51 protein-coding genes (1 of these 51 only partly in view) are annotated in these 57671 nt (G+C 60.1%); 28 read left to right on the top strand and 23 right to left on the bottom strand.

What is annotated here, in order from left to right; genetic code table 11:
- From rsxC to gloA, 6 genes are all read left to right on the top strand, one after another.
- Positions 1-734: the 3' end of an electron transport complex subunit RsxC gene (rsxC, locus tag MRK42_RS13125; protein WP_338610371.1), read on the top strand. The gene continues 1969 nt to the left of window position 1, outside the view; the window shows 734 of its 2703 coding nt (coding positions 1970-2703); its start codon lies off the left edge, out of view; its stop codon occupies positions 732-734.
- Positions 735-763: 29 nt separating this feature from the next.
- Entirely contained in the window at positions 764-1816 is a 1053-nt protein-coding gene (gene rsxD, locus MRK42_RS13130; RefSeq protein ID WP_338610373.1) for an electron transport complex subunit RsxD, read from the top strand.
- A 40-nt stretch (positions 1817-1856) separates the two neighbouring features.
- Complete coding sequence (rsxG, locus tag MRK42_RS13135; RefSeq protein ID WP_042028608.1) at positions 1857-2489, top strand: electron transport complex subunit RsxG; 633 nt, start codon at positions 1857-1859, stop codon at positions 2487-2489.
- Positions 2490-2515: 26 nt separating this feature from the next.
- On the top strand, positions 2516-3268 hold the full coding sequence (locus tag MRK42_RS13140; RefSeq protein WP_224211625.1) for an electron transport complex subunit E: 753 nt from the start codon (positions 2516-2518) through the stop codon (positions 3266-3268).
- A 14-nt stretch (positions 3269-3282) separates the two neighbouring features.
- Positions 3283-3924 carry an endonuclease III gene (nth, locus tag MRK42_RS13145; RefSeq protein ID WP_338610375.1) on the top strand — a complete coding sequence of 214 codons (642 nt, stop codon included), beginning with the start codon at positions 3283-3285 and terminating at the stop codon, positions 3922-3924.
- 150 nt (positions 3925-4074) lie between these two features.
- Positions 4075-4488 carry a lactoylglutathione lyase gene (gloA, locus tag MRK42_RS13150; protein ID WP_026458785.1) on the top strand — a complete coding sequence of 138 codons (414 nt, stop codon included), beginning with the start codon at positions 4075-4077 and terminating at the stop codon, positions 4486-4488.
- Positions 4489-4551: 63 nt separating this feature from the next.
- Here the strand turns inward: gloA and MRK42_RS13155 are convergent, their stop codons facing one another.
- A complete protein-coding gene (locus MRK42_RS13155) occupies positions 4552-5427 on the bottom strand; it encodes an OmpA family protein (protein WP_185377951.1) in 876 nt (291 codons plus the stop codon).
- Between the two features lie 69 nt (positions 5428-5496).
- Positions 5497-7470, bottom strand: a complete 1974-nt coding sequence (locus MRK42_RS13160) for a methyl-accepting chemotaxis protein (protein WP_338610382.1) — start codon at positions 7468-7470, stop codon at positions 5497-5499.
- 280 nt (positions 7471-7750) lie between these two features.
- Here MRK42_RS13160 and MRK42_RS13165 point away from each other — a divergent pair, with 280 nt between their 5' ends.
- The 4 genes from MRK42_RS13165 (at position 7751) to MRK42_RS13180 (ending at position 10908) form a co-directional block, all read left to right on the top strand.
- Positions 7751-8704: a hypothetical protein gene (locus MRK42_RS13165; RefSeq protein WP_338610384.1), complete on the top strand. Its 954-nt coding sequence runs from the start codon at positions 7751-7753 to the stop codon at positions 8702-8704.
- A 187-nt stretch (positions 8705-8891) separates the two neighbouring features.
- Positions 8892-9353, top strand: a complete 462-nt coding sequence (locus tag MRK42_RS13170) for a hypothetical protein (RefSeq protein WP_124238808.1) — start codon at positions 8892-8894, stop codon at positions 9351-9353.
- Between the two features lie 39 nt (positions 9354-9392).
- Positions 9393-10253 (top strand): NERD domain-containing protein, encoded by an 861-nt coding sequence (locus MRK42_RS13175; RefSeq protein ID WP_338610387.1) that lies wholly within the window; start codon positions 9393-9395, stop codon positions 10251-10253.
- Positions 10254-10290: 37 nt separating this feature from the next.
- Positions 10291-10908, top strand: coding sequence for a Type 1 glutamine amidotransferase-like domain-containing protein (locus MRK42_RS13180; protein ID WP_216992617.1), 618 nt, complete (start codon positions 10291-10293; stop codon positions 10906-10908).
- Between the two features lie 70 nt (positions 10909-10978).
- Here MRK42_RS13180 and MRK42_RS13185 read toward each other — a convergent pair whose 3' ends face one another.
- Entirely contained in the window at positions 10979-12139 is a 1161-nt protein-coding gene (locus tag MRK42_RS13185; protein WP_338610389.1) for a DUF1615 domain-containing protein, read from the bottom strand.
- Between the two features lie 241 nt (positions 12140-12380).
- Here MRK42_RS13185 and MRK42_RS13190 point away from each other — a divergent pair, with 241 nt between their 5' ends.
- A complete protein-coding gene (locus MRK42_RS13190) occupies positions 12381-13409 on the top strand; it encodes a sterol desaturase family protein (RefSeq protein ID WP_338610391.1) in 1029 nt (342 codons plus the stop codon).
- Positions 13410-13474: 65 nt separating this feature from the next.
- On the opposite strand, the gene leuA is transcribed toward MRK42_RS13190, so the two are convergent.
- From leuA to dapB, 4 genes are all read right to left on the bottom strand, one after another.
- Positions 13475-15133 carry a 2-isopropylmalate synthase gene (gene leuA / locus MRK42_RS13195; RefSeq protein ID WP_338610393.1) on the bottom strand — a complete coding sequence of 553 codons (1659 nt, stop codon included), beginning with the start codon at positions 15131-15133 and terminating at the stop codon, positions 13475-13477.
- A gap of 498 nt (positions 15134-15631) precedes the next feature.
- Positions 15632-18856: a carbamoyl-phosphate synthase large subunit gene (carB, locus tag MRK42_RS13200; protein ID WP_338610395.1), complete on the bottom strand. Its 3225-nt coding sequence runs from the start codon at positions 18854-18856 to the stop codon at positions 15632-15634.
- Positions 18857-18872: 16 nt separating this feature from the next.
- The gene (carA, locus tag MRK42_RS13205; RefSeq protein WP_017780751.1) at positions 18873-20009 is read right to left on the bottom strand and encodes a glutamine-hydrolyzing carbamoyl-phosphate synthase small subunit; all 1137 of its coding nucleotides are present in this window, start codon (positions 20007-20009) and stop codon (positions 18873-18875) included.
- Positions 20010-20650: 641 nt separating this feature from the next.
- The gene (gene dapB / locus MRK42_RS13210; protein WP_338610398.1) at positions 20651-21463 is read right to left on the bottom strand and encodes a 4-hydroxy-tetrahydrodipicolinate reductase; all 813 of its coding nucleotides are present in this window, start codon (positions 21461-21463) and stop codon (positions 20651-20653) included.
- 331 nt (positions 21464-21794) lie between these two features.
- On the opposite strand from dapB, the gene MRK42_RS13215 reads away from it, so the two are divergent.
- From MRK42_RS13215 to serA, 4 genes are all read left to right on the top strand, one after another.
- Complete coding sequence (locus tag MRK42_RS13215; RefSeq protein WP_042028590.1) at positions 21795-23120, top strand: Na+/H+ antiporter NhaC family protein; 1326 nt, start codon at positions 21795-21797, stop codon at positions 23118-23120.
- 122 nt (positions 23121-23242) lie between these two features.
- A complete protein-coding gene (locus MRK42_RS13220) occupies positions 23243-23839 on the top strand; it encodes a 5-formyltetrahydrofolate cyclo-ligase (protein ID WP_026456867.1) in 597 nt (198 codons plus the stop codon).
- A 171-nt stretch (positions 23840-24010) separates the two neighbouring features.
- Positions 24011-24664: a ribose-5-phosphate isomerase RpiA gene (gene rpiA, locus MRK42_RS13225; RefSeq protein ID WP_026456868.1), complete on the top strand. Its 654-nt coding sequence runs from the start codon at positions 24011-24013 to the stop codon at positions 24662-24664.
- Between the two features lie 209 nt (positions 24665-24873).
- Complete coding sequence (serA, locus tag MRK42_RS13230) at positions 24874-26106, top strand: phosphoglycerate dehydrogenase (protein ID WP_338610402.1); 1233 nt, start codon at positions 24874-24876, stop codon at positions 26104-26106.
- Positions 26107-26187: 81 nt separating this feature from the next.
- Here the strand turns inward: serA and MRK42_RS13235 are convergent, their stop codons facing one another.
- Positions 26188-26568, bottom strand: coding sequence for a diacylglycerol kinase (locus tag MRK42_RS13235; protein WP_338610404.1), 381 nt, complete (start codon positions 26566-26568; stop codon positions 26188-26190).
- A gap of 143 nt (positions 26569-26711) precedes the next feature.
- Here MRK42_RS13235 and MRK42_RS13240 point away from each other — a divergent pair, with 143 nt between their 5' ends.
- Positions 26712-27773 (top strand): 3-deoxy-7-phosphoheptulonate synthase, encoded by a 1062-nt coding sequence (locus tag MRK42_RS13240; RefSeq protein ID WP_026456871.1) that lies wholly within the window; start codon positions 26712-26714, stop codon positions 27771-27773.
- A gap of 80 nt (positions 27774-27853) precedes the next feature.
- Here the strand turns inward: MRK42_RS13240 and MRK42_RS13245 are convergent, their stop codons facing one another.
- From MRK42_RS13245 to MRK42_RS13255, 3 genes are all read right to left on the bottom strand, one after another.
- Entirely contained in the window at positions 27854-28639 is a 786-nt protein-coding gene (locus tag MRK42_RS13245) for an ATP-binding cassette domain-containing protein (RefSeq protein WP_225631846.1), read from the bottom strand.
- Positions 28626-29633 (bottom strand): vitamin B12 ABC transporter permease BtuC, encoded by a 1008-nt coding sequence (gene btuC / locus MRK42_RS13250; RefSeq protein ID WP_338610406.1) that lies wholly within the window; start codon positions 29631-29633, stop codon positions 28626-28628. Before btuC ends, MRK42_RS13245 begins: the two co-directional genes overlap by 14 nt.
- Positions 29634-29735: 102 nt before the next feature.
- On the bottom strand, positions 29736-30467 hold the full coding sequence (locus MRK42_RS13255; protein ID WP_354688282.1) for a transporter substrate-binding domain-containing protein: 732 nt from the start codon (positions 30465-30467) through the stop codon (positions 29736-29738).
- 114 nt (positions 30468-30581) lie between these two features.
- On the opposite strand from MRK42_RS13255, the gene MRK42_RS13260 reads away from it, so the two are divergent.
- Positions 30582-30938, top strand: coding sequence for a DMT family protein (locus MRK42_RS13260; protein WP_005337656.1), 357 nt, complete (start codon positions 30582-30584; stop codon positions 30936-30938).
- 59 nt (positions 30939-30997) lie between these two features.
- Entirely contained in the window at positions 30998-32137 is a 1140-nt protein-coding gene (tapW, locus tag MRK42_RS13265) for a type IVa pilus ATPase TapW (protein WP_342010804.1), read from the top strand.
- Between the two features lie 70 nt (positions 32138-32207).
- Here the strand turns inward: tapW and MRK42_RS13270 are convergent, their stop codons facing one another.
- Complete coding sequence (locus MRK42_RS13270) at positions 32208-32657, bottom strand: isoprenylcysteine carboxylmethyltransferase family protein (RefSeq protein WP_042069911.1); 450 nt, start codon at positions 32655-32657, stop codon at positions 32208-32210.
- Between the two features lie 163 nt (positions 32658-32820).
- Between MRK42_RS13270 and alr the strand changes: the two genes are divergently transcribed.
- Positions 32821-34047, top strand: a complete 1227-nt coding sequence (alr, locus tag MRK42_RS13275; protein WP_042028580.1) for an alanine racemase — start codon at positions 32821-32823, stop codon at positions 34045-34047.
- A gap of 62 nt (positions 34048-34109) precedes the next feature.
- On the opposite strand, the gene MRK42_RS13280 is transcribed toward alr, so the two are convergent.
- The 7 genes from MRK42_RS13280 to MRK42_RS13310 form a co-directional block, all read right to left on the bottom strand.
- On the bottom strand, positions 34110-35054 hold the full coding sequence (locus MRK42_RS13280; RefSeq protein ID WP_042028579.1) for a TerC family protein: 945 nt from the start codon (positions 35052-35054) through the stop codon (positions 34110-34112).
- A gap of 297 nt (positions 35055-35351) precedes the next feature.
- Positions 35352-36347 carry a murein tripeptide/oligopeptide ABC transporter ATP binding protein OppF gene (gene oppF, locus MRK42_RS13285; RefSeq protein WP_042028578.1) on the bottom strand — a complete coding sequence of 332 codons (996 nt, stop codon included), beginning with the start codon at positions 36345-36347 and terminating at the stop codon, positions 35352-35354.
- Positions 36348-37328 carry an ABC transporter ATP-binding protein gene (locus MRK42_RS13290; RefSeq protein ID WP_124240143.1) on the bottom strand — a complete coding sequence of 327 codons (981 nt, stop codon included), beginning with the start codon at positions 37326-37328 and terminating at the stop codon, positions 36348-36350.
- A 118-nt stretch (positions 37329-37446) separates the two neighbouring features.
- Positions 37447-38358, bottom strand: a complete 912-nt coding sequence (gene oppC, locus MRK42_RS13295) for an oligopeptide ABC transporter permease OppC (RefSeq protein ID WP_354688283.1) — start codon at positions 38356-38358, stop codon at positions 37447-37449.
- A 14-nt stretch (positions 38359-38372) separates the two neighbouring features.
- A complete protein-coding gene (gene oppB, locus MRK42_RS13300; protein WP_042028574.1) occupies positions 38373-39293 on the bottom strand; it encodes an oligopeptide ABC transporter permease OppB in 921 nt (306 codons plus the stop codon).
- Between the two features lie 101 nt (positions 39294-39394).
- Positions 39395-41014 carry an ABC transporter substrate-binding protein gene (locus MRK42_RS13305; protein ID WP_354688284.1) on the bottom strand — a complete coding sequence of 540 codons (1620 nt, stop codon included), beginning with the start codon at positions 41012-41014 and terminating at the stop codon, positions 39395-39397.
- Between the two features lie 280 nt (positions 41015-41294).
- Positions 41295-41930 carry a YchE family NAAT transporter gene (locus MRK42_RS13310; protein ID WP_042028570.1) on the bottom strand — a complete coding sequence of 212 codons (636 nt, stop codon included), beginning with the start codon at positions 41928-41930 and terminating at the stop codon, positions 41295-41297.
- A 964-nt stretch (positions 41931-42894) separates the two neighbouring features.
- Between MRK42_RS13310 and adhE the strand changes: the two genes are divergently transcribed.
- Entirely contained in the window at positions 42895-45561 is a 2667-nt protein-coding gene (gene adhE, locus MRK42_RS13315) for a bifunctional acetaldehyde-CoA/alcohol dehydrogenase (protein ID WP_042028569.1), read from the top strand.
- Between the two features lie 379 nt (positions 45562-45940).
- Here the strand turns inward: adhE and MRK42_RS13320 are convergent, their stop codons facing one another.
- From MRK42_RS13320 to MRK42_RS13330, 3 genes are all read right to left on the bottom strand, one after another.
- Positions 45941-46681: a YebC/PmpR family DNA-binding transcriptional regulator gene (locus MRK42_RS13320; RefSeq protein WP_026456893.1), complete on the bottom strand. Its 741-nt coding sequence runs from the start codon at positions 46679-46681 to the stop codon at positions 45941-45943.
- A gap of 90 nt (positions 46682-46771) precedes the next feature.
- Positions 46772-48538: an aspartate--tRNA ligase gene (aspS, locus tag MRK42_RS13325; RefSeq protein ID WP_042028568.1), complete on the bottom strand. Its 1767-nt coding sequence runs from the start codon at positions 48536-48538 to the stop codon at positions 46772-46774.
- Between the two features lie 32 nt (positions 48539-48570).
- Entirely contained in the window at positions 48571-48822 is a 252-nt protein-coding gene (locus MRK42_RS13330) for a zinc ribbon domain-containing protein (protein ID WP_005337686.1), read from the bottom strand.
- A gap of 163 nt (positions 48823-48985) precedes the next feature.
- Between MRK42_RS13330 and MRK42_RS13335 the strand changes: the two genes are divergently transcribed.
- The 6 genes from MRK42_RS13335 to MRK42_RS13360 all read left to right on the top strand — a co-directional run bounded on the left by MRK42_RS13335 (position 48986) and on the right by MRK42_RS13360 (position 55231).
- A complete protein-coding gene (locus MRK42_RS13335) occupies positions 48986-49834 on the top strand; it encodes a DUF72 domain-containing protein (RefSeq protein ID WP_201941079.1) in 849 nt (282 codons plus the stop codon).
- A 321-nt stretch (positions 49835-50155) separates the two neighbouring features.
- Complete coding sequence (gene cmoA, locus MRK42_RS13340; RefSeq protein WP_042028565.1) at positions 50156-50905, top strand: carboxy-S-adenosyl-L-methionine synthase CmoA; 750 nt, start codon at positions 50156-50158, stop codon at positions 50903-50905.
- Positions 50902-51879, top strand: a complete 978-nt coding sequence (gene cmoB / locus MRK42_RS13345; protein WP_042069921.1) for a tRNA 5-methoxyuridine(34)/uridine 5-oxyacetic acid(34) synthase CmoB — start codon at positions 50902-50904, stop codon at positions 51877-51879. The genes cmoA and cmoB overlap by 4 nt, the downstream gene beginning before the upstream one ends.
- An 82-nt stretch (positions 51880-51961) precedes the next feature.
- Positions 51962-52720, top strand: a complete 759-nt coding sequence (locus MRK42_RS13350; protein ID WP_026457187.1) for an ATP-dependent zinc protease — start codon at positions 51962-51964, stop codon at positions 52718-52720.
- A 3-nt stretch (positions 52721-52723) separates the two neighbouring features.
- Positions 52724-54262: an inactive transglutaminase family protein gene (locus tag MRK42_RS13355; RefSeq protein WP_026457188.1), complete on the top strand. Its 1539-nt coding sequence runs from the start codon at positions 52724-52726 to the stop codon at positions 54260-54262.
- Positions 54263-54265: 3 nt separating this feature from the next.
- Complete coding sequence (locus tag MRK42_RS13360) at positions 54266-55231, top strand: alpha-L-glutamate ligase-like protein (protein WP_124240150.1); 966 nt, start codon at positions 54266-54268, stop codon at positions 55229-55231.
- 144 nt (positions 55232-55375) lie between these two features.
- Here the strand turns inward: MRK42_RS13360 and MRK42_RS13365 are convergent, their stop codons facing one another.
- Entirely contained in the window at positions 55376-55978 is a 603-nt protein-coding gene (locus MRK42_RS13365; protein WP_026457190.1) for a peroxiredoxin C, read from the bottom strand.
- A gap of 145 nt (positions 55979-56123) precedes the next feature.
- On the opposite strand from MRK42_RS13365, the gene MRK42_RS13370 reads away from it, so the two are divergent.
- Both MRK42_RS13370 and MRK42_RS13375 read left to right on the top strand, forming a co-directional pair.
- Positions 56124-57032 (top strand): hydrogen peroxide-inducible genes activator, encoded by a 909-nt coding sequence (locus MRK42_RS13370; RefSeq protein ID WP_042028560.1) that lies wholly within the window; start codon positions 56124-56126, stop codon positions 57030-57032.
- 164 nt (positions 57033-57196) lie between these two features.
- The gene (locus tag MRK42_RS13375) at positions 57197-57649 is read left to right on the top strand and encodes an NlpC/P60 family protein (RefSeq protein ID WP_042028559.1); all 453 of its coding nucleotides are present in this window, start codon (positions 57197-57199) and stop codon (positions 57647-57649) included.
- Positions 57650-57671: the final 22 nt, after the last annotated feature.

Below are 57671 nucleotides of genomic sequence, written 5' to 3' on the forward strand. Positions count from 1 at the left end.
AGAAGGCAGCCATTGCCGCCGCCATCGCTCGGGCCAAAGCCAAGAAGCTGGCCCAAGGCGGTGAGGGCAATCAGGTAGAGGCAGCACCAGCCCCTGAAGCAAGCGAGACCCCGGCCGAGCCAGCAAGTACCGAGGTTGATCCCAAGAAGGCAGCCATTGCCGCCGCCATCGCTCGCGCCAAGGCCAAAAAGCTGGCTCAAAGCGGTGAAGACAATCAGGTAGAGGCAGCACCGGCCCCAGAAGCAAGCGAAGCCCCGGCCGAACCGGCCCCAGAAGCAAGCGAAGCCCCGGCCGAACCGGCAAGCCCCGAGGTTGATCCCAAGAAAGCCGCCATTGCCGCTGCCATCGCTCGCGCCAAGGCCAAGAAGTTGGCCCAAAGCGGTGAGGGCAATCAGGTAGAGGCAGCACCAGCCCCTGAAGCAAGCGAGACCCCAGCCGAACCGGCCAGCACCGAGGTCGATCCCAAGAAGGCGGCCATTGCCGCCGCTATCGCTCGTGCCAAGGCCAAGAAGCTGGCCCAAGGCGGTGAGGGCAATCAGATAGAGGCAGCACCGGCCCCTGAAGCAAGCGAGACCCCAGCCGAGCCGACCAGCACCGAGGTCGATCCCAAGAAGGCGGCCATTGCCGCCGCCGTGGCCCGGGCCAAGGCCAAGAAGCTGGCGGCACAAGCGGCGGCCAATACCGGTGCCAGTGCCACTGAAACGTCGCCGAGCGAAGGCTCATCGCCACACTGATCGTTACAACAGAGGTAACCGACTTCTCCATGTTCAATATCGCGACTGCGCCGTTTGCCCATAACCGCAAACAGACCCGAACCCTGATGCTGCTGGTGATCCTCGCCTGCGTGCCGGGTTTTCTGGCCCAGACCTGGTTCTTCGGCTGGGGCACCCTTATCCAGATCCTGCTGGCGCTGGTGACCGCGCTGGGCTGCGAGGCGCTGGTGCTCAAGCTGCGTGGCCGGGCCATCAAGCCCGCCCTGCTGGATGGCAGCGCGGCGCTGACCGCCGTGCTGATCGGCCTCTCCCTGCCGCCACTGCTGCCCTGGTGGATGCTGGTGGTGGGCACGGCGTTTGCCGTCATCATCGCCAAACACCTCTATGGTGGCCTTGGCCAGAACCTGTTCAACCCGGCCATGGTGGCCTATGTGCTGCTGCTGGTCTCCTTCCCGGAGCAGATGACCAGCTGGTTGCCGCCAGAGAGCGTGCGGGCCTATGACTTGGGGCTTGGCGACGCCCTGTCGGTGATTTTCACCGGTTTTAGCCTCGACGGCTACAGCATGGCCCAGCTCAAGCAGGGGGTGGACGGCCTCACCATGGCCACCCCGCTCGATACCCTGAAGACGGGCCTGACCCAGGGGCTGACCACCAGCGAAATCCTGAGCGGCCCGCTGTTTGAAGGCTGGGGCGGTATCGGCTGGAGCTGGGTGAACCTGGGCTACCTGCTGGGGGGCCTGTTCCTGCTGCAGCAGAAGGTGATCAACTGGCGCATTCCGGTGGCGGTGCTCAGCGCCCTGCTGGTCTCTGCCACCCTCGGCTATCTGCTGAGCCCGGATGCCACCGGCACCCCCATCTTCCATCTGTTCAGCGGCGCCACCATGCTGGGGGCCTTCTTTATCGCCACCGACCCGGTGACGGCCAGCACCACGCCCCGTGGCCGCCTGGCTTACGGGGTGCTGATCGGTGTGCTGGTCTACATTATTCGCCGCTTTGGCGGCTACCCGGATGCCTTTGCCTTCGCCGTGCTGCTGGCCAACCTCTGCGTCCCGCTGATCGACAGCCTGACTCGCCCGAAAGTGTATGGAGCCCGTCGCAAATGATCTCTCTTCGTCCTCTTGTCACCGCCGCCGGAGCCCTGTCATGTTAAAGAGCATGGGAAAAAACGGCCTGATCCTGGCCCTGTTCGCGCTGGGCTGCACCGCACTGGTGGTGCTGACCCACGAATTGACCAAAGAGAAAGTGGCTCAGCAGCAGCAGCGGGAAAAGTTGCAAACCCTCTCGGCCCTGCTGCCTGAGGGAAGTTATGACAACGATCTGGTGGCCAGTTGCAAGCTGGTGACCAGCCGCAAATACCTGGGCAGCGATCAGCCCCAGGCCCTCTATACCGCCACCAAGGGGGGCGTCGCCACCGGCTATGCACTGGAGACCATAGCGCCGGACGGTTACAGTGGAGCCATCCGCCTGATTGTCGGCATCGATGCCAAAGGCACGATCAGCGCGGTGCGGGTGCTCGAGCACAAGGAGACCCCAGGCCTTGGCGACAAGATTGAGCTGAAAAAATCGGGCTGGATCAACAGCTTCGCTGGCAAGTTCCTGAGTGCGGACAACGAGGCCAGCTGGGCGGTGACCAAGGATGGCGGCGAGTTCGATGCCTTCACCGGCGCCACCATCACGCCGCGCGCCGTGGTCAAGGCGGTGAAGAACCTGCTGACGCTGCAGCAAAAACATCCCGAATGGCTAAGCAACGCCCCGGCCTGTCCGGCGGCCCAATAACCGGAGTCGATCCCGTCATGACACAGATGGAACAGATTGAAACGGGCACGGTCCCGACAGCCGAGCCGGACAACCGCAAGCGCGAATTCAAGGAGCTGATGGTACAGGGACTGTGGAAGAACAACCCCTCCCTAGTGCAGGTGCTGGGCTTGTGCCCGACCCTCGCCGTCTCCTCCACCTTTACCAACGCCCTGGGGCTGGGTCTGGCTACCATGGCGGTATTGATCGGCTCAAACCTCGCCGTCTCCCTGGTGCGCAACTGGGTGCCGAAAGATATCCGCATCCCGGTCTACGTGATGATCATCGCCTCCCTGGTGACCAGCGTGCAGCTGCTGATGAACGCCTACACCTACGGGCTCTATCAGGCGCTCGGCATCTTCATCGCCCTCATCGTCACCAACTGCGTCATCATAGGCCGGGCCGAGGCCTATGCCTCCAAGAACCCGCCGCTGCTGGCCATCATCGACGGCTTCATGATGGGGCTGGGCTTCACCCTGGTGCTGCTGCTGCTGGGGGCGATGCGCGAGATCATCGGCATGGGCACCCTGTTTGATGGTGCCGAGCTGCTGCTCGGCGACTGGGCCAAATCCCTGCGCATCGAGCTGTTCCACGCCGATGCCAGCCTGCTGCTGGCCATTTTGCCGCCGGGCGGCTTCATCGGTCTGGGGCTGCTCATCGCCGCCAAGAATGCCATCAACGACTGGCGCCACGAAAAGCAGTCGGCCACCATAGCCCACTGCAGCGTGCCCCCCGCCAGAGCGCGGGCAACCCAGCTCTGAGACAAGAGGGAGCCATGAACAACCAGAAACGCCGCCAGATCCTGGAGCGGCTGCGGGAGCACAATCCCCACCCCACGACCGAGCTCAACTTCAACTCGCCGTTCGAGCTCCTGATCGCCGTGCTGCTCTCGGCCCAGGCGACCGATGTGAGCGTCAACAAGGCGACCGACAAGCTCTATGCCGTGGCCAATACCCCGGCGGCCATGCTGGCCCTCGGGGTGGAGGGGGTGAAGGAGTACATCAAGACCATAGGCCTCTTTAACACCAAGGCCGAAAACGTCATCAAGACCTGCACCATACTGCTCGATCGCCACGGCGGCGAGGTGCCGGAAAATCGCGAGGCGCTGGAGGCCCTGCCAGGGGTGGGTCGCAAGACTGCCAATGTGGTGCTCAATACCGCCTTTGGCTGGCCCACCATCGCCGTCGACACCCATATCTTTCGCGTGTCGAACCGCACCGGTTTTGCGGTGGGCAAGAACGTGGATCAGGTGGAAGAGAAGCTGCTCAAGGTGGTCCCTGCCGAGTTCAAGCTGGACGTGCACCACTGGCTGATCCTGCACGGACGCTACACCTGTCTGGCTCGCAAACCGCGCTGCGGCTCCTGTATCATCGAAGACTTGTGCGAGTACAAAGAAAAGGTCTACCCGGAGAGCTGAGCCCGGTGACCTGAACAAGGTGGTCTGAACCGCAGGGCTCCTGCGCCCTTCAGCCATACCGGCCTCGCTCGCGAACATCTGCGGCAGCGGCTTCTCGCGTATCGAAGCCCTGTGTGAATACAAAGAGAAAACTACCCGGAGAACTGAGCAATGAGAATTCTGCATACCATGTTGCGTGTGGGCGATCTGCAACGCTCCATCGACTTCTACACTCGCGTACTCGGCATGAAGCTGCTGCGCCAGAGCGAGAACAGCGAGTACAAGTACACACTGGCCTTCGTCGGTTACGGTGACGAGAAGGATGAAGCCGTCATCGAGCTCACCTACAACTGGGGGGTGAGCGAGTATGAATTGGGCACCGCCTATGGCCACATCGCCCTGGAAGCGGATGACATCTATGCCACCTGTGACGCCCTGCGCGCCGCCGGCGCCAAGATCACCCGCGAGCCGGGCCCGGTCAAGGGCGGCACCACCGTCATCGCCTTCGTCGAAGATCCGGACGGCTACAAGATTGAGCTGATCGCCAAGAAAGACGCCGGCATGGGACTGGGCGACAGCCACTGATCCCCTGTCAGCTGACGATAAAAAAGAGCGCCAAGGCGCTCTTTTTTATGTCTGTGGCAGTGCTCAAATCTCGCCATTGCGGCCCATGCTGATCACCACTCGCCGGTTCTTGGCGCGGCCCTGCTCGGTTTCGTTGGAGGCGACGTGCTGCTTCTCGCCGTGACCCTCTACCGAGATCTTGCCGGGATCCAGCCCCAGATCGACGAACACCTTCTTGATGGCGTCGGCCCGCTTCTCCGAGAGCTTCTGGTTCGGCCAGCGGCCGCCGTAGCTGTCGCTGTAGGCGTCGATCACCACCACGTCGATGCTCTTGTCCGCCTTGATGAACTCGCTGATCATCGCCAGCCGCCGCTTGGAGGAGATGGAGAGCTGATCGCTGTTCTTGTCGTAAGTGAGCACGCTAAAGGCAATGTCGTTGAAGCTGTAGGGCAGCAAGCCGCTCAGACAGTCGAGAAACGCCTGGTACTTGACCCGGAAATTGACCGAAGAGAGGGAGACCCGTACCGCCCGGTTCTGGCGATACCAGTCCCGATATTGAAAGGTCGGCATGCGCCCCCCTTCCAGCTCGTCCAGCATGGTCCAGGCAGTCTGCCCGTCGACCAGGCCATCAAACTGCTTGAAGAAACGCAGCTGGCTCACTTCCCGCCCGGCGATGCCGGGACGCCACATGGGCGGCATGATGCCGAGGCTTACCGTCTGGGTCTGGGCCTGGGGACGCTTGCCCTTGAGCTCGAAATCGAGGTTGATCTTGCGGCCGGCACGGCTGACGAAAGCCCCCGTGCCCCAGTTGGGAATGGGATGTTCGAGACGGCACTCGATCTGGCTGTCAGAGGTCAAACGCCAGACGGATTGATCCAGGCCGGCACCGAATTCGGTGACCCCCGCCTGCAACTGCATACTCACTGATATGCTGACCAACCCTAACACCCAAGCGTTCAATTGCCTGCCCTCCACGCGATCTCTTTTCAGATATCGGCAAGGGCAGGCCAAGCTTTAGGTATTAATGGCTCAGTGGGAAGCGGGGGGCTCCATCAGCCGGAAACAGGCGATACGCCCCGCCAGCTCGCGGGCCAGCTGATCCAGCTCTGTGCTGTTTTTTTGCAGGGTAACGGAGTGCTGGCGATGCGCCTCGTACACCTCGCGAATGGTCAGCATGTTGTTCTGGATATCGTCGGTAACGTAGCGCTGCTCCTCGGTGGCGGTAGCCACCTGGGCGGTCATCTCGCTTACCTTGCGCACCTCGTCCACTATATCGGTCAGCTCGCTGCCAGCCCGTTTCGCCTCGGTGACGCTGAGCGCCGCCTGTTCGCTGCCCGACTGCATGGCCACTACCGCCTGGCTGGCGCCAGAACGCAGGCGGGAGAGCATCTGTTCGATATCATCGGCCGCCTGCTGGGTACGGTTGGCCAGGGTGCGCACCTCGTCGGCCACCACAGCAAAGCCTCGCCCGGACTCCCCGGCCCGCGCTGCCTCGATGGCCGCATTGAGAGCCAGCAGGTTGGTGCGATCGGAGATCTGCTTGATAAGGCTCAGGGCCTCCACTGCCGACTCGGTATCCTGATGCAGATTGTTGACCAGCTGGCGGGTCTGGGTGAGGGTATCGGCCACCTGGGCGATGGCGGCGATGGTCTGATCCACCTCCTTGTCCCCCTGGCGGGCACGGCCGATGGCCTGCTGGGTTGCCTGGGAGGTCTGGGTCGCATTGCGGGCAATCTCGGCCACGGTGGACGCCATTTCAGTAGCAGCGGTTGCCACCAGATCTACCTGCCCCACCCCGCGCTCGACCCCCTCGTTGACTTCGGCGATCACCTCGTTGGAGGCAAAAGCACTGCGCGTCAGCACATCGCAGGAGCGGCGCACTTCGCACAACAAGCCTTCGAGGTGTTGCAGGAACTGGTTCAGATCCCGGGAAAGCGCCCCCAGCTCGTCGCCGGACTGCCAGTTCACCCGCACTGTCAGATCATTCTCATTGACCAGACGGGAGAAGGTGCGGTGCAGGGCGACAAAGCCCAGATGCAGATCCCGCAGTACCTTCCAGCTGATGAGACAGGTCAACAGCAAACAGACCAGCACCGCCAGGGTACCCCACCAGAAGTTTTGCTGGCTGCTGATCTGCATCTGCGCTACCCGCTCAAAGAGCTGTTGGTAGAGCTGATCTTCACCCTGTTTGAGCAGATCGATCTTCTTGGTACTGACCGCAAACCACTGTTCGGGATCAACGCCAAAACCCCCTTGCGCCATCTTGTCGAGGGCGACCTGCTCCAGCTTGCTGACCTCCCCCATCACGGGAGACTGCAGCAGGGTATCGAGCAGCCCTATCTGTTCATCCGTGGCAACCGCCCGAAAACGCTCGAGATAGCTCTGCTGGGAAGCGAGCAGCGACATGAACTGCTGCAGGGTGGCGGGCATGAAGCTGTCTTTAGCAAACACGTTGCTCAGGGTCGCCCGCTCCATCCCCATGCGCTCCTTGTTTTGCAGGAAGGCGGCATAGGCGTTGGTCTGCAGGGCGATGCCTGCATCCCGGCTGCGCAGGCTGATCTCGTCAACTACCCCCAGCAGGGAGGCGATCAACTGGCTATAGAAGGCCACCTGACGAGGCGCTTCTATGGTCAGCTGACTGACCTGATCGCGGATCCCGGCCAGCTGGGCCAGCCCCTGATCCGCCTGTTCATGGGCGATCCCCTGATCCTCGGCCCGAAATCTGGCGATGGCCTCATCCACCGCCGCCCGCTGTTGTGGCAGGGCATCGGCAAACTTGCTGCCAGCCGAGCCGATAAACCCTGCCGACATGCCCCGCTCTTTTTGCAGCTCATGAACCAGCTGGGCACTGCTCTTGACGAGCACCAGCATCTGCTGGGCCTGCTCCATCTCCTGCGACACCCGATAACGGTCGTACACGTAGTGGCCAGCGAAAAACACCAGCGCCAATAATGGCAGGCAAATTGCCAGCAACATCTTGCCAGCCAGTCCCAGTCTGTTCATCACGCGCTCCTGTTTTCTCTATCAATTGATTGATTATATTCACTTCTCTCTCTTTTTCCGGCGCCCACCCAACTATTTTCCACTCCCTTGACCTGGGTCAGGATAAGGGCACTTGCCGCCACGGACGCGATGACAAGGTGCTTCTTGAATGTTGATTCGAGAGAGTAAAACAGCTTCATTCGATAACTATCAAAATATTGGCAAGCTCGCCACTGGTGACATTGGCCACAAGCCCGTTACAGTAGGCAAAAGACAGGATGTCTCGGATCGGAACCTCATCATGCATATTTCCCCTCTCTGGCTGCTGCCGCTTTTACTGGCGCTTCCCGCCCTATCCGCCAATGCAGGCCAGCTGGATCCCGCTCGGGCGCAGGAACGCGCCAATGCGGTGATCGCCCTGATGACCTACACGGTCGTGCCGGATATCACCGCCAGCGATCTCAATATCGGCAGCGGCACCAACCAGTCGGTAGCCCTCGCCATGACCCAGTTTGGCGGTGGCTCAACCATGAGCGACCAGATCCCCGTCTATCTGGAGGGGGCAATAGGATTCAGTCGTTACGATCCCCAGTTCGTCATGAGCAATGGCACCGAGAGCCGCACCATTCCGACCCGCTGGAACAGCCTGACCGCCTCGGGGGGCGTCGGCTGGGATTTTTCCCTGCACCGGGATGAACAAGGGGGACACTGGGTACTTCGCCCCATCGCCAACATCTCCCTTGGCGTGGTGGCCAGCGATCTGCGGATCGGCAGCTGGCTTTTGGAGCGTACCCGGGGCTATTCACTGGACTTTCTCGATGGCGGCCAGCTCAACGTCTATGGCCTGGGGGGCTCCATGATGCTCGATTACGAGCTCTTCTCCCCCGCCCAGGATATCGATGCCGAGCTGCGCTACTCCTACCAGCACCTGCAAAGCTTTGGCGGCACCTCCCACAGCGTGCGCGGGTCTGCCGAAGCGGAAAACCTCGGGCTCTATCTGCGCCGCCGCGCCCCCCTGCTGGACTGGACTCTGCTAGATCGCCCCCTGCGCTATGTACTGGAAGGGGCCCGCACCGAATATCTCGGGGAGCAGCGCGGCCAGCTCGGCTTCAACTCCCTCAACTCGTTGGGGCTGGGGCTGGAGCTCGACAGCAGCAAGTACGATATCTTCGTCACCCGCACCCGGTTGGTGGCCAGATACATGTTCAGCCGCCATACCAGCGGTTATTCCGTCGGGCTGGCCATGAGTTTCTAACTCTTTCGTCTCTTCACAAGCCCTGTTACAGGGCTTATGGTCTCCCCCCACCCTCGGACTACAGCCCTCTATTCCTCGCCATTCTCCAATCTCGTCACCGAGTTAGTGCAATCAATCACATATTCATTCTGATGAAATCGTTAAGATGGTTCAATTGGGCATCCCCCCCATCTGAACAGGAGAGACCATGCGTTCCATTATCTTGCTGCTGGCCACCAGCCTGCTGACCCCGGCCGCTATGGCTATTCCCAATGTCTGGAGCGGCGGCTTCGGTCAGGGAGTCGCGGAGCACGTCATCAAAAATGAGCAGGGAGATACCTTCACCCTCAGCTGCGACGTGGGTTATTCGGAAAATGGTGACCTCACCGGCGTCAGCTTTGCACTGGCAAACGGACAGGATCTCTCCCCCGCCGATAACCGCAAGGTTGAACTGCTGATCGATGGCAACGGCTACTGGCTGCCGGAAAAACTGGGCTGGCGCAATGGTGATAATGCCTGGGCCTCTTTCCTTGAGGTCATTACCAAGGCCAGCGCATTCGACGTCTATGTCGATGACAAGAAGATGGCCAGCTTCGCTCCCACTCCACAGAGCACCAAGACTGTGCTGGGCAACTTGAGTGACTGCGTTTACCGACCTGCCGGGATGTGATCCCCGCAGCTACCTCTCAATCCTGACAAGCGAGTTGAAATGGACTTCACTCCCATCATTGCCCCTCTGTTGGCCCAGCTTTGGTATCTGCTGCCCCTGCTGCTGATTACCGCCCTGATCAAGACCCCCTGGTTCAAGGGGATGATGGGGGAAGGCTTGCTCAACCTCGGTATCCGGCTCTTTCTCGACAAGCGGGAATATCACCTGCTCAAGGACGTGACCCTGCCCACCCCGCAGGGCACGACCCAGATTGATCATGTGATCGTCTCCCGCTTCGGAATATTCGTGATAGAGACCAAAAACATGAAGGGATGGATATTCGGCAATCCTGCCCATAAAACCTGGACCCAGCAGCTCTATCGTCGCAGGCACAGCTTTCAAAATCCCCTGCGCCAGAACCATCTGCATGTGATGACCCTCAGATCCCTGCTGGGGCTGGCGGACCACCAGCTTCACTCCGTCATCTATTTTATTGGCGACTGCACTTTCAAAACCCCCATGCCGGACAACGTGATGAACCGCGGGATCATTCGCTATATCAAGGATAAAACCACGCCGGTATTGACCCAGGCCGACGTTACTCAGGTGGTCGATACCATCCAGCAGGGGAGACTGGCCGCCAACTGGCAGACTCACAGACAACATGTGGCACAACTCAAGGCACGCCACGGGGCTTTCGCCCAGCCTGTGCCCGCCAGTGAGCCGACTCGCCCACCCCCTTCCACGCCACCCACTACCGCTCAGGCAAACAGGGTTGAGGTGCCGACTTGCCCCAGATGCGGCAACACCATGGTGCTGCGCACCGCCAATCGGGGGGAAAATAAAGGAAATCAGTTTTGGGGATGCTATGGGTATCCGCAGTGTAGACACATCATTCCCCTTTGCTCACCCGCCAAATAATGGCTGGGTCATATCGCTTCATGACAAGGGCTGAAAAATGAAACGTTTATTTTTGACTTCCTCTTTCGCAGACGTGGCTGATTTATTCCCTCTGTTCACGAAGGGATCATGCAAAGGCAAAACGGTGACTTTCATTCCGACAGCAAGCATCCATGAAACAATCAATTTCTATGTAGAAGACGCGAAAAAATCTCTTCAGGCGATGGGAATGAGCATAGATGTACTGGATATCTCAACGGCCATGCCGCAAGAGATATCAGCCAGAATCGAGAGCAATGACTACATCTATGTCTCTGGTGGCAATACCTTTTTCTTGCTGCAAGAGCTGAAAAGAACGGGAGCGGACAACATCATTGTCCAACAAGTCAAGGCGGGAAAACTCTATATAGGCGAATCGGCGGGTTCTATCGTGCTCTCACCTGACATCGGCTATGTGAGAACGATGGATGATATGGATGCGGCTCCTGACTTGAGGTCACTTTCCTCATTGGGATTGGTTCCAATTTACCCCCTGCCACATCATACAAATGCGCCATTCAAAGAGACGGTAGACAATATCATTTCAACCCTGTCCGACAAAATTGCGCTTTGCCCTATCAGCAATACCCAAGTCATTGCCATCAACGAAGACAAGGTTGAAATATGGGGGCAATAAATCAGCCTCCATCACACCAAGCCTCATGACTCGTGTAAATAGCGGCCGAACAAGCATCCTGATGGTGCGACTAGCGGATCGTCGCCATCTTTCTGACGCAGGCTTGCTCCCTGTCATCCACCCGCTTGGCAAACCAGGCGGTGGTGAGGTTGCGGGTGATCTTGGGGCTCTTTAGCTGGATGCCGGGCAGGATGGCGCGGGGCAGCCGTTTGCCTGCCTGCTTGTCGGCCAGAGTGAAGACCCTGTGGTAGAGATCGCTCTTGGCAAAGTCGCTGCTATCCCCCAGACGCAAGCTCTGGCTGATGGCCTTTTTGCTCATATTGACCCGGCTGGCGAGGCTGTAGACCGCCAGTTCGGTGTTGCCGGGCTTGTCGGAGTTGTAGCGAATAAGATCCCCGTCAAGGGCCAGGCTCTTGCCACTCAGGCGGCTGACCGCGGCCTGGAAGGCGGCGTTGCGGCTCGCGTACCAGCCCGCATTGAAATCGGCAAAGCGGTAGAGGGTGTCGGGGTAGTCGGCCGGGTAGCCGAAGATGTGCTTGGTGCCGAACCAGATGCCGCCGCGACGGGTAAAGACTTCGTGGCGGATGCTGTCCTTGACGGGATAGGGATAGCCACGGGCATTGGCCTCGGCAAAGGCGATGCTTACCTGCATGGGGCCACCGGTGCGCACCGGGTTAAGGTTGCCAAAGAGCCGCTTGCCCATGGGCAGCATGCCGATCATGTCCTCGAAGATTTCACTCATCTCCCGCTCGGTGCGCACCCGATCAATGCGCTCGGCATAGGTCTTGCCGGTGGGAGAGTTGATCGAGAGGGCCGTGCGCACCACAAACTCCGGGATCAGCAGCTTGCCGGCACGGGCGTTGATCTCCTTCCAGGCGATCTTGCTTAAATTGGGTACTACGGGATCGGCCTGGTAAGTGGCTTCCTGCTCCGCCACCGCCAGCACTGAGCAGACGTTGTGATCACTGACTGTGAGTCCCTGGCTGGTGAGGGCCGTCACCACGTCGTTGGCCCACCCCTGCTTGTCCGGCACCTGTCTTGGCAGAAAGCGCACGATGCGGGTCTTCATATCGGCCGGCTTGCGCGGCTGCATCGCCTTGGGCAACTTGGCGATGGCCGCCGCATCCTGCGCAGGGGCTCCCAGGTCGCTGGCGCAGCCCGCAAGGAGCAGGGTGACAAACAGCGGCAACGCGCGCACGGCAGGAGAGATTGAGGATAGTGAAAACGTCATCGAGGCATCCGGTACTGGGGCTGGGCGCAGACCCGGCCAGTGGCGGGCGCGCAAATGGTCGCTCATTGTAGAGGATTGATCCACAAGGCTAAAGCCCGATGGCCGCGGCGTTCTATTGCGCCTGACAGCCCCTGCCGTCATCCCCTCGCAAACCAGGGTGACAAAGGCCCATTGATAAGCTTTTATCGAGAGTGATTTACATTTAGAATGCCGCCGCCCGGACGCTCACGGTATGGACCCCATGGACAGACTGACCCTTCTCTTTGACCCCGTGCAGCAGTGGCTGATCACGCCGCTCTGGCATTGCCTCACCGGGTTGCTCGATTTCAACGGGCGCCTGGGGGCCCCCTTCCTGCTGGTCTCGGGCACGGTCGCCTACATCCTCTATCGCTATCGACGTCGCCAGGGAAATCCCGACGCCCGCAGCTTTGCCGGTTTTCTCGGGGGCCGGGCCGTCTGGCTGCACCCATCGGCCCTGCTCGACTACCAATACTATCTGGTGCGGGCGCTGCTCCATGTGGCGCTGATCCTGCCGATCCTGGCCCTGCTCCACCCTTGGCTGCTGCAAGCGGAAGATGTCCAGTCGGCCCTGACCCGGCTGTGGGGTGAGCGCCCCCGGCTGGCCCAGGCGAGCTGGCTGATGATGCTCTATGGTCTGGGCGTCTTCCTCATCAGCGATCTGGTGCATTACTGGCTGCACCGCGCCTTCCACAGCCGCTGGCTCTGGGAGTTTCACAAGGTGCACCACAGCGCGACCGTGATGGTGCCACCGACGGCAAGCCGCATCCATCTGGTGGAAAAACTGTGCGAGATGCTGGTCAAGGGGAGCTGTCTCGCCCTCTACGCCGGTGCCTTCTACTGGCTGTGTGGCGGCACCGTGCGCCCCTACACCCTGTTTGGCGTGAGCTATCTGGTGCTGGTGTTCAACTCCCTGGCCGCCAACCTGCGCCACACCCATGTCTGGCTCTCGTTTGGTCCCGTGCTCGAACACATCTTCAACAGCCCGGCCCAGCACCAGATCCACCACAGCCGGGATCCCCGCCACTTCAACCACAACTTCGGCACCAACCTCTCGCTCTGGGACTGGTGGTTTGGCACCCTCTATGTGACCAGCAGCCAGCCCGAGCCCCTCTCCTTCGGGGTCGGCCCCAGGGACAACGAGCGCTACAGCCGCCTGAGCGCGCTAATCCTGCGCCCCTTCCTAGTGACCGCACGCAAGCTGTGGCGCGCCCTGCCCCGCCCGCGCGGGCGCAATGCCCTGGCCGATTGAGCCGGACAGCCATAAAAAACGCCACCTTGCGGTGGCGTTTTTTATGGGCGAAGAGGCGTGCTGGCTCAGGCACTCCGGCGCAGGGCCTGGTGCTGGGCGGCGCCGTTGATCACCGCCTGCAAAGAGGCATTGACCACGTCGCGACCCACGGCCACCCCGCACATGCGGATACCCTCGACGCTCAGCAGCACATAGGCGGCGGCGCGGGACTCGGTGCCGGCGGTGAGGGCATGCTCGGAGTAGTCGAGCACGTCGATGTGCATGCCGGTGTGGCGCTGCCAGCCGTTGACCAGGGCCGTGATGGCCCCCTCCCCCTCACCGCACAGCTGCAGGGTGCCCGCCGGGGTCTGCAACTCCAGGCGCAGGCTCTCCTGGCTGTCGCAACCAAGCTGGAAGCGGCCCACCCGATAACCGTGGGCGGGCGCCAGATAGTGGCGCTCGAACAGGGCACGGATCTGCTCCGGGCTGATTTCACTGCTGCTGGCCTCCGCCTCGGCCTGGACCCGGCGGCTGAAGTCTATTTGCAGCCAGCGTGGCAGCTGCAGACCGAGGTCGCGCTCCAGCAGGTAGGTGACGCCTCCCTTGCCGGACTGGCTGTTGATGCGGATCACCGCCTCGTAGCTACGGCCGAGATCGGCCGGGTCGATGGGCAGGTAAGCCACGTCCCAGTAGTGATCCGGCTTCTCCGCCGCCAGAGACTTGCGGATGGCATCCTGGTGGCTGCCGGAAAACGCGGTGTAGACCAGCTCGCCGGCATAGGGGTGGCGCGGGTGCAGGGCAATCTGGGTGCAGGCCCCCACGGTGGCGACGATGGCATCCATGTCGGAGAGGTTGAGTTCGGGATCGATCCCCTGGCTGTAGAGGTTCATGGCCATGGTGACGATGTCCATGTTGCCGGTGCGCTCCCCGTTGCCGAGCAGGGTGCCCTCGATGCGATCCGCCCCCGCCAGCACCGCCAGCTCGGCGGCGGCCACCCCGCAGCCCCGATCGTTGTGGGTGTGGATGGAGATGCTCACCTCGGGGCGCGCCTTCAGGTGGCGGCAGAACCACTCCACCTGATCGGCAAACACGTTGGGGGTGCTCACCTCCACCGTAGCGGGCAGGTTCAGGATCATGGGGCGAGCCGCCGGGCGCCACTCGTCGATGACGGCGTCACATACCTCGACGGCAAACTCCACCTCGGTGCTGCTGAAGCTCTCCGGCGAGTACTGGAAGCTCCACTCCGTCCCCGGGTTGCGGGCCGCGTACTCCCGCACCCAGCGCGCCCCCTGCACGGCGATAGCCTTGACCCCGTCGCGATCCGTGTTGAACACATAGTTGCGCTGGGTCGGGTTGACCGAGTTGTAGACGTGGACGATGGCCCGCTTCGCCCCCTTGAGGGCCTCGAAAGTGCGGGCGATGAGATCTTCCCGGGCCTGCACCAACACCTGGATGGTGACGTCATCGGGGATGAGGTTTCGCTCGATGAGTTCGCGCACGAAGTCGAAGTCGGGCTGGGAGGCCGCCGGGAAGCCCACCTCGATGTGCTTGAAGCCGATGTAGGTCATCAGCGCCCACATCTGCAGCTTCTGGGCCACCGTCATGGGCTCGACCAACGCCTGGTTGCCGTCGCGCAGGTCCACTGCGCACCAGAGCGGCGCCCGCTCCAGCACCCGGTTTGGCCACTGGCGATCCGCCAGATTGATCACGGGGGCACGGCGGTATTTGCGATGATCGAAGCTCATATTCTGATTCCCTTGGCTGATATGCGAGGCGCCGGGCGACTGACAACGGGCGGGGCAAGGAGGGGAAGCGGGTTGGCGCGGTAACGCCGGCCCTGACGAGTCGCGCGGCGGTAACCCCGCGACCGGTTTTCCGGTGGCCCCGGTCGGTCACCGGGGCCGGCCGCTGCAGCCGGATAAGCCGCGGGCCTCGATCCTCTCGCACTATACCCAGGGGGCCCGGGGGCATGTCGGTGCAGACGACCTTGTTTGTATGAGTACCCAGTATAGGGAGGCCGGGAGGGCGAGAGATTGCGAAGATTGCTTTACTTGCCGCTAGATTGGCAATATTTGTCAACTAAGACCCTTTATTAAGGGTTAGTCTCACCTCCCCTCGCCCTGTTATTCGTTATTCTGCATGGCACCTTCATCTGGCTGGCGCGCGGGAAATAAAAAACCCCGCCATCGCTGGCGGGGTCTTGCGTGCATTTCACTGGGCAGTCTCCTGCCCGTGTCCGCACCTTAGCGGTTGTTCACCTTCTCGTGCAGTTCCTGCACCGAGTTCACGTTGGCGGTGGCATCGACGCTGATGGCCATGCAGGTGGCGAAGGCCGCGTGCAGCGTGGTGGTGTAGGCTACCTTGTGCTGCAGGGCGCCGCGACGCAGCTGCTTGGAGTCCTCGATGGCCTGACGACCCTCGGCGGTGTTGACGATGTAGGTGTACTCGCCATTCTTGATGCGATCCAGAATGTGCGGGCGCCCCTCGTGCACCTTGTTAACGAGACGCGGGTTGATGCTCGCCTCACCCAGGGTGACCGCGGTGCCATGAGTGGCGTCGAGGTCATAACCGAGCTCCAGCAGCTTGGCAGCCAGGTTGACCACCCGCTCCTTGTCGCCGTGGCGCACGGAGAGCAGGGCGCGACCTTCGCGCGGCACCTGGTGACCGGCACCCAGCTGGGCCTTGGCGTAAGCTTCGGCGAAGCTGCTGCCCACCCCCATCACTTCACCGGTAGAGCGCATCTCCGGCCCCAGCAGCGGGTCGACACCCGGGAACTTGGCGAACGGCAGCACCACTTCCTTCACGGAGTAGTAAGGCGGGATGATCTCGCTGGTGAAGCCTTGGCTCTTGAGGCTCTGACCGGCCATGACGCGGGCGGCGATCTTGGCGAGTGGCGCGCCGGTGGCCTTGGAGACGAACGGCACGGTACGGGCGGCACGGGGGTTCACCTCGATGAGGTAGATTTCGTTGTCTTTCACCGCGAACTGCACGTTCATCAGGCCCACTACGCCGAGCTCCAGGGCCAATTTCCGCACCTGCTCGCGCATCTCGTCCTGGATGGCCTTGGACAGGGTGTAGGGCGGTAGGGAGCAGGCGGAGTCACCGGAGTGGATGCCGGCCTGTTCGATGTGCTCCATGATGCCGCCGATGACCACGTCGGTGCCGTCGCAGATGGCGTCCACGTCCACCTCGGTGGCGTCGTCCAAGAAGCGGTCCAGCAGCACAGGCGACTCGTTGGAGACGCTCACTGCCTCGGCGAAGTAGCGGCGCAGATCCTGTTCGTCATAGACGATTTCCATGGCGCGGCCACCCAGCACGTAGGAGGGACGAACCACCAGCGGGTAGGTGATGCGCTCTGCCAGCAGAACGGCCTGCTCCAGAGCGGTGACGGTGCCGTTTTCAGGCTGCTTGAGACCCAGACGCTCCACAGCGGACTGGAAGCGCTCGCGATCTTCGGCGCGGTCGATGGCATCCGGGCTGGTACCAATTACCGGCACGCCGTTCGCTTCCAGGGCGCGAGCCAGTTTCAGCGGGGTCTGGCCGCCGTACTGGACGATGACACCCTTGGGCTGCTCGACCCGCACGATTTCCAGCACGTCTTCCAGAGTCACCGGCTCGAAGTAGAGGCGGTCGGAAGTGTCGTAGTCGGTGGAGACGGTTTCCGGGTTGCAGTTGACCATGATGGTCTCGTAACCGTCTTCGCGCAGGGCCAGGGCCGCGTGCACGCAGCAGTAGTCGAACTCGATGCCCTGACCGATACGGTTCGGGCCGCCACCGATGACCATGATCTTGTCGCGGTTGGTGGGGTTGGCCTCGCACTCCTCGTCATAGCTGGAGTACATGTAGGCGGTGTTGGTGGCGAACTCGGCCGCGCAGGTATCGACCCGCTTGTAGACCGGGAAGATGTTGTGGCGGGCACGCAGCTTGCGCACTTCACCTTCGGCCACGCCGAGGATCTTGGCCAGACGCGCATCGGCGAAGCCCTTGCGCTTGAGCGCACGCAGGAAGTCGGCATCGAGACCGGCCATGCCGCGCTCTTTCACCTGCTCTTCGAGTTTGACCAGCTCTTCGATCTGCACCAGGAACCAGGGGTCAATCTTGGTCAGGCGGAACACGCCGTCCATGGAGAGACCGGCACGGAAGGCATCGGCGATGTAGAAGATGCGATCGCTGCCGGCATCCTGCAGCTCGTGGCGGATGCGAGTCAGGGAGTCAGGGGCATTGAGGTCGACCATGGGGTCGAAGCCGGTCTTGCCGGTCTCGAGGCCGCGCAGGGCCTTGTGCAGGGACTCCTGGAAGTTGCGGCCGATGGCCATCACTTCGCCGACGGACTTCATCTGGGTGGTCAGACGGTCGTTGGCGCCGGCAAACTTCTCGAAGTTGAAGCGCGGTACCTTGGTGACCACGTAGTCGATGGCCGGCTCGAAGGAGGCCGGGGTGCGACCGCCGGTGATGTCGTTCATCAGCTCGTCCAGGGTGTAACCGATGGCGAGCTTGGCGGCGATCTTGGCGATGGGGAAGCCGGTCGCCTTGGAGGCGAGCGCGGAGGAGCGCGACACCCGCGGGTTCATCTCGATGATGACCATGCGGCCATCTTTCGGGTTGATGCCGAACTGGACGTTGGAGCCGCCGGTCTCGACACCGATCTCGCGCAGCACCGCCATGGAGGCGTTGCGCATGATCTGGTACTCCTTGTCGGTCAGCGTCTGGGCTGGCGCGACCGTGATGGAGTCACCGGTGTGGATGCCCATGGGGTCGAAGTTCTCGATGGCGCAGACGATGATGCAGTTGTCGTTGCGATCCCGCACCACTTCCATCTCGTACTCTTTCCAGCCGATCAGCGACTCGTCGATGAGCAGCTCCTTGGTCGGCGACAGATCCAGACCGCGCTCGCAGATCTCGACGAACTCTTCGGTGTTGTAGGCGATACCGCCACCCGAGCCACCCATGGTGAAGGAGGGGCGGATGATGCAGGGGAAGCCCACTTCCGCCTGCACTTTCCACGCCTCTTCCATGTTGTGGGCGATGCCGGCGCGCGGGCACTCCAGGCCGATGCTGCGCATCGCCTTGTCAAAGCGGGAGCGGTCTTCGGCCTTGTCGATGGCGTCGGCGGTGGCACCGATCATCTCGACGCCGAATTCGGCCAGCACGCCATGCTTCTCCAGATCCAGCGCGCAGTTCAGTGCGGTCTGGCCGCCCATGGTGGGCAGGATGGCGTCCGGGCGCTCTTTCTTGATGATCTCGCGCACCACTTCCCAGGTGATGGGCTCGATGTAGGTGGCGTCGGCCATCTCCGGGTCGGTCATGATGGTGGCCGGGTTGGAGTTCACCAGGATAACGCGGTAGCCCTCCTCGCGCAGGGCCTTGCACGCCTGGGCGCCGGAGTAGTCGAATTCGCAGGCCTGGCCGATGACGATGGGGCCGGCGCCGAGGATCAGGATGCTCTGAAGGTCGTTACGTTTTGGCATGGCTCTCTTTATCCTCTTAGGCGCGATACTGCTTAATCAATTCAATAAAGTGGTCGAACAGACCGGCACAGTCGTGCGGGCCCGGGCTCGCTTCGGGGTGACCCTGGAAGCTGAAGGCCGGACGGTCGGTGCGATGGATACCCTGCAGGGACCCATCGAACAGGGAGACATGGGTGGCGCGCAGGCACTCCGGCAAGCTGTTCTCGTCCACTGCGAAGCCGTGGTTCTGGGCGGTGATCATCACTGTGTTGTCGTCCAGGCTCTTCACCGGGTGGTTGGCACCGTGGTGGCCAAACTTCATCTTGACGGTCTTGGCGCCAGAGGCGAGACCCAGCAGCTGGTGACCCAGGCAGATGCCAAACACCGGGGTGTTGGTATCAAGGAAGGTCTTGATGGCCTCGATGGCATAGTCGCACGGCTCGGGGTCACCTGGGCCGTTGGAGAGGAAGATGCCATCCGGGTTCAGCGCCAGTACCTCGGCAGCCGGGGTCTTGGCCGGCACCACGGTCAGGCGGCAGCCGCGGTCCACCAGCATGCGCAGGATGTTGCGCTTGACACCAAAGTCGTAGGCCACCACGTGGTATTTGAGCTGGTCGGCATCCGGGGTGACGTGCCCCTTGCCAAGCTGCCAGCTGCCTTCGGTCCAGTTGTACGCCTCGCCAACCGTGACCTCTTTGGCCAGGTCCATCCCCTTCAGACCGGGGAAGGCGCGCGCCTGTTCGAGGGCAAACCCTTCATCTATCTGCTTACCCGCCAGGATGCAGCCGGCCTGGGCGCCTTTCTCGCGCAGGATGCGGGTCAGTTTGCGGGTGTCGATGTCGGCGATGCCAACGATGTTGTGGGACTTGAGGTAATCGGAGAGGGATTGCTGATTGCGGAAATTGGAGGCAAGTATCGGAAGGTCCCGGATGATCAATCCCTGAGCGTGGATTTGACTGGACTCTTCATCTTCGCTGTTGGTGCCGGTGTTGCCTATATGGGGGTAAGTGAGGGTGACTATCTGACGGGAATAAGAGGGATCGGTGAGGATTTCCTGATAGCCCGTCATCGACGTATTGAAAACCACTTCACCAACGGAACATCCCTCGGCGCCTATCGACACGCCTTTGAACACAGTTCCATCTTCCAGCACTAGCAATGCAGTGTGATTCAAGACAACCTCCAGTTATTTAGCTTTAAATTCAGCAATTTACCTGGGTGTTGCGGGCTCGGTTCCGGCCTTAGACAGGACTCGAACCCGGCAGATTTCTGGCAAATTGGGCGCATTCTACTTAAAAAAAGTGGCATTTCAACGTCTTTTCTCTGACGAAATGCATCTAAATTCAATAAACAAGCAACATTACCCATTATCTATGCACTTTTTGCCTTTGCAACCCCCACCATCAAAAGAAAATGAAAAACCACCACCAAAAGCAACACCCAATGCGCCGATAGACACAGAAACCAAGTTTAACCACAATAAAAACAGCAAGTTAAAAAAAAACAAAAAAATAAACCTGGCCTGATATCGCGTATTTAATCGAAGAAGATTTTTCATAACACACAGAAAACGTTTTTCTCGCTTTGCATTTTTAGTCCGTTTTGGTGAATGTAAAAAAATGGCTAAAAGGGGGATTTTTGACCGCAATGTCGTCACGAGCCGATGACAATCCGGGGAGGGAAAATTGGGGGGCAGCGAGAATAGTGAGAATTTATAGCGATTCAAGCAATAAAGCGACCATAAAGCCTATTTATGTAGATAAAGTGGGAGTGGACGAGCAATCCCCCCGGCAGAGCGGGGGGATAAAGAGTGTGTTACTTGAGGCCCAGTACATCCTGCATGTCATATAGACCGGCCTGCTGGTCACTGAGCCACTTGCCCGCCCGCACGGCACCGTTGGCAAAGGTAAGACGGCTGGAGGCCTTGTGGCTGATCTCCACTCGCTCGCCGATGTCGGCAAACATGACGGTGTGCTCTCCCACCAGATCGCCGGCGCGAATGGTGGCAAAGCCGATGGTGTTGCGATCCCGCTCGCCGGTGATCCCCTCGCGGCCATAGACGGCGCACTCCTTGAGATCGCGGCCCAGAGTTTTCGCCACGACCTCTCCCATGGAGAGGGCGGTGCCGGACGGTGCATCCACCTTGTGTCTGTGGTGCCCCTCGATGATCTCGATGTCGGTGTAATCCCCCATCACCCTGGCGGCCTGCTCCAGCAGCTTGAACACCAGGTTGACGCCCACCGAATAGTTGGAGGCAAACACGATGCCGATCTCCTTGCCCGCTTCGTTGAGGGCCGCCTTGCCCGCCTCGTCGAAGCCGGTAGTGCCGATCACCATCCGCTTGTTGTGGGCCAGGGCGAAGGCCAGGTTGGCCAGGGTCACTTCGGGACGGGTGAAGTCGATGATGAGATCAAAATCGTCACGCACCTTGTCCAGGCTGTCGCTGATCGTCACCCCCAGATGACCCAGTCCGTTGAGCTCACCGGCATCCAGCCCTATCACGGCGGAACCCGGTCGCTCCAGCGCCGCACCGACCACTACCCCCTCGGCATTGGTAATGGCTTCCAGCAGCACCTTGCCCATACGACCATTACAGCCCATCACGGCCACACGGATCGGATTGTCCATCTCCACCCTCTCTTCTCTTTATTAAGGAAAGAGACCGTTTTACCAGCCCGCGTTGCCTTTGAAAAGCCCGGTGTGGGCCCGGGCTCACACCCGACAAAACAACGAGATATTTAAATAAAACCGAATATTTGACGGATTCGTACCGATGTACAAAATCCCCTGATAAAAACCCCTATCCATCTGGACGTCCATCTTGACCCATTAACCTTGACTCACTACTGTAGACCCCCCAACCGGGGCAGGATGCCCCCCTGTTTTTCCCCTATTCGCTTCAGATTTCGGCACAAAACAGCACACGACAGGAGGTCATTGTTCAATTTCAGAGGAACACATGATCCAGACTCAACCCAGTGCCAAGGCCCTGCTGCCCCTGCTGGTCTTTCTCGCCCTCTTTATCGGTACCGGTACCTGGCTGACCCTGCAAGGGGTCGAGTTTGCCTTCTACCAACTGCCCGCCCCCGTCGCCGCCCTGCCCGCCGTGATGCTGGCCCTGATGCTGGGCAAAGAGGGATTCAACAAAAATCTCGAGACCTTCTTCAAGGGGGTCGGCCACAGCAACATCATGGCGATGTGCCTCATCTATCTGCTGGCGGGCGCCTTTGCCAGCGTGGCCAAGGCCACCGGCGGGGTGGATGCCACGGTCGCGCTCGGTCTGTCGTTGATCCCGGGCTGGTTCCTGCTGCCAGGGCTCTTTCTCATCTCTGCCTTTATTGCCACCGCCATGGGCACCTCCATGGGGACTATCGGTGCCGTCGCCCCGGTGGCGCTCGGCGTCGCCCAGGCCGCCGGCATCGACCCCGTACTGATGGCGGGCACCATCCTCTCCGGCGCCATGTTTGGCGACAACCTCTCCATCATCTCCGACACCACTATCGCCGCGACCCGTAGCCAGGGCTGCGAGATGAAGGACAAGTTCCGCGAGAACGTCAAAATCGCCGCCCCTGCCGCCATCGGCGTGATCCTGCTCTATCTGACCCTGGGGTCGGTGGGCGAGGCCCCTGCCAGCAACACGGCCATCGAGCTGTTCAAGGTAATGCCCTACCTGCTGATCCTGGGTCTGGCCCTGGCCGGGGTGAATGTGTTCGTGGTGCTGGGGATTGGCATTCTGGCCGCCGGCCTCGTCGGCCTGTTCAACGGCTATGAGCTTGGCCAGTTCAGCAAGGACATCTATCAGGGCTTTACCGGTATGCAGGAGATCTTCCTGCTCTCCATGCTGATCGGCGGCCTCGGCGCCCTGATGGAGCGCCAGGGGGGGCTGGCCTGGATCAGCACCCGCATCGCGGCCCTGATCGCCCGCTTCACCCGGGAGCACAGTGGCGAGCAGAACGAGAAGGCGGCCGAGCTGGGCATTGCCGGGGTGGTGGGCCTTACCAACCTCTGCACCGCCAACAACACGGTCGCCATTATTGTCGCCAGCAAGGTAGCCCGGGATCTGGCGGAGCACCACGGTGTCACCCCGCGCCGCGCCGCCTCCATGCTGGATATCTTCTCCTGCGTGGTGCAGGGGCTTATCCCCTGGGGAGCCCAGGCGCTGCTGCTCGGCTCCATCTTCGCGCTCTCGCCCCTGTCGGTGGTGAGCATGAGCTTCTACCCCATGGCACTGGCCCTGGCCGCCCTGGCGGCAGTGTTCATCAAGCACCAGATGCGCCAGCGTTGATCCCGCCGGCACCGGTCATGGCCTTGTCCGGTGCCGTTTGCCACTCTGGCCTCCCCTGATCCGCCGGAGTAATGTGTTAAGGTAAGGCGCTTTCCCCTGCGCAGCCATTCTCGAGGTGCCCCATGCAAGAGTCCCAGCCCGAACGTCAATCCCTGCGCCAACTGGTGAGGACGCGCAGAAAGAGCCTGACCCACGCCGAGCAGCAGCAGGCGGCCCAAGAGCTGCTGGCCCGCTTCAAGGAGCACCCCGAGATCCTGGCGGCCAAACGCATCGCGCTCTATCTGGCCAACGACGGAGAGATCAATCCCCTCCCCGCCATCCACTGGCTGTGGGCCCAGCAAAAAGAGGTCTACCTGCCGGTGCTGCACCCTTTCACCCCGGGCCACCTGCTCTTCTTGCGCTACACCGCCACCAGCCCCATGGTGCGCAACCGCTACGGCATTGAGGAGCCTGAACTCGATGTGCTGCAGGTGGTGCCCCACAGCACGCTCGACCTTATTTGCACGCCCCTGGTGGCCTTCGATGCTGAAGGCAACCGCCTCGGCATGGGGGGCGGCTATTACGATCGCACCCTCGCTTGCTGGCACGAACACAGAATGGGACCCAAGCCCCTCGGCATCGCCCACGACTGCCAACAGGTGGAGGCGGTGCCGCAAGAGGAGTGGGACGTGCCCCTGCCCCAGATCATCACCCCGGGACGCTGCTGGCGTTTCGAGTAGAGTCGTCAGGCCCCATCGTCCCTGGCTCCAGCTCACAAATAAGGGCAAATGGGGAATAAACAGGCAAACGATTTACATCTTGCGGTTTTTTGCCCCGGAACGTGAGCGAGGTGGTCGCTCCGGGGGGGCGGCTTGGATATAATGCGCCCGCTTTTTTCTTAAGGAACGATCATGACTCAAGATGAAATGAAGAAGGCGGCCGGTTGGGCTGCGCTCAAGTATGTGGTTCCCGGTACCATAGTCGGGGTAGGCACTGGCTCTACCGTCAACCACTTTATCGACGCGCTGGCGACCATGAAGGACGAGATCAAGGGAGCCGTCTCCAGCTCCGTGGCCTCCACCGAACGTCTCAAGGGCTTTGGCATCCCGGTGTTTGATCTCAACGAGATCGACGCCCTCTCCGTCTACGTGGATGGCGCCGACGAGATCAACGCCACCCGTGACATGATCAAGGGCGGTGGCGCGGCCCTGACCCGCGAGAAGATCGTCGCCGCCGTGGCCGATCAGTTCATCTGCATCATCGACAACACCAAGACAGTCGACGTGCTGGGCACCTTCCCGCTGCCGGTCGAAGTGATCCCCATGGCCCGCGAATACGTGGCCCGCGAAATCAGAAAGCTTGGCGGCAATCCGGTCTGGCGTGAAGGGGTGGTCACCGACAACGGCAACCACATTCTGGACGTGAAAGGCATGGCCATCACAGATGCCAAGGGGCTGGAAGTACAGCTCAACGCGATCGTCGGCGTGGTTACCAACGGCCTGTTCGCCCACCGCGGTGCAGACGTGGTGCTGATTGGTACTCCCGATGGGGTCATCACCCAATAATCGCTCTGCGAATGAATGACGGCGCCTGATGGCGCCGTTTTTGTTTATTCCTCAACGAGTTGCAAGGTATTGCATGCAACTATCGTTGAAAACTTCAAAAAATTTGACTTTCGTCACAAATATTCCCTCTCCCGCACGTTTTTGCTACTTTACGGTTTTCTTCACACACCATACCTGCACTCGCGTTGCACACTTACAGAGGGATCGACATGACCGCCAAGTTTTCACTGGACAAGGATAAAATCAAGGTACTGCTGCTGGAGGGGGTTCACCCCAACACGGTAGAGACCTTCCGTGCCGCAGGTTACACCAGTGTGGAGTATCTCAAGACCTCGCTGTCCGAGGAGGAGCTGATCGAACGGGTACGCGATGTCCACTTCATCGGCCTGCGTTCGCGCACCCAGATCACCGAGAAGGTGCTGGATGCCGCCAACAAGCTGGTCGCCATCGGCTGCTTCTGCATCGGCACCAACCAGGTCGAGCTGGATGCAGCCCAGATCCGCGGCATTCCGGTGTTCAACGCCCCCTTCTCCAACACCCGTTCGGTCGCCGAACTGGTACTTGGCGAGATCCTGCTGCTGCTGCGCGGCATCCCCGAGAAGAACGCCAAGTGCCATCGCGGCGTGTGGGAGAAACTCGCCAACCGCTCGGTGGAGGCCCGCGGCAAGAAGCTCGGCATCATCGGCTACGGCCACATCGGTACCCAGCTTGGCATCATCGCCGAGAGCATCGGCATGAAGGTCTACTACTACGACATCGAGAACAAGCTCTCGCTGGGCAACGCCATCCAGGTGCCCAACATGGTCGAGCTGCTCAACATGTCCGACGTCATCAGCCTGCACGTACCGGAGACCCCCTCCACTAAGGATCTTATCGGTGCCGAGCAGCTGCGCATGATGAAACCGGGCGCCATCTTCATCAACGCCTCCCGCGGCACAGTCGTGGACATCGATGCTCTGGCTGACGTCATCAAGAGCGGCCACATCTCCGGCGCCGCCATCGACGTCTTCCCGGTGGAGCCCAAGTCCAACGACGAGGAGTTCATGACCCCACTGCGCGGTCTGGACAACGTGATCCTGACCCCGCACATCGGCGGCTCGACCCAGGAGGCGCAGGAGAACATCGGCCTGGAAGTGGCCAACAAGCTCATCAAGTACTCCGACAACGGCTCCACCCTCTCCGCCGTCAACTTCCCTGAAGTCTCCCTGCCGGGCCACAAGGGCTCCAGCCGCCTGCTGCACATTCACCGCAACCAGCCCGGCGTGATGAACAAGATCAACCAGATCTTCGCCGAAGAGGGGATCAACATTGCCGGTCAATACCTGCAAACCAGCAGCCACATCGGTTACGTGGTGATCGATGTCGAGACCGAGCACAGCGAAAAGGCGCTGGCCAAGCTCAAGGAGATCGACGGCACCATTCGTGCGCGGATCCTGCACTGATAGCGTGAGTCCCACCCAGCAAAAAGCCCGTCATGATGACGGGCTTTTTTATTTTATGGCGCTCGCTTAATGAAGGCTGGCTTACCACCAACCCAACAGATTACGGCCAACCAGCGCTCCCCACACCAGGGCGTTGAGGGCCAGCGCGATAAAGACGGCAGCGGAGCCCAGATCCTTGGCACGGCCGGAGAGTTCATGGTGCTCGGGGCCGATGCGATCCACCACCGCCTCGATAGCCGAGTTGAGCACCTCGACGATCACCACCAGCCAGCTGATGATGACCAGCAACAGGATCTCGTTGAGGGTCTCCCCCACCCAGAACGTCAGCGGCATCAGCAACAGAATCAGCATCAGCTCCTGACGAAATGCGGCCTCATTGATCCAGGCAGACTTGAGCCCTTTCATGCTGTAACCGGTTGCCTTGATGATACGGGTGACCCCGGTTGCCCCTGGCTTTGCCACGCTATCTACCTCATTTGGTATCGATTTTGGCCTCACATCCTATCAGAGCCCCCCAAGGTTTCAATCGGTGGACTTTTGCTTTATTTTATCCCTTTGCATTTTCGCCCCTGCGGCTGACACCACCCACTCGAGACTTGAGTTGTATGTCCATTCACACAGATGAATTGCGCACCCGTCGCCTGGAGTCACTGATCACTCCGAGCGAGCTCGCACACGCTTTCCCGATCAACGATACCATTGCCCAGAATCTGCTGGATGCCCGTCGCGAAGTGGAAGCCATTCTGGCCGGAGAGGATCAGCGCCTGCTGGCCATCGTCGGCCCCTGCTCCATCCATGATCCTGCCGCCGCCCACGAGTATGCCCGTCGCCTCAACCGCCTGCGCGAGCAGTATAAAGAGAGCCTGTGCATCGTGATGCGCACCTATTTCGAGAAACCGCGCACCATCGTCGGCTGGAAGGGGCTGATCAACGATCCGCGCCTCGACGGCAGCTTTGACGTCAATGAAGGGCTGAAGCTGGCCCGCAAACTGCTGGTCGACATCAACGAGATCGGCCTGCCCACCGCCACCGAATTCCTCGACATGGTGACCGGCCAGTACATTGCCGACCTCATCACCTGGGGCGCCATCGGCGCGCGCACCACAGAATCCCAGGTACACCGCGAGATGGCCTCTGCCCTCTCCTGCCCGGTCGGCTTCAAGAACGGCACCGACGGCAACACTCGCATCGCCATCGATGCGGTGCGCGCCGCCCGTCACAGCCACATCTTCTATTCCCCGGACAAGGACGGCAAGATGACCATCTACCGTACCGCCGGCAACCCCTATGGCCACGTGATCCTGCGTGGCGGCCATCGCCCCAACTACGATACCGCCAGCATCGACGAGGCCTGCGAAGCCTTGGCCGACGTGGGTCTGCCTGAGCGTCTGGTGGTGGATTTCAGCCACGGCAACAGCATGAAGGATCACCGTCGCCAACTGCTGGTCGCCCAGGATATCTGCGATCAGCTGCGCCGCGGCCGCACCGGTATCGCCGGCATCATGGCCGAGAGTTTCCTGGTGGAAGGGCGCCAGGATGTGGAGAACGGCTGCGCCGCTACCTTCGGCCAGAGCATCACCGACGCCTGCCTCTCCTGGGACGATACCGAGACCCTGCTGGCCATGCTGGCCGAGGCCGCCCAGGTGCGTCTGCACAAGTTGGGCTGAGCCTCGTCAGAACGTACAATAAATAAAGAAGGGCCAGACATCCTGCATGTCTGGCCCTTCTCTTATTAGGCAAACCCCGCTTACAAACTGGGCATAAACCAGACCCGGCCACCCGCCTCTATGCGCTCTGTTCTTATCTGGAACACCTGCTCCAGCAGCGCCTGGTCCACCAGTTCGACCCCGCCCTCGCTCACCACACGCCCCTGCTGCAGGCAGAGGATGCGATCCGCCCAGTCGATGGCCAAATTGATGTCGTGGATGGCGATCACCACCAGCAGCCCCTGACAAGCCACCGTCTTCAGCAGCCGCAGCAAGGCCAGCTGATGGTGCAGGTCCAGCCCGGCCAGAGGTTCATCAAGCAGCAGGACGCGCCCCGCCGGGTTGAGCCCTGGCCACACCTGCAGCAAGGTACGGGCGATCAGCACCCGCTGCTGTTCGCCGCCGGACAGCCGGCTGAAATCCCGCGCCAGCAAATCATCCAGCTCCAGAGCCTCGCACAGGGCCTGGATCGCCTCGCGCTGACGGGCGGGCTCGCCCCCCTCGTCCAGCCCCAGGCTCAACACCTGAAACACCGGGATATGAAACAGCTGGGGCTGGCGCTGGGGCAACATGGCGCGGCGACGGGCGAGCGCCTGCCAACCAAGGTCAGTAAGCACTTCCCCATCCAGCAAGACGTCTCCTTGCGCGGGCAAAATGCCGGCCAGGGCGCCGAGCAGGGTAGATTTACCGCTGCCATTGGGGCCGAGCAGGGCCACCAGCTGGCCGCCCGTCCAGGCGAGATTAAGAGGGGCCAGCCGCGCTGGAATGGCGAGGGCGCGGGCCTCAATCAGAGGCGCGGCATCATTGTGGCACTCAGGTGTTGGCATGGGCATCTTGCCTCAACAGCAGATAGATAAAGAGCGGGGCCCCGACCGAGGCGGTGATGACGCCAATAGGCAACTCACCGGCACTCAAGGCCGAGCGGGCAACCAGATCGGATGCCAGCAACAGGGCGCCGCCCCCCAGCGCCGAGGCAGGCAGCAAGAAGCGCTGATCGCTGCCGCCACACAAGCGCAGCAGATGGGGCACCACCAGGCCGACAAAACCGATGACGCCGCACAGCGACACCGCCACCCCAGTGAGCAGACAGACCGCCAGCACCAATCGCACTCGCATCCTGTCCACATCCAGCCCCATCAGGCGGGCCTGGGTCTCTCCCAGCAGCAGTTGCTGCAGCGCCTTGCCCTGCCAGCAGAGCCAGCCCAGGGTGAGCGGCAACAGCAGCCACCACCAGGCGATCTGCTGGCTGCCATAAGAGAGACTGCCCATCATCCAGAACATGAATTCGCGCAAAGAGGCATCGTCGGCAAAGTACATCAGCCAGGTCATGGCCGCATTGGTGAGGATGCCGATGGCGACCCCGAACAGCAGCAGCCTGGCATGACCAAGCCTGGCACGGCGCGCCAGCCGGATCAGCATCATGGTCACCAGCAGGGCCCCGCCAAAGGCGGCAAGGGACAGGCCCCAGCCCGGCAGATAGACGCCGAGGGATTTGGCAACCGCCATCGATACCATGGCCGCCAGCCCCGCCCCGCTCGAGACGCCAAGCAGGCCGGGTTCGGCCACCGGGTTATGCAGCATCACCTGCAGCACGGCGCCGCCACAGGCGAGCGCGGCTCCCGCCAGCAGGGCCAGCAGGGCGCGCGGCAGGCGCAGCTCCAGCAGGATGCGCAGCTCCAGCTCGCCAAGGGGTTGCCAGGGCAGCAGCACAAACTCCCCCCAGGCGAGGGAGCAGACAAAGAGCAGCAGGGTCAGCAGGGCGAGGCCAAAGAGCCAGCGCCGCTGCCAGCGTTGCTGGCGGGCGAGCAAAGAGAGGTACACGCAAGATCCCCGAACATGAAGGCACAACCTCGCCACCGCCGTCGGCCAGACAGGGCAAGGTTGCAGGAAAAGGGCATGATAACAGTGGCTTGCCACCCAAGGTCAAGGCTGGTAGTTACTGGCCATCTGCTTTATGTCGCCGCTCTCCACCAGACGCTGCAAGGCGGCGCTCAGGGCGGACTTTTGCGCCTGATGGGGTGAGCGCTTGCTCATGCCAAGGTAGAGGGTCACCGGACTATCCGGGCGGTAGTCCGCTTTGCCAAGGGGCTCCCCGTCCCCCTGGCGCAGGGCGTAATCAACCTGGCAATCGGTGCCTATCATCAACGGCAGGTGGCCCCGCTGCACCATGCGAAGCAGCTGATCCTCGGTCGGTACCCCGTGCTTGTTGAGTGCGGGATCGGAGTCAAAGGGTTCGAAGTAGGCGGACTTGAGCACATAACCCACCTCCATTCCTGCCAGATCCCGATACTGGCGGATACCGGCCACCGTGGCGGGCTTGCCATAAAAAGCGGGCCAACACTGGTAATAGGCGGGTTGCAGATAATCGATGAAGGCGGCGCGTTCGGCGGTGTGAGCCAGACCAATCATGAGATCGACCTGGCCGGATTCCATCTGCTTGAGAGCCCTGCCCCAGGGCATGCGCCGGATCTGCAACTGGATGCCGCTCTCCTTCTGCAGACGCTGCAGGATCTCCACATCGAGTCCTTGCAACTCGCCATCCGGTTGCAGGATCCGAAAAGGGGGCCAGAGATCGGTGGCGACCGTCAGGGTCGGAGCACCTTGAGCCAGGCAGGCAAACAGCAGACCAAGCACACCCCAGCTTGTCTTGCCCATTCGGTTGGATCCTTGTGTTGCGCTATCCATGATTGACTAAAAATACCCTGACCGCCCACTTATGAAAACCCATGGTTCAGAGATAAAATGCAATTGATTTTAAAGGAGAACCTAATGAACCCAATCTTTACCAGTATCGGTCTGTTGCTGTGCAGCAACGTTTTCATGACCTTTGCCTGGTACGCCCACCTCAAGAGTATGAACCACAAACCCTGGATCATTGCGGCGTTGGTAAGCTGGGGAATCGCCCTGTTTGAATACCTGTTGCAAGTGCCCGCCAACCGCATCGGCCATACCGTCATGAGCGTGGGGCAGCTCAAGATCCTGCAGGAGGTGATCACCCTCACCGTATTCGTCCCCTTCTCCATCTTCTATCTCAAGGAAGATCTGAAATGGGACTACCTCTGGGCCGGGTTGTGCATCCTGGGGGCGGTCTTTTTTGTTTTTCGCGAGAAACTCACCGGCGCCTGACGCTGTACACTCAATAACATCCCCGTTAACGGCATCTCCTTGATAGACGAGGCAAAACAATGGAATTGCGAGACATGCTACAGATCCTGGCCAAGCAGGATGGCTCAGACCTTTATCTGTCAACCGGCGCCCCCCCCTGCGCCAAGTTCAACGGGGTGTTGCGCCCGCTGAGCGAGACCCCCCTCAATCCGGGAGATGTAGCGAGCATCGCCGACGCCATCATGGACAAGGAGCAGAAGGAGCAGTTCGAGCGGGAGCTGGAGATGAACCTCGCCATCTCCCTGCCCCAGGTAGGCCGCTTTCGGATCAACATCTTCAAGCAGCGCAACGAGGTCTCCCTGGTGGCGCGCAACATCAAGACCGAGATCCCGCGCTTTGAGGATCTCAAACTCCCCCCCGTGCTGCTCGACACCATCATGGAAAAACGGGGTCTGGTGCTGTTCGTCGGCGGTACCGGCTCGGGCAAATCCACCTCGCTGGCGGCCCTTATCGATCACCGCAACCGCAACAGCGGCGGCCACATCATCACCATTGAGGATCCGGTGGAGTTCGTTCACCGCCACCGCAAGAGCATCATCAACCAGCGCGAGGTGGGGGTGGATACCCGCAGCTTCCACGCCGCCCTGAAAAACACTCTGCGCCAGGCGCCGGACGTGATCCTCATCGGGGAAATTCGTGATCGCGAGACCATGGAGCATGCCCTGGCCTTCTCGGAAACCGGTCACCTCGCCATCTCCACCCTGCACGCCAACAACGCCAACCAGGCGCTGGACCGCATCATCAACTTCTTCCCGGAAGAGCGACGCCCGCAATTGCTCAACGATCTCGGCAACAACCTCAAGGCATTTGTCTCCCAACGGCTGGTGAAGACCTCGGACGGCGGTCGCCGGGCGGCGGTGGAGATCATGCTCGGCACTCACACCATACGTGACATGGTCAAACGGGGTGAATTTGGCGGCCTGAAGGAGGTGATGGAGAAATCCAAGGCCCTCGGCATGGTCACCTTCGACAGCGCCCTGTTCGATCTGGTGGTGGAAGGGGTGATCGATGAAGAAGAAGCAGTGAAAAACGCCGACTCGGCCAATAACCTGCGCCTCAAGATCAAGTTGTGGCGGGAGAAGGGCCAGATCGCCAGCAGCAGCGATGCCACCGGCTGGAGCCTCGAACCCACCAAGGATGAGAAAGACGACCTCTTCTGATCCAGCGCCGTTCAAGCACAGCCTCGTCAACCAAGGGGTTGTGCTTCTTTCCTCTTCTGTCACCGCCGCCCTAGCACCAGCGCCGCACCCGCTGGCAGTAACGGGCATACTCATCCCCGAAGCGAGCCTGCAACAACCGCTCTTCCGGGATGATCTGGAAGCGGGTCAACCAGGCCACCAGCAATACCGGTCCCAGCCAAACCCAGACGCCCCCCAGATAACAACCCCAGGCCAGCAGCCAGCAGAGCAGTCCCAGGTACATGGGATTGCGGCTGATACGATAGACACCGCTGGTGACCAGATGGCGGGTGTGGTGTGGCCGGGTCGGACTGACGGTGGTCTGGTGGTGGCGAAAGCGCTGCAGGGCCCCGAATCCCAGCACGGCGCCCAGCGCCACCAGCAGGGCCCCCAGAACCCATTGCCAGCCCGCAGGCTCCCCACCACCGCGCATTCCCCACATGGCAGCAGCAGATAGGGTAAAGATCAGCGGGGGTGGCAGACGTAACTCCAAATTGACCATTTTATTCCTCTGACAAGTGTCGCACGGCGCTCGGTTGCGATAGACTCTCCATCACTCGGCAATCGCCGAGCCGTCGCCAAGATCATAATAATAACAACAAGTTGTCGCTAAACCGCTACGCTAGTATCGGCACTATCCCAACTCGAATAAAAAAGGAACGTCTATGCACAAGAAAACCCTACTCGCTACCCTGATCTTCGGTCTGCTGGCTGGTCAAGCCGTCGCTGCCCCCTATCTGCCGCTCGCCAATGACCATCGCAACGGTCAGGAGCAGACCGCAGCCAATGCCTGGCTGGAAGTGGATCTGGCCGCCTTCGAGCACAACATCCAGACCCTCAAAGAGCGCCTGGGTGACAAGGGCCCGCAGATCTGCGCCATCATGAAGGCCGACGCCTACGGTCACGGCATCGATCTGCTGGTGCCCTCCGTGGTCAAGGCGGGCATCCCCTGTATCGGCATCGCCAGCAACGAAGAGGCCCGCGTGGCCCGCGAGAAGGGCTTCGAGGGTCGTCTGATGCGGGTCCGTGCCGCCACCCCGGATGAAGTTGAGCAGGCCCTGCCCTACAAGATGGAAGAGCTGGTTGGCAGTCTGGCCAGTGCCCAGGGGATCGCCGACATCGCCAAGCGCCACAACACCAACATTCCGGTGCATATCGGTCTGAACTCCGCCGGCATGAGCCGCAACGGCATCGACCTGCGTCTGGCCGATTCCAAGGAAGATGCGCTGGCCATGCTCAAGCTCAAGGGGATCACCCCGGTCGGCATCATGACCCACTTCCCGGTGGAAGAGAAAGAGGACGTCAAGCTGGGGCTGGCCCAGTTCAAGCTGGACTACCAGTGGCTGATCGACGCCGGCAAACTGGATCGCAGCAAGCTCACCATCCACGCCGCCAACTCCTTCGCCACCCTGGAAGTGCCGGAAGCCTACTTTGACATGGTGCGCCCGGGCGGCATCATCTATGGAGACACCATCCCCTCCTACACCGAATACAAGAAGGTGATGGCATTCAAGACCCAGGTTGCCTCCGTCAACCACTACCCGGCAGGCAACACCGTCGGTTATGACCGCACCTTCACCCTCAAGCGCGACTCCCTGCTCGCCAACCTGCCACTGGGTTACTCCGACGGCTACCGCCGTGCGCTCAGCAACAAGGCCTATGTACTGATCCAGGGTCAGAAGGTACCGGTCGTCGGCAAGACCTCCATGAACACCATCATGGTGGACGTGACCGATCTGAAAGGGGTCAAACCCGGTGACGAGGTGGTGCTGTTTGGCCGCCAGGGTGACGCCGAGGTGAAACAGGCGGATCTCGAGGAGTACAACGGCGCCCTGCTGGCGGACATGTACACCGTCTGGGGCTACACCAATCCCAAGAAGATCAAGCAGTAAGCATCGACCTTAAAACAAGGGCTCCCGAGGGAGCCCTTTTTACTTGTGCCTTTTGATGTACCTTACGCCGTCTTCTTGCGGGTCACCCAGAGGCTCAGTCCCATGGAAGCCAGCAGGATCAGGGCCACGACACCCAACGCTATGCCGGTCGGGATCTTGAACACATCCAGCAGCAGCATCTTGACCCCGATAAACATCAGGATCAGCGCCAGGCCATATTTGAGCAGGGCGAAGCGCTCGGCGACACCGGCCAGCAAGAAGTACATGGCGCGCAGCCCCATGATGGCGAAGATGTTGGAGGTCAGCACGATGAAGGGATCCGTGGTCACCGCAAAGATGGCCGGAATGCTGTCCACCGCGAAGATAAGATCGCTCACCTCCACCAGCACCAGGATAAGCAGCAAGGGCGTCGCGTAGCGCACGCCGTCACGCCAGACGAAGAAGTGCTCCCCCTCCAGCGTCTCGGTCACCTTGAAGCGGCGGCGCATCCAACCAAGCAGGGCGTTGTTTTCGAGATCCGGCTCCTTGTCGGCCGCCCACAGCATCTTGGCACCGGTCAGCAGCAGGAAGGCGCCGAACAGATAGAGGATCCAGTGGAACTGCTCGATGAGCCAGCTGCCCGCGAATACCATGCCGGCCCGCATGACGATGGCGCCCAGTACCCCGTAGAGCAGTACCCGGCGCTGCAGCTCGGCCGGAATGGCAAAGTAGCCGAACAGCATCAGCCAGACGAAGACGTTGTCCACCGCCAGCGCCTTCTCGATAAGGTAGCCGGTGAGAAACTCCAGCCCCTTCTGGTTGGCGATTTCGCGTCCGGCGCTGTGATCCAGCCAGAGCCAGATGGCCAGGTTGAACAAGAGCGCTACGCTCACCCAGACGAGGGACCAGATACCCGCCTCCTTGAGGGATACCTTGTGTGCCTTGCCGCCGCCGACAAAACGAATGTCAATCCATAACAGGACCAGCACTATGCTGAAGAAACCGGTCCACATCCACCATTCACCCATATTCACTTCTCCCCAAAACGACAAAACCCACGGCCGGGAGGCAGTGGGTTTGCATCTGGAGCAGATACACCTTGCCTCTCGGCAAGGTCTCACTTACAGCCAATTTGCATCGACTGCCCGGCTGCCGGGTGCACTGCAGGAAAAGGTGTGCACCGTAATGACGACAAACCGGCGAGAAGTTACTCCCCTTGTTGCGGCGGATAGTAACAGCCTCGAAAGGTAACGCCAAGAGGCATCTTCACCCCCACACAAAAAATAAAAAGGGCGCCACATGGGCGCCCTCTTCTCATGCTCCAATCAGAGTGGATCCACTTTGAGGCAGGAGACCGCGTGGTCAAAATTACCTTCAAGCTGGGGACGGGTCTTGGCACACTCGGGACCCGCCACCGGGCAGCGGGTGCGGAACACACAGCCGGACGGCGGGTTCATGGGCGACGGCAGATCCCCCTCCAGGATCTGGATGGTCTTGCTGCGCTCCAGATCCGGGTCCGGGACGGGCACCGCCGACATCAGTGCCTTGGTGTAGGGATGCAGGGGATTGGCGAAGATCTCCTTGCGAGTTCCCAGCTCCACCGCATTGCCCAGATACATCACCAGCACCCGATCCGAGATGTGTTTGACCACAGACAGATCGTGGGCGATGAAGATGAGCGACAGTCCCATCTCCTTTTGCAGGGATTTGAGCAGGTTCACCACCTGGGCCTGGATCGAGACGTCGAGCGCCGAGACCGGCTCGTCACAGATGATCATCTTGGGCTCCAGGATCAGGGCCCGGGCAATCCCGATGCGCTGGCACTGGCCGCCGGAAAACTCGTGGGGGTAGCGGTTTACCAGGTTTGGCAACAGGCCCACCTTGCTCATCATGGCGCGCACCCGCTCCTTCACCTCCTCCTTCGCAAGATTTGGATAAAAGGTGATGAGGGGTTCGGCGATGATGTCGCCTATGGTCATGCGCGGGTTGAGGGAGGCCAGCGGGTCCTGGAAGATCATCTGGATCTCTTTACGCTTCTCCCGCAGCGCCTTCTGGTCGAGCTTGGTCAGATCGTTGCCAAGCCACACCACCTTGCCGTCGGTGGCCGGCACCAGGCCGATGATGGCACGAGCGAAGGTGGACTTGCCGCAGCCCGACTCCCCAACCACCCCCAGGGTCTCCCCTTCGTAGAGGCGCAGGGTCACCCCGTCCACCGCCTTCAGGGCCGAGGGTTTGGCCCAGGGCCAGGCCTTGCCGCTCTTGATGCTGAAGTGAACCTTGAGGTCGGACACCTCCAGCAGCAGTTTCTTGTCAGTACCCATTTAGTTCACTCCCTTGATGATGGCATCCGAAACCCAGTGGCAAGCCCGCTCCCGCCCGTTGTTGAACGGGGTCAGGATGGGAGATTGCTGGCCGCAAATCTCGCTCACCCGGTGGCAGCGCTCCTGGAAGGGGCAGCCGGTGGGCAGACGCAGCAGGTTGGGCGGATTGCCCGGGATAGTGGGCAGCTCTTCCCCTTCGGTATCGAGACGGGGAATGGCGCGCAGCAAGCCTTCGGTATAGGGGTGGCTCGGACGATAGAAGATATCGTCCACCTTGCCGTACTCCATGGTGCGACCGGCGTACATCACCAGCACCTTGTCACAGATACCGGCCACCACGCCAAGGTCGTGGGTGATCATGATGATGGCGGTGTTGAACTCGCGCTTGAGTTCATTCATCAGGGTCATGATCTGGGCCTGCACCGTCACGTCGAGTGCAGTAGTCGGCTCGTCGGCGATGAGCAGTTGCGGCCGGCACAGGAGCGCCATGGCGATCATCACCCGCTGGCGCATGCCGCCGGAGAACTCATGCGGGTACATGCCCATGCGCTTGCGCGCCTCGGGGATCTTCACCGCATCCAGCATGCGCACCGACTCTTCGAACGCCTCGGCCTTGCTCACCCCCTTGTGCAGCATCAGCACTTCCATCAGCTGATCCTGCACTTTCATGTAGGGGTTCAGCGAGGTCATGGGGTCCTGGAAGATCATGGCGATCTTCTCGGCGCGGATCTTGTTGAGCTTGGACTCCGGCAGGTTCAGGATCTCATCGCCCTGAAACTTGGCAGAGCCGGTGATGACACCGTTCTTGGCGAGCAGCCCCATGATGGCAAACGCGGTCTGTGATTTGCCCGAGCCGGACTCGCCGACGATGCCCAGGGTCTCGCCCGCCGCCAGTGAAAAATTGAGGTCGTTGACCGCCACCACATTGCCGTCCGGGGTCTTGAACTCGACCCGCAGATCTTTTACATCCAGTAACTTCATAAAAACTCCTTATCGATCTTTCGTGACGTATTCCTGTCGATCCAATGCGCTATCCGCCAGATTGAGCCGCACTGTGCGGCCCCTCGGCGCGTTGTTCCAGCGCTCCTTCGGCGCTTTTTTAGCGATCCTTCGGATCGAGGGCGTCACGCAGACCATCCCCGAGGAAGTTGAAACAGAACAGGGTCACCACCATGAAACCGGCGGGGAACAGGAGTTGCCAGATGGCTACTTCCATCGACTTGGAGCCTTCATCCAGCAGGGCACCCCAGCTGGTCATGGGCTCCTGGACACCGAGGCCCAAGAAGCTCAGGAAGGATTCGAACATGATCATCCCCGGCACCAGCAGGGTGGCGTAGACCGCCACGATACCGAGCACGTTTGGCACTATGTGGCGGGTGATGATCTTCCACTTGGAGACGCCGCAGACATGGGCCGCCTCGATGAACTCCTTGCTCTTGAGGCTCAGGGTCTGGCCACGGACGATCCGCGCCATGTCGAGCCAGCTCACCGCCCCGATGGCGATAAAGATGAGCGCCAGATTGCGGCCGAAAAAGGTCACCAGCATGATCACGAAGAACATGAAGGGGAAGGCGTTGAGGATCTCGAGTACCCGCATCATCAGGCTGTCGACGCGACCACCGATAAAACCGGAGGCGGCGCCATAGAGGGTGCCGATGATGACGGCCACCATGGCCCCCATGATGCCGACCATCAGCGAGATGCGCCCGCCAAGCAGGGTACGCACAAACAGATCGCGCCCCAGACTGTCGGTGCCAAAGTAGTGACCCGCCTCCATGTCAGGACCGGTCTGCATGGCGCCCCAGTCCGGATCGTCGAAGGTGTACTGGGACAGGTGCGGCCCGAAGAGCACCGCCAGGCCAATCAGGCTCAGGATGATGAGGCTGGTGAGCGCCGCCTTGTTGCGCAGGAAACGACGGCGGGCATCCTTCCACAGGGAGCGCCCTTCCACCACGTCCACTTTCTGGGCGAAGGCTTCTACTGCCTCGCGTTTTTCAGTTGAAACAACCATGGTCTACTCCCTGATTAATAACGGATTTTCGGATCGATAAAGGCATAGAGAATATCGACCACGGCGTTAAAGGTGATGGTGAGGGCACCGACCAGAATGGTCAGGCCGAGCACCATGGAGTAGTCACGGTTCAGCGCTCCGTTGACGAACAACTGACCTATCCCCGGCAGGCCGAAGATGGTCTCGATCACCACGGAGCCCGTGATGATGCCCACAAACGCCGGCCCCAGGTAGGAGACCACCGGCAGCATGGCCGGGCGCAGCGCGTGTTTGAGGATGATGTGGCGCAGGGGCAAGCCCTTGGCGCGAGCGGTGCGGATGAAGTTGGAGTTCATGGTCTCGATCATGCTGCCGCGCATGATGCGCGAGATGGCCGAGATGTAGTACATCATCATGCCGAACACCGGCAGCACCATGAACTGGATGCCGCCCCCCTGCCAGCCACCGGCCGGGAACCAACCCAGATAGATGCTGAAGAAGAGCACTAGGAGGGGCGCCAGCACAAAGCCGGGTATCACCACCCCCGCCATGGCAGACGACATCAGCAGATAATCGATAATAGTGTTCTGTTTTAAGGCTGCTATGGTGCCGAACGTCACCCCCAGCGTCACTGCAAATAGAAAGGCAAAGGAGCCGATCTTGGCCGAGACCGGCAGGGCCTGGCTCACCAGATCGTTGACGGTAAAGTCCTTGTATTTGAAAGAGGGCCCCAGATCCCCCTGTACCAGGTTGCCCAGATAGGTGAGGTATTGCATGCCGATGGGCTTGTCGAGGCCGTACTTGGCTTCGATATTGGCAATGACTTCGGGGGGGAGCGAGCGTTCGCTGGTGAAGGGGTTACCCGGGGCGAAACGCATCATGAAGAAGGAGACTGTGATCAAGACCAGCAGAGTCGGGATCGCTTCCAGTAGACGTTTTAGAATAAATTTCAACATAGACAATTCCTGTCCTGTACTGCTTCCAAATGGTCGCGGTTGTAATAAAGGCCCGCCGTCTGGCGGGCCCTGCTTGTTATGCGACTTGTTGCTTTACATCATCAGTGGGCGACGATGTACATGTCCTTGCTGTAGAGGTTGTCCAGCGGGTTGGCCGGGTAGCCACCCACATAGGGTTTCACCATGCGGGCAGTCACGTACTGGTAGATGGGGGCGATCGGCATGTCCTTGGCCAGGATCTCTTCGGCCTGGACATAGAGCTTGTTGCGGGCTTCCACATCCACCTGATCGCGGGACTCGTTCATCAGCTTGTCAAACGCCGGGTTGGAGTACTTGCCGTCGTTGTTGCCGTGGGTGGTCTGCATCAGATCCAGCATGGAGGAGGCTTCGTTGTAGTCGGCGATCCAGCCGGCACGGCCCACGTCAAACTGACCCTGTTTCTTGGTTTCGAGGTAGGTCTTCCACTCCTGGTTGACCAGGCTCACCTGCACGCCCAGCTTCTTCCACATGGAGGCGACTGCCACAGCCACTTTTTTGTGGTTGTCGTCGGTGTTGTAGAGCAGCTCGAACTTCAGCGGCTTGCTGGCATCGAAACCGGCTTCGGCCAGCAAGGCTTTCGCCTTGGCATCGCGCTCGGCCTGGGTCATCTTGGACCACTCGGGCGCCACCGGCTTGAAGCCGTCCACGAAATCAGGCACCAGGGTGTAACCCGGGGTCTGGCCCTGGCCCATCACCTTGTCGGCGATCACGTTGCGATCGATGGCGTAGGAGAGCGCGGTACGCACGCGCACATCGTCAAACGGCTTGCGCTTGACGTTGTACTGGTAGTAGTAGGTGCCCACATAACCGGTCACTTTCAGCTCGTCCGGCTTCTCTTTCTTCATCTGCTTGAAGCGCTCGATGGGCATCTGGTAGGTCATGTCCACTTCACCGGCCAGGTAGCGGTTCAGCTCGGCGTTGGTGGACTGGATTGGCAGATAGGTCACCTTGTTGATGACGGTCTTGGCGTCGTTCCAGTAGTTTTTGTTGCGCTCCACATCGACGCGCTCGTTGACCACCCAGTCTTTCAGCATATAGGCACCGTTGGACACCATGTTGCCGGGCTGGGTCCACTTGTCACCAAACTTCTCGACCACTTTTTTCGGCACCGGGTAGGTGGTGGTGTGGGAGAGCATGCTGACAAAGTAAGGGATCGCCTTCTCCAGTTGCACCTCGAAGGTGTAGTCGTCCACCGCCTTCACACCCAGGGTGTCGGCAGGCTTCTTGCCAGCGATGATGTCGGAGGCGTTGACGATGGTCGGGATCTCCAGATACCAGGAGTAGGGAGAGGCGGTTTTGGGGTCGACGGCACGCTTGAAGGCAAATTCGAAATCGTGAGCGGTGACCGGATCACCGTTGGACCACTTGGCGTCTTTACGCAGGTGGAACACATATTTCTTGTTGTCCGCGGTTTCCCAGGACTCGGCCACGCCGGGCAGCACTTCGCCCTTGGGACCGGAGGCGACCAGACCTTCGAACAGATCGCGCAGGATATTGGATTCGACCGTTCCTTCGGTCTTGTGCGGGTCCAGGGTGGCGGGCTCGGAGCCATTGCCTTTGACCAGCTGCTGCACTTCGGCCAGCTTGGTACCAGCGGGTACATCGGCGGCTTGTGCCATTGTGGCGCCACCAAACAGCGCGGCCACCAGGAGGGTGTTAATCATTGTTTTTTTATGAGTCATTTCCATACTCCAACAAGAACATTCCATGCAATTTTTTCAATGACGGGGTAACAACCCGCTCCCAGCATAATTCCCTGCTTATTGTGATGATGCAATAGATATTATCAGGAGCAACGGCCATCCATGGTCAAAAAAACAGCTTTTGACAAGAATTTCAGTATTTAAACGCCCCGTAAACGACGCTTTTTTATACAAATCGCTCGATTCTAGAAAATGGCATTCAAAAAGCAACCAATAAAAAGCCGGTCACGAGGACCGGCTTTCATAAAACGGATCTGGCTCACATCAGGCTGGGGAAGACACCCTTGATCCCGGCCACCATGATCTCGATACCCAGCGACATCATGATAAGACCCATGATACGGGTCACCACGTTGATGCCGGTATTGCCCATGATCTTGAACAGCAGGGGGGCGGCGCGAAAGATAAGCCAGGAGCAGAACGAGAACACCACCACCACCAGCGACATGCCGAGCATCTGCTGCCAGTGGCTCTGGCTGGCGTAGACGATGACCGACGAGATAGCCCCCGGTCCCGCCATCAGTGGCAGCGCCAGCGGCACGACCGCGATGGATTCACGCACCGCCAACTCCCCTTTCTCCTGCTTGTTGTGCTTCACCTCACCCAGCTTGCCTTGCAGCATGGACCAGGCGATCAGGGTGATAAGCGAACCGCCGGCGATGCGAAACGACGCCAGCGAAATACCAAAACCGTCCAGGATCAGCTGCCCCATGGTCATGGAGACCAGCAGGATCACCATCACGGCGATATTGGCGGTCGTGTTGGTCTTCATTCTTTCGGCCGGGGTATGGTGACTGGTCAGACTGACAAACACCGGCAACAGACCAAGCGGGTTGATGATCGCAAACAAACCGACAAAAAACTTCAGATATAAAGAGACGTCAATTGCCGCCATAGACCCCTTCCAATAGTGTGCAAGCCCGTGGGCTACTCCATATCAATGCGTGCGTAAATTTACACCATAGCCAGGATCCGCACCAATTAAATAATCTCACCAATATCGGGGTTTTTTAGTTAGTTCCGCTAATGATTCCCCCTCTTCCCAACAGATAAGCCAGTGCGAAACGATCTCCGCGGCGCAAGTCGCTACCTCCTCTAATCCGTGGTCCAGGTACACCCCCCTGTCGCCGCGGCTGTTTTTCCGGCTCCTGTTCCGACGTTTTCCTGACGCGGCGTTCAACACCAGAAACTGAGGGTCATGATTGCCTATCAGATACCAGCTACACATCCGCCTGCCAGCCACTAAACCGCCTTTGCAGAAGCTTGGCAAGGAAGGGCATCCCAACCACTTCACACCACGCTAAAGGTAATAACGAGTCCCTTACGGGTCATACCTCTTCCCCCTTTATCCAAGGTAAAGGAAATGCGAAATTGCGTGTAAAAAAGCGCCAAAAACGGTGGGGAGAAACAGCAAACCAAACGGTCAAAATACACAAATCGATAACAGACAGTGGAAAATCTGCCACCACTCCAGTGTCAAAGGTTAAGTTTGATCACAATGACTGTGTGATGGCCGTCATGCAGCGGTTTCCTCCAAATTGTTTATCAAGCCTTAACTTGATGAAAAATCTGGACTAAAACCGTTCATCCCGGGTTCATAAAGGATTTGTTCAACTCCACAACTTGATAACATCCGACCAGAAAAAAATTGTGAAATAAAATTTCTTTTGTTCTTTTGCAACACTTGATCTAGATCAAGTTTTTCTGGGTCTACCCCGCTCTATAATCGACTCGGAAAACAATTTAGTAAGGCATGTAAATACCCCTGTTGCAGTAATTGTCGCCTTGACAGGCCAACTATAATTGCCGGGCATTGCCAACGTCTTACTAAACAGTTTTCAAATAATCAGGAGATAAACATGGCAGTAACCAATTTGGCAGAACTGGATGCACTGGTCGCCCGCGTTAAGGAAGCACAGCGTGAATTCGCCAGCTTCTCCCAAGAGCAGGTAGACAAGATCTTCCGTGCCGCCGCCCTGGCCGCCAACAACGCCCGTATCCCTCTGGCCCAGATGGCCGTCGAAGAGTCCGGTATGGGTATCATCGAAGACAAGGTTATCAAGAACCATTTCGCCTCCGAATACATCTACAACAAGTACAAAGAAGAGAAGACCTGCGGCATCCTCAGCGAAGATGACGAAATGGGTACCATCACCATCGCCGAGCCGGTAGGCATCATCTGCGGTATCGTACCAACCACCAACCCGACCTCCACCGCGATCTTCAAATCCCTGATCTCCCTGAAGACCCGCAACGCCATCATCTTCTCCCCGCACCCCCGCGCCAAAAACTCCACCAATACCGCAGCCAAGCTGGTACTGGATGCAGCCGTTGCCGCCGGTGCGCCGAAAGACATCATCGGCTGGATTGATCAACCGTCTGTTGAACTGTCCAACGCCCTGATGAAGCACAACGACATCAACCTGATCCTGGCCACCGGTGGCCCGGGCATGGTGAAAGCCGCCTACTCCTCCGGCAAGCCCGCCATCGGCGTGGGTGCCGGTAACGTACCGGTAGTCATCGACGAAACCGCCGATGTGAAGCGCGCCGTCGCCTCCATCCTGATGTCCAAGACCTTCGACAACGGCGTGGTCTGTGCCTCCGAGCAAGCCGCCATCGTGGTTGACTCCATCTATGACCAGGTCAAAGAGCGTTTCGCCACTCACAACGGTTATGTGCTGAGCAAGGACGAAGCTGACAAGGTTCGTAAAGTCATCCTGATCAACGGCGCCATGAACGCCAACATCGTGGGTCAGCCTGCGGTCAAGATCGCCGAAATGGCCGGTGTTACCGTGCCTGCCAACACCAAGATCCTTATCGGCGAAGGCGTGAAGATCTGTGAAGAGGAAGAGTTCGCTCACGAGAAGCTCTCCCCGACTCTGGGTCTGTTCCGTGCCAAAAACTTTGAAGAAGCCGTTGAAATGGCCTGCGACATGGTCAACCTGGGCGGTATCGGCCACACCTCCGGTCTGTACACCGACCAGGACCGCAACGCCGACCGCATCAAGTACTTCGGCGACAAGATGAAGACTGCCCGTATCCTGATCAACACCCCGACTACCCAGGGTGGTATCGGTGACCTGTACAACTTCGCGATGGCACCGTCCCTGACCCTGGGTTGCGGTTCCTGGGGTGGCAACTCCATCTCCGAAAACGTGGGTCCCAAGCACCTGATCAACAAGAAGACAGTCGCAAAACGGGCAGAAAACATGCTGTGGCACAAACTTCCGAAATCCATCTACTTCCGTCGTGGTTCCCTGCCTATCGCCCTGAGCGACCTGGAAGGCAAGAAGCGCGCCATGATCGTGACCGACCGCTTCCTGTTCAACAATGGCTACGCCGACGAAGTGGTTCGTCTGCTCAAGGGCCTGAAGATGGAAGTGGAAGTGTTCTACGAAGTAGAAGCCGACCCGACCCTGACCGTGGTACGCAAGGGTGCCGAGATGGCCAACTCCTTCAAGCCTGACGTCATCGTCGCCCTGGGCGGTGGTTCACCGATGGATGCCGCCAAGATCATGTGGGTGATGTACGAGCATCCGGACACCGCGTTCGAAGATCTGGCCATGCGCTTCATGGATATCCGCAAGCGTATCTACAAGTTCCCGAAAATGGGCGTGAAGGCCGAGCTGGTCTGCATCACCACCACGTCCGGTACCGGTTCTGAAGTAACCCCGTTCGCGGTCGTGACCGACGACGCCACCGGCGTGAAATACCCGCTGGCTGACTACGAGCTGACCCCGAACATGGCCATCGTTGACGCCAACCTGGTGATGGGCATGCCGAAATCCCTGTGCGCCTTTGGTGGTATCGACGCCGTGACTCACGCCATGGAAGCCTATGTTTCCGTACTGGCCAACGAGTACTCCGACGGTCAGGCACTGCAAGCCCTGAAACTGCTGAAGGACTACCTGCCCTCCAGCTACCAGAACGGTGCCAACGACCCGGTCGCCCGCGAGAAGGTGCACAACGCCGCCACCATCGCCGGTATCGCGTTCGCCAACGCCTTCCTGGGTGTGTGCCACTCCATGGCCCACAAACTGGGTGCCGAGTTCCACATCCCGCACGGCCTGGCCAACGCCCTGCTGATCAGCAACGTCATCCGCTACAACGCGAACGACAACCCGACCAAGCAGACCGCGTTCTCCCAGTACGACCGTCCGCAGGCTCGTCGTCGCTACGCCGAAGTGGCTGACCACCTGGGTCTGACTGCCGCCGGTGACCGTACCGCCGCCAAGATCGAGAAGCTGCTGACCTGGCTGGACGAGCTGAAAGCGACCTTAGGGATCCCGGCCTCCATCCGTGACGCAGGTGTCGCCGAAGCCGACTTCCTGGCCAAGGTTGACCAGCTGGCCGTTGAAGCCTTCGATGACCAGTGCACCGGCGCCAACCCGCGCTACCCGCTGATCAGCGAGCTGAAAGCCATCCTGCTGGATACCTACTACGGCCGTCCCTTCTCCGAAGAAGCCCAGGTAGCTGACAAGGTGGAAGTGAAAGCCGAAACCAGCAAGAAAAAATCCAAGGCCTGATAACCGGTCCCGAGATTAAAAAAGCCCGCGCCACTGCGCGGGCTTTTCTTTGCCTGAAAGCCGGTACCTTCTTTACCGGACAACAGAACCTCCCCTCCCCCGCATTGCCAGCCCTATGCTCCCATTCCATTGGTCGCCATGACATCCGCAGCCAGAGCCAGGTGCAGCCCGTCACCCACAGACAGGTCACAGCATTTGCCCCCCTCTCAATCAGACGAAGGCGAAGGCACAACCACGACGAGCGCATCTACCGCCAGCGGGCAAGAAGAGTCCGTAGGACTGGCATGTTAAGCGGGGGATAAAAAAGGAGAGCAGGCGTTACCGGCGGGATAAAAAATGGCAGCCATCTGGCTGCCATCGGGAGAGCATGATCGGGCGATCAGAGGGTCGCGGCCACTTCGTCGGAGATGGAACCGTTGTGGTACACCTCCTGCACATCGTCCAGATCTTCCAGCATGTCGATGAGGCGCATCAGCTTGGGCGCGGTCTCGGCATCCAGTTCGGCTTCGGTGGAGGGGATCATGGTCACTTCGGCATTCTGGGCCTTGAAGCCGGCGGCTTCCAGACCGTCGAGTACGGTACCGAAATCGTTCGGGGTGGTGTATACCTCGATGGAACCATCTTCTTCGGTCACCACGTCGTCGGCACCCGCTTCCAAGGCGGCATCCATCAGGGCATCTTCATCGACGCCCACGAAGGTCAGCAGGCCCTTCTTGGTGAAGAGGTAGGAGACGGAACCATCGGTACCCAAGTTGCCACCGCTCTTGCTGAAGGCGTGACGCACTTCGGAGACGGTGCGGTTACGGTTGTCGGTCAGGCACTCCACCATGACGGCGGTACCGGCCGGGCCGTAGCCTTCGTACACGATGGTCTCGAGCTGCTCGCCGTCACCACCGCCAGCGCCACGCTGGATGGCACGGTTGATGGTATCGCGAGTCATGTTGTTGGTCAGGGCAGCCGTTACCGCCGCACGCAGACGCGGGTTGTTGGCCGGATCGGCATCACCCAGACGCGCGGAGGTGGTGATTTCGCGGATCAGCTTGGTGAAAATCTTGCCACGCTTGGCATCCTGAGCTGCCTTGCGGTGTTTGATGTTGGCCCATTTACTGTGACCTGCCATAGGGACTCTCCGTTATATTTTTAACTTTCAGTAACACAAGGGGAAACGTGAAAGGCCGCATTGCTGCGGCCTTTGGTGCCGGATTACGGCTTATTCATCACCCTTGACGGTGGTCGCAATCGCCAATTCACCCAGTTGTGCCGGGTTGGCGAAGCTGGGGGCGTCTGTCATCAGACAGGCGGCCGCGGTGGTTTTCGGGAAGGCAATCACGTCCCGAATGTTGTCGGTACCGGTCAGCAGCATGCTGAGACGGTCGAGGCCAAAGGCCAGACCGGCGTGGGGCGGGGTACCGTATTTCAGGGCATCCAGCAGGAAGCCGAACTTCAGGCGCTGTTCGTCCGGGGTAATACCCAGGATGTCGAACACGGTGGCCTGCATTTCGCTGTTGTGGATACGCACGGAGCCGCCACCTACTTCATAGCCGTTGATCACCATGTCGTAGGCGTTGGCGTAGGCACCCAGCGGATTGGCTTTCAGCTGTTCCGGGCTCAGGTTGCTCGGCGCGGTGAAGGGGTGGTGCATGGCAGCCAGACCGCCTTCGCCATCTTCCTCGAACATCGGGAAGTCGATGACCCACAGGGGCTTCCAGCTGTTCTCCAGCAGGCCCAGATCGCGGCCCACTTTCAGGCGCAGGGCGCCCATGGCGTCGCACACCACTTTCTTGGAGTCGGCGCCGAAGAAGATGATGTCGCCATCGGCCGCGCCGGTACGGGCCAGGATCTCGCGCACGATCTCGTCGGAGAGGAACTTGGCAACCGGGGACTGTACGCCTTCGATGCCGTTGGCCGCCTCGTTGACCTTCATCCAGGCCAGACCCTTGGCACCGTAGATGCCAACGAACTTGGTGTACTCGTCGATCTGCTTGCGAGACAGCTCGGCGCCGCCCGGCACTTTCAGGGCAGCCACACGGCCTTTCGGATCGTTGGCAGGGCCGGCGAACACGGCAAACTCGACGGCGGTCAGCAGATCTGCCACATCAACCAGCTCCATCGGCAGACGCAGATCCGGCTTGTCGGAGCCAAAGCGGCGCATCGCCTCGTCGAAGGTCATGATCGGGAAGTCGCCCAGATCCACGTTCAGGATATGCAGCCACAGTTTGCGGATCATCTCTTCCATCACCTCACGCACCTGCGGCGCGGTCATGAAGGAGGTCTCCACGTCGATCTGGGTGAATTCCGGCTGACGGTCGGCACGCAGGTCTTCGTCGCGGAAGCACTTGACGATCTGGTAGTAGCGGTCGAAGCCGGACATCATCAGCAACTGCTTGAACAGCTGCGGGGACTGCGGCAGGGCGTAGAACTTGCCCTTGTGCACACGGCTCGGCACCAGGTAGTCACGGGCCCCTTCCGGGGTAGCCTTGGTCAGCATCGGGGTCTCGATGTCGAGGAAGCCGTGTTCGTCCATGAAGCGGCGCACGAAGGCACTGGCCTTGGCGCGGGTCTTCAGGTACTTGGCCATCTCGGGGCGACGCAAGTCCAGGTAGCGGTACTTGAGGCTGATCTCTTCGCTGTTGACCTGGTTGAAGTCAAGGGGCAGCGGCTCGGCGCGGTTGATGATGGTCAGCTCGTGAGCGAACACCTCGATGGCACCGGTGGCCATGTCGCTGTTGCGCTGGGACTCCGGACGGGTGCGCACCACGCCGGTCACCTGGATGCAGAACTCGCCACGCAGCTCGGAGGCCAGAGCGAACGCTTCCGGCTTGTCCGGATCGAAGAACACCTGCACGATCCCTTCGCGATCGCGCATGTCGATAAAGATCAGACCGCCGAGATCACGACGACGGTGGACCCAACCGCACAATGTAATGGTCTGCCCTTCATGGGCCTCATTGACCTGTCCGCAATAGATAGAGCGCATGGACTTCTTCCTTCGAAATTGTAGAGAGACGGTTAACCTTGGGCCGCCGGGCACGACTGGCAAGCACCGTCTGTCTCACAGCTGGCCAGATTCTTTTTCTTACCCGGTTTGAAATCAGTCTCGTACCATCCGGTTCCCTTGAGCCGGAAGCCTGCCGCCGATATCAGCTTGACCAGATTCGGCTTGCTACAGGCCGGGCAGTCGGTCAGGGGGGCATCGGAAAGCTTTTGCAGTTTTGCCAATTCATGGCCACAGACGTCGCAACGATATTCGTAGATAGGCATGGGTCACAAGAAATTGAAAAACAAAAGGGCTGGCATTATAGAGGAAAACCCCCATTTGGGTAAAATGGCCAGCAACCCCCTTTGCCCAGTTTTTTTGCCTCCGATGCCTAAATTCGGCCAAAAAAACGTCGCACCTTCTCCATGAGCGGAGCAAACAACCAGCATGAGCCTCTATCTGGGCCTGCCGCAATGGTCCCACCCCGCCTGGCCGGGGCAACTGCTTGGCCTGGGCGCCAAACCCGCCGAGCACCTAGCCCACTACGCCAGCGTGTTCGACTCGGTGGAAGGAAACACCACCTTCTACGCCCTGCCGACACCCGAGACGGTACAGCGCTGGGCCGATGCGGTGCCAGCCCGTTTTCGCTTCAACTTCAAGTTTCCGCAAACCATCAGCCACCAGAGCGATCTGGTGAGCGTGGACAAGCAGGTCGCGGACTTTATCGCGCTGCTCGCCCCGCTGCACGACAAGCTGGGGCTGCTCACCCTGCAGCTGCCCGCCCGCTTCGGCCCCGAGGGGCTGCCCCGCCTGCAGGCCTTTTTCAACCGATTGCCGGGCGAATTTCGTTATGCCCTTGAGGTACGCCATCCCGATTTCTTCGCCAAGGGTGAGGCCGAACGCGCCCTGAACAGGATGTTGATGGAGAAGGGCATCAACCGCATCATGCTGGATAGCCGACCGCTCTTCTCGGTACCGGCCACCACAGCTGCCATGATCGATGCCCAAGGCAAGAAACCCAGGCTGCCGGTACATCTGCTGGCCACCGCCCAGGCCCCCGTGGTGCGCCTCATCGGCCTGCCGGATCCGGCGGCCAATCACCCCTTCTTGCCGGGCTGGCTTCCCCACTGGCAGCAGTGGCTCGCCGAGGGCAAGGATCTCTACCTGTTCATCCACACCGCCGACAACGCCAGAGCCCCGGAGCTTGCTCGCCAGATCAGCCATCTGCTTGGTCAGGAGATGGCCTCCTGGCCGGGGGAAAACGATCGCGCGCGCCAGGGAGTGCTGCCCTTTTGAGCGCCATCGGCTGACGCGTAAAAAAAGCCGTATTTTTCTGGTCTGGCGGGGCCTGGCGCCAAGACAAATGGCCTGCAATCCTCTACACTAGCGCCCCAAGCGAGGGGCCCGAATGTTTCGCATTGCAATCCGTTGCAACCGACGACGGGGCTCCGGTTCAAGGGTCCGGAACATGACCCGTACGAACAGGGCCGGTCCAGGGAGCTCATGACCCGTCACCCGTTCGTAAAGCAGGTGATATATCAACTCTGATGGCTATCACTCAACGACTCAATTGAACAATGCCGTCGGTTTATTCAACGACGGTCAGGTTGCGCAAGCATGCATACCAAAGATCAAATTTTTGCCGCCCCCATCGCCCGACTGGGGGATTTCTGTTTTGACGAGCAGGTCGTCGACGTCTTTCCCGACATGATCCAGCGATCGGTACCGGGTTACAGCAACATCATCTCCGCCATCGGCATGATGGCCGCCCGCTACGCCCAGCCCGAGAGCCGACTCTACGATCTCGGCTGCTCCCTCGGGGCCGCCACCCAGGCGATGCGCCGCCATGTCAATCAACCGGGTTGTCACATCACGGCGGTCGATCTCTCCCACCCCATGATCGAGCGGGCCCGCGCCCACCTCTCCGGCTTCAAATCCGAGGTGCCGGTGGAGCTGGTGGAGGCAGACATCTGCGACATCGAGATCGAGAACGCCTCCGTGGTGGTGCTCAATTTCACCCTGCAGTTCGTGGATCCCGAAAAGCGGGCAGCCCTCATCCAGCGCATTCACGACGGCCTGCGCCCGGGCGGCATCCTGATCCTCAGCGAGAAGTTCCGTTTCGAAGACGAACCGGTCAACGAGCTGCTCATCGACCTGCACCTCGACTTCAAACGGGCCAACGGCTACAGCGAACTCGAGATCAGCCAGAAGCGCACCGCCCTTGAGAACGTGATGCGCACCGACAGCCTGCCGGTACATCAGGCCCGCCTGCGGGAGGCCGGCTTCGCCCATCAGGATCTCTGGTTCCAGTGCTTCAACTTCGGCTCCATGATCGCCATCAAATCGAGCGGGAGCGAACAGCCATGATCGACTTTGCCAACTTCTATCAGCTGATCGCCAAGAACCGCCTGAGCCACTGGCTGCATACCCTGCCCGCCCAGCTGCACGCCTGGCAGCATGACAACCAGCACGGGGATCTGCCGCGCTGGAATCGGGCCCTCAACAAACTGCCCCAGGTTGAACCTGGCCAGATCGAGTTGAAAGAGCGGGTCGAGATTGGCTCGGCCGAGAGCCTGGGGGAAGGCGAGCGCAAGAAGGTCGAGAGCCTGCTACGCCACTTCATGCCTTGGCGCAAGGGGCCCTTCACCGTGCACGGCATCCACATCGACACCGAATGGCGTTCCGACTGGAAGTGGGATCGAGTGCTGCCCCACATCAGCCCGCTGGCGGGACGTTACGTGCTGGATGTCGGCTGCGGCAGCGGCTATCACCTCTGGCGCATGGTGGGTGAAGGAGCCAAGCTTGCGGTCGGCATCGATCCGAGCCCACTGTTCCTCTGCCAGTTCGAGGCCATTCGCCACTTCGCAGGCAATGACCAGCGAGCCCACCTGCTGCCCCTTGGCATCCAGGAGCTGCCGGAGCTGCGCGCCTTCGATACCGTCTTCTCCATGGGGGTGCTCTATCACCGCAAATCTCCCATCGAGCACATCGAGCAGCTGCGCAACCAGCTCAAAGACGATGGCGAGCTGGTGCTGGAGACCCTGGTGATCGACGGCGGCGTCAATGACGTACTGATGCCCACCGACCGCTACGGCAAGATGCGCAATGTCTGGTTCATCCCGTCCAGTGCGGCGCTCAAGCTCTGGGTTGAACGCTGCGGTTTTACCGATGTGCGGATCGTCGACGAGAATATGACCAGCACCGACGAACAGCGTCGTACCGACTGGATGATTAATGAATCCCTGAGTGATTATCTGGATCCGGACAATCCGGCGCTCACGGTAGAAGGACACCCGGCCCCCAAGCGGGCCGTACTGATTGCGCGCAAGGCCAAAGACTAGCCGATGGCTGCTGTGGACGTTACACTGACCAAATTCCAGGAAGCACAGTTAAATGAATGACATGAAAAGCAAATTAAAAGGAATGACCCTGCTCTCCCTGCTTAGTCTCGGCGGGTGTGTCAATATGGAAAAACCTCCCCAGGTCCCCGCTCTGACCCTGGCCGAGCTGCGTAGCGAGCTCAGCCAGAGTGAACAGCGCCTGCAAACAGCCATGGAACAGCAGCAGAAGCAGTATGCCCAGCAACAGCATCTGCTGGTTCAGCTCAACACCGATGTCACCAAGATGAAAGAGTCCGTCAAGCACGTAGATCACAAGCTCGCGAGCCTCCCGACCGAACCGCCCAAACCCCTGCCAATTCCGGCGGCAAAATGCCCCGCCCCGGATCAGGGCCACACCATAGATGGCAAACTGCTGGTGGGTGAAGCGGAGTGGATCTGGGTCGATGCCGCCAACGACGCCTTCCAGGCTCGGGTCGATACCGGCGCCACCACCTCCTCCATCAGCGCCCAGGAGATCACCATTTTCGAGCGCAACGGCAAGAACTGGGTGCGCTTCTTCCTGAGCCATCAGGAGATGGACGACAAGATCCAGATCGAGGCGCCGCTGGTGCGTCACGTGCGGGTGCGTCAGGCCTCCGCTGACGATCTGGACCGTCGCCCCGTGGTTCGCCTGGCAGTGCGTATCGGCGATATGACCGAAAAAGCCGAGTTTACCCTGAAAGACCGCAGCGACATGACCTTCCCCGTGCTGCTGGGTCGTGAGTTCCTCAAGGATATCGCCGTGGTCGACGTGGCCCGCGAATATATCCAGCCCAAACCCAAGCTCAAGGATGTGAAATAATCCATGGTTTCTCGCAAGCCGTTCTATTTGCTGGTTGCCCTGCTGTACATTGTCGGCCTGGGGATGACCCTCTATCACCACATCGCCCTGGACGTGCCCCTGACGCCGGGTGAAAAGCGCCAGATTTGGTCCATTGAGGCCAAACTGGAGTTCGATGCCACCGGTGAGCCGGTGATCGCTTCCCTGGCTATTCCTGGCACCCAGCCCGGTTTCACTCTGATGAACGAGAATGCCGCGAGCCCGGGCTACGGTCTTTCGTTTGTTGAAAAAGATGGCGATGCCCGTGCCGAGTGGTCAATTCGCACTGCTTCCGGCCGTCAGGAGCTCTACTACCGCGTCGACATGATGGCGGATGCTCACGCCAAGCCGGCTGCCAACCCGCAGCCGCCCGCCATCGAGAAGCAGATCGAGAGCGAGCCCTATGCCACCGCGATGAAGCAGATCCTGGAACGTGCCCAGGAGCGCTCCGCCGACGGCTATACCCTGACTCGCGAGATCATCAAGGAGATCGAGAAGCAGGAACAGAACGCCGAGCTGCTGAAAAAGAACAAGTCTCGTGCCAACCTGATCGCCGAGCTGCTCAACAACGCCGACATTCCGGCCCGTGTAGTCCATGCCCTCAATCTGGAAGACGGTCGCCGTCGCCAGGAGCTGGTGGATTACCTGCAAGTCTTCAACAGCCCGACCGACTACAAGCTGTTCAACCCGCAGACCGGTGAACAGGGCCGCCCGGCCAACCTGCTGCTGTGGGAGTACAACTCGGGCGCCCTGCTGGACGTGACCGGCGGTCACAACTCCCGCGTCACCTTCTCGATGATCGAGCAGGAGCAACCGGTGAGCGTGGCGCTGGCCCAGAAGTTCGAAAAATCCGAGATGTTGAACTTCTCCATCCACAGCCTGCCGCTGGAAGAGCAAGCCCTGTTCAAAGGCCTGCTGCTCATTCCTATCGGCGTGCTGATGGTGGTGTTCCTGCGGGTACTGGTAGGGATCAAGACTTCGGGCACCTTCATGCCGGTGCTGATCGCGGTCGCCTTCATCCAGACCTCGCTGGTGACCGGTCTCATTGGTTTCCTGCTTATCGTGGGCACCGGCCTTATCATCCGGTCTTACCTCTCGAGGCTCAACCTGCTGCTGGTAGCTAGGATATCGGCGATCATCATCATGGTGATCTCGATGATCGGCATCTTCTCCGCATTCGCCTTCAAGCTGGGGCTGACCGACGGCATGAAGATAACCTTCTTCCCGATGATCATCCTCTCCTGGACCATAGAGCGGATGTCCATCCTGTGGGAAGAAGAGGGTCCGAAAGAGGTGTTCCGCCAGGGCGGCGGTTCCCTGCTGGTGGCCGTCATCGCCTACCTGGCCATGGATAACGAACTGATCCGTCACCTCACCTTCAACTTCCTCGGTCTGCAACTGGTGCTGATGGCGACCGTGCTGCTGATGGGTAACTACACCGGTTACAAGCTGAGCGAGCTCAAGCGCTTCAAGCCGCTGGTGGACGAGATGAAGTCTGGCGCCACGCCGGGTAAGGACAAGTAACAGATGTGGTTCTGGGAAAAGTACACCACCCCGTGGAGCCTGTCTCAGTCAGGCATCCTCGGCATGAACAAGCGCAACCACTCCTACATCAGCCGCTACAACCCGCGCCGTCTCTACCCACTGGTGGATGACAAGCTGCAGACCAAGCGCATCGCGCTGGATGCAGGCGTGACGGTGCCGGATCTCATTGGCACCATTCGCGAACAGCACGGAGTGGGACAGATCACCGAGCTGGTGAAAGAGTGGCCGGGCTTCTGCATCAAGCCGGCCCGGGGTTCCGGCGGCAAGGGGATCCTGGTGATCCTGCGTCAGGAAGATGGCCTCTTCTACAAACCCAACGGCAGTGCCTGTAATGGCCAGGATCTGGAGCGCCATGTCTCCAACATCCTGGCGGGGCTCTACTCTCTGGGAGGCAAGCCGGACGTGGCGCTGGTGGAAGGGCTCATCAACTTCGATGACGTATTCGACGGCTACTCGTTTGAAGGGGTGCCCGATTCGCGGGTGATCATCTTCAAGGGCTTCCCGGTGATGGCCATGATGCGCCTCTCCACTTCTGCCTCCGACGGCAAGGCGAACCTGCACCAGGGCGCCGTGGGGGTGGGACTGTGCCTGCGTACCGGTCGCGCCCTGCGGGCGGTGCAGTTTGGCTCACCCATCCGCCACCATCCGGATACGGGGCTTGACCTCTACGATCTCAGGGTGCCCCACTGGGATACCCTGCTGACCCTGGCCGCCTCCTGCTACGAGATGTCGGGGCTCGGCTATATTGGGACCGATATGGTGCTGGACAAGTTCCGCGGCCCCATGTTGCTGGAACTCAACGCCCGTCCGGGCCTTGCCATCCAGATTGCCAATGGCCGCGGCCTGGTGCCCAACCTCAAGACCATCGAGAAGCTGGGCCAGGTCAAGATGAACGTGGAGCAGCGGGTCAACTTCGCCAAGGATCACTTCGGGATCTTCGACGAATAATCCGGTTGCCACCCGATGCCAAAAGCGCGCCCATGGCGCGCTTTTTTATACCTGCCCTACAAGCTGTTACTGCATCCACCATCCAAATAACAGGCATAAAAAAACCGGCGCCTTGGCACCGGTTTTTTACTTCGCATCAACCCATTACAGGGCGTCGGCGTTCTCGGACAGGTATTTGGCCACGCCATCCGGAGAGGCCTGCATGCCTTTCTTGCCCTTTTCCCACTGAGCCGGGCACACTTCGCCGTGCTCTTCGTGGAATTGCAGAGCGTCGACCATGCGCAGCATTTCGTCGATGTTGCGACCCAGCGGCAGATCGTTCACCACCTGGTGACGAACCACGCCGTTCTTGTCGATCAGGAAGGAGCCACGGAAGGCCACACCGGCTTCCGGATGCTCGACATCATACGCCTTGCAGATCTCGTGCTTCACGTCGGCGATCAGCGGGTACTTGACCTGACCGATGCCGCCATCTTCCACCTTGGTGTTGCGCCAGGCGTTGTGGGAGAACTGGGAATCGATGGAAACACCGATCACTTCCACGCCACGCTTCTGGAACTCTTCATAGCGATGATCGAAGGCGATCAGTTCGGACGGGCAGACGAAAGTGAAGTCGAGGGGGTAAAAGAAGACAACGGCGGCTTTGCCTTTGATGTGGGATGACAGGTTGAAAGAATCAACGATTTCGCCATTACCCAGAACGGCTGCGGCAGTAAAATCGGGTGCGGGACGGCCTACCAATACCATATTCAATTCCTCTTTTGTGAAGTGAACAATCCGCTCAGGATTGGGCCACCTTGGGCCTGGTCCATCTAATTCAAGCGACAAACTATAGGCCCGGTGGTAGATTAGTCAAATCAAATTAAATAGATAGTATTAATCGGGTTTTTCTATGCAACGTTGGCCCAGCCTCAAACAGCTGCAATATCTGGTTGCTCTCGACGAGCACAAAAACTTCAACCGCGCCGCCAAGGCTTGTCATGTCAGCCAGTCGACCCTGAGTACCGGGATCCAGACCCTGGAGGACATGATGAACTTGCAGCTGGTGGAGCGGGACCACAAGAGCTTCATTATGACCCCGGTCGGCATGGAAATCGTCGAGCGGGCTCGCAATTTGCTCTCCGACGCGCGGGATCTGATGGAACTCGGTCAACATCAGGGGGGAGTCATGCAGGGGACAGTGCGCCTCGGCTGCATCCCGACCATTGCCCCCTTCCTGCTCAGCAAGCTGCTGAAGGTGTGCAGCAAGACCTATCCTGATCTCGAATTGTTGCTGCGTGAAGACACCACCAGCAATCTGCTCAAACAGCTGGAGCAGGGTCAGCTCGATCTGCTGATCCTGGCGCTGCCCATCGAGATCGGCGGCTTTCACTGCAAGACCGTCGGCCAGGATCCCTTCCACATGGTGATGCCTGCCAGCATGGCGGCCGGGCTGCACACCCCGTTCGACTACAAGGAACTGCCCAACCAGAGCATCTTCCTGCTGGAGCGGGAGCACTGCCTCACCGAGCATGCGGTCAGCGCCTGTCGCCTGCGGGACAAGAGCAAGATCAACCCGTTCGCCGCCACCAGCCTGCACACCCTGGTGCAGATGGTAGAGGCGGGCCTGGGCACCACCTTCCTGCCCCAGATGGCCATAGATGCCGGCATTCTCGACAACTCGGATCTGGTGGCCATCCCGCTGCCCGGCGAAAAATCCTACCGCGAGATAGGCCTGGTGTGGCGTCCCAGCACCACCCGGGTGCAGACCTTCTACAAGCTGGCCGAGCTGCTCACCCCGCTGATCAGCCCGGCCAAATAAGCTCAAACGCCAGCCCTCCGGCTGGCGTTTTTTTTTTACGCAGCCACGCATTTTTGCCATTTGAGACTAGGTCTTGGGCCAGATCCCTGTTTATGATGGAAAAGTTGTCGTGCCGGTCATCTTCTGACGCCGGTGTCCAAGCCTGATCTGTAGAGAGAGCACCGATGTATCGTTTCTTGCTGCTATCCATACTGACCCTGCTGCTGGCTGCCTGCTCCAGTACTCCCGAACCCACACCACCCGCCCCTCGCCAGAGCAGTGCCTTCGACGGCTTCTACCAGCAGTGGCGCGGCGTACCCTATCGCATGGGGGGCTCGACCCGGGCGGGTCTCGACTGCTCCGCCTTCACCCAGCTCGCCTACCAGCAGGTAATGGGGTTTTCCCTGCCCAGAACCACAGAATCCCAGGCCACCCTCGGCACACCGGTCGAACGTTATCGGCTGCAACACGGGGATCTGGTCTTCTTCAAGACCGGCTGGCGCCAGTACCACGTCGGGGTCTACACGGGATCGGGGGAGTTTATCCACGCCTCCACCAGCAAGGGGGTGATCCGCTCCCGTCTCGACAATGTCTACTGGAACAGCCGCTACTGGCAGGCTCGCCGCCTGACCCAATAAGGCACCAGGCCCACTTACCTGT

The sequence above is a fragment of the Aeromonas sp. 19NY04SH05-1 genome, from assembly GCF_040581895.1.
Lineage (GTDB): Bacteria > Pseudomonadota > Gammaproteobacteria > Enterobacterales > Aeromonadaceae > Aeromonas > Aeromonas enteropelogenes.

Bases quoted from the DNA above. Each gene is read 5' to 3' on its own strand.
- rsxD (WP_338610373.1), top strand. From the start codon at position 764: ATGTTCAATATCGCGACTGCGCCGTTTGCCCATAACCGCAAACAGACC.
- rsxG (WP_042028608.1), top strand. From the start codon at position 1,857: ATGTTAAAGAGCATGGGAAAAAACGGCCTGATCCTGGCCCTGTTCGCG.
- MRK42_RS13140 (WP_224211625.1), top strand. From the start codon at position 2,516: ATGGAACAGATTGAAACGGGCACGGTCCCGACAGCCGAGCCGGACAAC.
- nth (WP_338610375.1), top strand. From the start codon at position 3,283: ATGAACAACCAGAAACGCCGCCAGATCCTGGAGCGGCTGCGGGAGCAC.
- gloA (WP_026458785.1), top strand. From the start codon at position 4,075: ATGAGAATTCTGCATACCATGTTGCGTGTGGGCGATCTGCAACGCTCC.
- MRK42_RS13160 (WP_338610382.1), bottom strand. From the start codon at position 7,470: ATGAACAGACTGGGACTGGCTGGCAAGATGTTGCTGGCAATTTGCCTG.
- MRK42_RS13165 (WP_338610384.1), top strand. From the start codon at position 7,751: ATGCATATTTCCCCTCTCTGGCTGCTGCCGCTTTTACTGGCGCTTCCC.
- MRK42_RS13170 (WP_124238808.1), top strand. From the start codon at position 8,892: ATGCGTTCCATTATCTTGCTGCTGGCCACCAGCCTGCTGACCCCGGCC.
- MRK42_RS13175 (WP_338610387.1), top strand. From the start codon at position 9,393: ATGGACTTCACTCCCATCATTGCCCCTCTGTTGGCCCAGCTTTGGTAT.
- MRK42_RS13180 (WP_216992617.1), top strand. From the start codon at position 10,291: ATGAAACGTTTATTTTTGACTTCCTCTTTCGCAGACGTGGCTGATTTA.
- MRK42_RS13185 (WP_338610389.1), bottom strand. From the start codon at position 12,139: ATGACGTTTTCACTATCCTCAATCTCTCCTGCCGTGCGCGCGTTGCCG.
- MRK42_RS13190 (WP_338610391.1), top strand. From the start codon at position 12,381: ATGGACAGACTGACCCTTCTCTTTGACCCCGTGCAGCAGTGGCTGATC.
- leuA (WP_338610393.1), bottom strand. From the start codon at position 15,133: ATGAGCTTCGATCATCGCAAATACCGCCGTGCCCCCGTGATCAATCTG.
- carB (WP_338610395.1), bottom strand. From the start codon at position 18,856: ATGCCAAAACGTAACGACCTTCAGAGCATCCTGATCCTCGGCGCCGGC.
- dapB (WP_338610398.1), bottom strand. From the start codon at position 21,463: ATGGACAATCCGATCCGTGTGGCCGTGATGGGCTGTAATGGTCGTATG.
- MRK42_RS13215 (WP_042028590.1), top strand. From the start codon at position 21,795: ATGATCCAGACTCAACCCAGTGCCAAGGCCCTGCTGCCCCTGCTGGTC.
- MRK42_RS13220 (WP_026456867.1), top strand. From the start codon at position 23,243: ATGCAAGAGTCCCAGCCCGAACGTCAATCCCTGCGCCAACTGGTGAGG.
- rpiA (WP_026456868.1), top strand. From the start codon at position 24,011: ATGACTCAAGATGAAATGAAGAAGGCGGCCGGTTGGGCTGCGCTCAAG.
- serA (WP_338610402.1), top strand. From the start codon at position 24,874: ATGACCGCCAAGTTTTCACTGGACAAGGATAAAATCAAGGTACTGCTG.
- MRK42_RS13240 (WP_026456871.1), top strand. From the start codon at position 26,712: ATGTCCATTCACACAGATGAATTGCGCACCCGTCGCCTGGAGTCACTG.
- MRK42_RS13245 (WP_225631846.1), bottom strand. From the start codon at position 28,639: ATGCCAACACCTGAGTGCCACAATGATGCCGCGCCTCTGATTGAGGCC.
- MRK42_RS13255 (WP_354688282.1), bottom strand. From the start codon at position 30,467: ATGGGCAAGACAAGCTGGGGTGTGCTTGGTCTGCTGTTTGCCTGCCTG.
- MRK42_RS13260 (WP_005337656.1), top strand. From the start codon at position 30,582: ATGAACCCAATCTTTACCAGTATCGGTCTGTTGCTGTGCAGCAACGTT.
- tapW (WP_342010804.1), top strand. From the start codon at position 30,998: ATGGAATTGCGAGACATGCTACAGATCCTGGCCAAGCAGGATGGCTCA.
- MRK42_RS13270 (WP_042069911.1), bottom strand. From the start codon at position 32,657: ATGGTCAATTTGGAGTTACGTCTGCCACCCCCGCTGATCTTTACCCTA.
- alr (WP_042028580.1), top strand. From the start codon at position 32,821: ATGCACAAGAAAACCCTACTCGCTACCCTGATCTTCGGTCTGCTGGCT.
- MRK42_RS13280 (WP_042028579.1), bottom strand. From the start codon at position 35,054: ATGGGTGAATGGTGGATGTGGACCGGTTTCTTCAGCATAGTGCTGGTC.
- oppF (WP_042028578.1), bottom strand. From the start codon at position 36,347: ATGGGTACTGACAAGAAACTGCTGCTGGAGGTGTCCGACCTCAAGGTT.
- MRK42_RS13290 (WP_124240143.1), bottom strand. From the start codon at position 37,328: ATGAAGTTACTGGATGTAAAAGATCTGCGGGTCGAGTTCAAGACCCCG.
- oppC (WP_354688283.1), bottom strand. From the start codon at position 38,358: ATGGTTGTTTCAACTGAAAAACGCGAGGCAGTAGAAGCCTTCGCCCAG.
- oppB (WP_042028574.1), bottom strand. From the start codon at position 39,293: ATGTTGAAATTTATTCTAAAACGTCTACTGGAAGCGATCCCGACTCTG.
- MRK42_RS13305 (WP_354688284.1), bottom strand. From the start codon at position 41,014: ATGACTCATAAAAAAACAATGATTAACACCCTCCTGGTGGCCGCGCTG.
- MRK42_RS13310 (WP_042028570.1), bottom strand. From the start codon at position 41,930: ATGGCGGCAATTGACGTCTCTTTATATCTGAAGTTTTTTGTCGGTTTG.
- adhE (WP_042028569.1), top strand. From the start codon at position 42,895: ATGGCAGTAACCAATTTGGCAGAACTGGATGCACTGGTCGCCCGCGTT.
- MRK42_RS13320 (WP_026456893.1), bottom strand. From the start codon at position 46,681: ATGGCAGGTCACAGTAAATGGGCCAACATCAAACACCGCAAGGCAGCT.
- aspS (WP_042028568.1), bottom strand. From the start codon at position 48,538: ATGCGCTCTATCTATTGCGGACAGGTCAATGAGGCCCATGAAGGGCAG.
- MRK42_RS13330 (WP_005337686.1), bottom strand. From the start codon at position 48,822: ATGCCTATCTACGAATATCGTTGCGACGTCTGTGGCCATGAATTGGCA.
- MRK42_RS13335 (WP_201941079.1), top strand. From the start codon at position 48,986: ATGAGCCTCTATCTGGGCCTGCCGCAATGGTCCCACCCCGCCTGGCCG.
- cmoA (WP_042028565.1), top strand. From the start codon at position 50,156: ATGCATACCAAAGATCAAATTTTTGCCGCCCCCATCGCCCGACTGGGG.
- cmoB (WP_042069921.1), top strand. From the start codon at position 50,902: ATGATCGACTTTGCCAACTTCTATCAGCTGATCGCCAAGAACCGCCTG.
- MRK42_RS13350 (WP_026457187.1), top strand. From the start codon at position 51,962: ATGACCCTGCTCTCCCTGCTTAGTCTCGGCGGGTGTGTCAATATGGAA.
- MRK42_RS13355 (WP_026457188.1), top strand. From the start codon at position 52,724: ATGGTTTCTCGCAAGCCGTTCTATTTGCTGGTTGCCCTGCTGTACATT.
- MRK42_RS13360 (WP_124240150.1), top strand. From the start codon at position 54,266: ATGTGGTTCTGGGAAAAGTACACCACCCCGTGGAGCCTGTCTCAGTCA.
- MRK42_RS13365 (WP_026457190.1), bottom strand. From the start codon at position 55,978: ATGGTATTGGTAGGCCGTCCCGCACCCGATTTTACTGCCGCAGCCGTT.
- MRK42_RS13370 (WP_042028560.1), top strand. From the start codon at position 56,124: ATGCAACGTTGGCCCAGCCTCAAACAGCTGCAATATCTGGTTGCTCTC.
- MRK42_RS13375 (WP_042028559.1), top strand. From the start codon at position 57,197: ATGTATCGTTTCTTGCTGCTATCCATACTGACCCTGCTGCTGGCTGCC.